Here is a 57671-nt window from a genome sequence, read left to right on the forward strand (position 1 = left end):
TGTCGAAACTATGAATTATTAATGGAATCTTCCGAAAATATAACCAAATTATCCGCCATAAAACTTTTATTGAATAAAATTTAAACAGGCTCTAAACGGAGTTTTTGGTTCTTCACGCTTCATTTGGCTACACTACAATTTTTAGCTCGTACTCTTGTGTTTTGTGATAAAATAAATTCAATATAAAAAATAGTAAGTAAACCTAGTGTTTTAAAAATTCGTTTGAACACTAACATAATAATTATAGCACTGGTTTAAATTTCTTTAAAAACATTTAATAACTAAATAAAAAAACAATCCATTAAAGGAATTGTTAAAGGTATTTGTTTTAGATTCTCATCCTAATTTTGCCGTAGTTATTATGTGATACTGAAATAAATTCACCTTTATCATGACGAAAATCTGGTCTTTATTTAATTTTTTAAACAGAAACTTAACTTCTTTTTTACTTTTAATTTAAGTAGGGAAGTAGGGCTATTTTACGTTGAAAATTGCTTAAAAACTGCTAAAATTAAAAATTAACAAAGGACATATTATACTTCTAAAGAAGAATTTTAACCAATATAAGAGTGTTTTTTTTGTGAAAAAAAGCATTTACAAAGTGAAAATAATATCTAAAAACCCTAATAAAAAGAAAGAAAAAATGTAATCTATAAAATAAAGTTAATCTTTTACAAGGTGTTTTTTTGCTAATTAATCCTCAGAAAAAGACCTGTTTTTATATTTTATAATAGCTGTTTCAAGCATAAAAAACCACTTATTTACCTTTTAAAACAGGCAATAAAAATCGATTTTTTTTAAGATTTTTAAACAAATAATTGTCTTCGTAATTGTTGTAATAACGTTGTATTGTATCTGTTTTTAAGTATCGAATAAGCTATTTTACTAAGTTGTAAAAACTCAAAAACCCCTATAAAGTTTGAAAAAATTCACTTTAATAGGGGTTGTTTTTATGCTGTTTTATTTCTTTTAAAAGTATTTTAAACCAATTTAACGAAGGCTTAAAAATGAAAAATGGTAGTTAATTCCTAAATTAAAATAGGTGTTACTTAAGTTTCCTCCTCTAGCTTTTACATACCCTAAACCTCCACGAATGTTTAATTTATCGGTTAGTTTATAATTAAGCCCTATGCTTGGCTTTACAATTAAACCTTGCCCTGTGCTAATTCCACCACCACCAGCAGCACCTGCTAAAAGCTGTGTAAATACCGATGTTGTGTTCTTAAAAAATGTAGTTGATTGAAATCCTATACCAACAATACCCTCGGCATAAGCACCCGCACCTCCAAAATCAGCAAATGAAGTTTGCCCGCTTACATACACATGTTTATTTAAGAATAAGTTAATTTGTAACGAAATTTGATGCATGTTTTGAGAAAACCCACCTTTATTATCTCTTTTAGCATTTGGGTATAAATCATGTTTTAAAATTACTTCTAGATCTTTAAACTTCCCCCTTGAAAAGGTTTTTTCAGTAGATGAAATACCATCTTTATCAAGGTAATATTTCAATCCAAAACCTAAAGTTGAAGAGCTAAAATGAGCATCAGGACTCATTAAAAAACCTTTATTAATCGATATATATGTGTTGTCAAATATTTTTTGCTCAATAGATAAATCAGGGTATATTAAAAACCCTCCTTTAGTATCAACACCACCGCCACCACCAGCTCCAACACCAAATTTAGCTAAGATATTTGTACGGTTTTTATATAGACTTGCATGATAACCTGCTCCTATAAATACATCCATATATCCAGCTTTAATTCCATGATAAGCACCGTCTGCTTTTACAAAAAAGAACATGTTTTTGTTTAAATAAGAATTCAATTCAAAACCTGCTAATCGCATTGTTTTTCCTTTGTAACTTCCTTTTTTTACATCTAAATTATTTAAATGAACAAGCAGTGAAATAGTATTACTAGGGGTATTCCAGTCGCTATTTTTAATTAAGGCATCAAGCTTAAAAGAGCCTTTATATTCTTCATTTTCTTTAAAATTAGTTGCTGTATCAAACGATAAAGGTATTTGAATAGCAACATTAAATTGCTGGCTTTTAATAGCTCCTTTGTCAAAGAAATTGATAAAACTATACCCTGCAGTTGTTGAAAAATACTTAAAATTACACCCTGCATTTAAGTGTGGTAAAATAAATGCACCACCGCCATCAGGAGCTGATGCACCACCACCACCGCCAAAATGAAAACCGGTATCAATAAATAGTTTTTCGGTGATTTTTTGCTGTACACCAGCATTAATACCTAAGGTAAAAAAACCACCACGAATTCCGGTTATAGCACTATAAATACCTATACCTGCATAGCTCCAATCATTTATTTTTAAATTATAATGAATTCCTGTAAAGCCCATGTTTTTTTCATTACCAGGCATTTTTATATCTAAAAAATCTAACTGCCCAAAGGCTATTTTAGTTTCTTTTTTAGCTGTTTTATTTTCAACTTGTTCTTGACCCTGAACATGTTGGACGTAAAAACAAACACTCATAGTAAAAAAAACTATAAGTGTTTGTTTAGTAATTTTAAATAACATTAATAATATATTTTTTAGCTGTTTAGTTTATGTTAAGAACTGTTTAATCGTGTATTTTTTGACGTTTTCCATCAATATAAGAAGCTACAAAAGCATCTTTAAACCCAAGTTTTATTAATTCTTTTTTAAATTTTTTAGCTTGACTTAATGTAGTAAATAAACCTAATGAATATTTAAAATAATCATCTTCAGAAGTGATTATTGCAGGTATTGTTTTAGAAGATAATAAAGGAAATTTTTTCTTATTATAAAAGACTCCTACCTGAACAGAATAGATTGTTTCACCAGCTGTATTATTCTTTACCTCATTAACAACTTCGTCTAAATTTCCTGAACCTATCCTCGAATCTGAACTTTCATTTTGAGTATTATCTAAAGACATTGCAGTAATAGTTGCGATATTAATACTGTCTAAAACACGGGTATTTTCCTTGCTTTTTATAGCTGCAATATCCGCTTCTGAAAAAGTAGGTACTTGTGTAGCACTCGTGTAAAAATAATAACAAGCTCCTAATGATATTCCTAAAAGCAAGCCTAATAAGATTGCTGTAATTCTAGATTTTTTCTGAAAAGAAGTAAGTTTTTCTTGTATTTCACCTAATTCATCTTCGGCATTTTCTCTTTTTAACCTAGCGTTGTCTAAGTCTTCCTGCATTAATGTAAGATTTTCTTCTTCTATAAAAGGCATAATTATATGTTGATTTACGTGTTAATTAAAAATATTCGACTAAAATACAATTCTTTTTCTTACTCGTGTTTTAGTAGGGTAATAATCACTGTTTTAGAAGCTGGCGTATGGCTAATTCTGGCTTTACTTTTAAGAGGAACCAATACATTTGCTTCAGGAAAATAAGTAGCGGTACATTGTTTTGGAATACTATAAGGAACCACTAAAAATCCCGAAGCACTTCTTTTTTCTCCTTGAAAATGACTTGTTAAATTTACTTTATCTAATTTTGACAACCCTTGAGCTTTCATATCTTCAGGATTCATAAAAATAACTCTTCGCTCGTTTAAAACACCTCTATATCTATCGTTTAAACCATAAATAGTTGTGTTGTATTGATCGTGGGTTCGAATGGTCATCATCATAAATTGATTTTCTTCTAAAACAACATCCGAAGGTAAATTTGTAGAGAAGTTTGCTTTTCCTGTTAAAGTAGGAGCGTAGTTGTTATCTCTAGCATTGTTAGGTAAATAAAAACCTCCTTTTACCCGAACTTTTTCGTTATAATTATTGAAACCAGGAATGGTTGCTTCAATTTTATTACGGATTAAATCGTAATTTGAAACAAGTAATTCCCAATCAATTTTAGTGTTTTTTAAAGTTGCTTTGGCCATACCAGCAACAATAGCTGGTTCGCTTAATAAGTGATCAGAACTAGGTGATAAATGCCCGTTAGACTGATGCACAACTCCCATAGAATTTTCTACGGTAATAAATTGATCTCCAGTTTTTTGAATGTCTTTTTCAGAACGTCCTAAACACGGAAGAATCAACGCTTGTTTTCCATGAATTAAATGACTTCTATTTAATTTTGTAGAAATTTGAACCGTTAAATTGCAGTTTTTTAATGCTTTAGCAGTGTATTCAGTATCGGGAGTTGCAGAAATAAAATTACCACCCATCCCTACAAAAACACTTGCTTTTTTAGCATACATTGCTTCAATCGCAGCTACAACATCATAGCCATGTTTACGTGGAGCTTGAAATTGAAATTCTTTCTCTAGACTATCTAAAAAACTATCTTTTGGCTTTTCCCAAATCCCCATAGTTCGGTCTCCTTGTACATTCGAATGTCCTCGAACAGGGCAAGTTCCTGCGCCTTTTTTACCAATGCTTCCTTTTAAAAGCAGCAAGTTTACAACTTCACGAATATTATCAACACCATTTTTATGCTGAGTTAATCCCATTGCCCAACAGATAATTATCTTATCATTATTGATAATCATTTGTGCTGCTTGTTTAATTATCTCTAAAGATAAGCCCGTTTGCGGTAATAATTCCGCAATAGTATAAGTATCTAAATCGATTAAAAAATCATCTAAACCATGTGTTTTTTCTTTTATAAATTGATGATTAAAAACGCCACCTTTTTCTTGTTCTTGATTTTTCATCAATTTTAAGATGATTTTTAGCAAAGCAACATCACCATTTATTTTAACCTGTAAAAATAGGTCTGTTAGTACATCACCATCGCCAAGCCACTTTAAAGGGTTTTGAGGATCTACATATTTCATTAAACCAACTTCAGGTAACGGGTTTATAGTTAGTATTTTACCACCATTTTGCTTTGTATTTTTCAAAGCCGTTAACATCCTAGGATGATTTGTCCCTGGGTTTTGACCTATAACTACCACTAAGTCAGCATGGTTAAAGTCATCTAACGTAACCGATCCTTTACCTATACCTAGTGTTTGAGAAAGTCCGCTACCGCTACTTTCATGACACATATTTGAACAGTCTGGTAGGTTATTTGTTCCAAATTTCCGAACAAATAATTGATATAAAAACGCTGCTTCATTACTTGTTCTTCCTGAGGTATAAAAAATAGCTTCATCAGGGTTTTTTAAGCCATTTAACTCATTTCCAATAAGTTTAAAAGCATTTTCCCATGAAATTTCTTCGTAATTATTGCTTCCTTCTCGTAAAATCATCGGATGTGTAATACGTCCGCTTTTTCCGATATCATAATCTGACCATTCTGAAAGTTCTTGAACCGTATGTGTTGCAAAAAACAAGGGAGAAACTCTATTTGTTGTAGCTTCTTCAGCAATTGCTTTGGCGCCATTTTCGCAATATTCAGCTAAAAAGGCTCTTTTTTGATCAGGGTCAGGCCATGCACAACCAGGACAGTCAAAACCATCTAATTGATTGATGTTTTTTAATAATTGAATCCCTTTTATAATACCTGTTTCGGAAAAAACATGACTTAATGCCGATTTTATTGCCTTTGTTCCTACGGCTTTTGTAGGTATTTCAATAAGTTTTATTCCTGTTAAATTTTCAGGAGGCTGTGCTTTTACAGTCTTTTCCTGTTGTTTTTGATTACTCATAAATTTATATGTTGAGGGTTTGCGTAAACGGTCATTTTATCATTTCGACTAAAACCAATTAAACAAATGCCAAATTCTTTAGCAAAATCAACCGCCAAAGAAGAACAGGCGGAAACAGCAATGATAATACGAATTTTCGCAAAAAAAGCTTTTGAAACAATTTCATACGAAACACGTCCGCTAACAAGCATATAACTTACTTGCTTTAGCTGTTGTTTTTCAATTAAATCACCAATGCACTTATCAACTGCATTATGCCTACCAATATCTTCTTTAATAGTTAAAAGTTCTTTTTTGTTATTAAACAATGCGCAGGCATGACTACCGCCTGTTTCTTTGAATAAAAACTGTAAATCAGTCATTTTAATAAACATATCAAATATACTGTTTATTGCTTTGTTTACTGCCGATTTATGATCCTCTTTCGCTACTTTATTTATAGCTGTATTTTTAGAAGAAAGTGATTCTCCCGTTATTTTTAAGTCTTTTAGCGCTGTTTTTCCGCAAATTCCACAGGAAGAAACAGATAAAAGGGTACGTTTATTCAAGTATCCCTTCCTTAATTTATCCTTCGGAATTGTAACGTTTAAAATAGTAGATTCATCGGTATTTACCTCAATAGTATTGATTGATAAAGCTTCTTCGCTTTTGTAGATATCTTCCGCATATAAAAGCCCTCTAATTAATTGATTATCATCACCCGGGGTTCTCATTACAACGGTGTATGATTCATTATTGATATTAATTTGAAGCGCCGCTTCAACAAGAATTGTATCTGCTACTTTTAAAGCGTTATTCTTTGATAATTTTATAGATTCGTAAACATTGGATTTTTTCATGTAAAAGTTTCATGTAAAAGCAAAAGTACGTAAAAAAAAGAATCAACAGCTGTGTTTTATACTGTTTTGGAACACTGAATTACAATGCGTTCATTACTGTTATTTGTTGTGAAAAATAAATAGACATCACCACCATCTTTTAATTTTGTTTCAGCTCTTATTTGCGCAACTGTTTTTGGAAAGTTTCGGGTAGTAATATTCGCTTTTAACATGGTTAATTCCTTTTTTATTTTTTTCTTATTATACGGATAAACAGCGATAACTTTAAACACTCTTCCTGGAAAATCAACAAGTATTTCTTTAGAGGTATAGAGATGTGAGTGCTGCTGTAATTTAGCTATATTATATGCTTTTGACACTTCATTAAAACCTCCTGATTTTAAAATTGCAGCATTAGGTTCATACAGGTAATCTAAAGGATTACTATAGGTTGTTTTATGTTTTTCATTTGATAAAAAAATAAACTCTTGAGTGCTATTTCTCAGTATATTAACTGTTTTTATCTCAATTGATTGATTAGATTTTGAATTTAGTAAAAAAAGCAATTCTTTTACTTCGTTATTTACCGCAACAACATGAATTTCTTTAACAAATTTCAACTCGTTTAAGGTTGCTTTAATATCGAGCATTGGTGAGTTTTTAATTAATATAACATCTGATTTTGTAAATAAAAAATCAATATTTTCAGGTACGTTTGGCAGGCAATCTTTTAATAAAAAAACCTTTCCTTTAACATCATCTCTACGAGAAGGGTCTATGTAAATACAATCAAATTTTTGTGAGGTTTCTTTTAAATAATCCAAGCCATTTGTGGCAACTGTTTGAATATTTTTAACCGCTAATTGCTGGTAGTTATAAGTAACTATTTTAGAAAGTTCTTTGTTAATTTCAGCATGAATAACTTGCTTAAAATATTTTGAAAAATAAAAAGCATCAACACCAAAGCCACCAGTAATATCAATTAATAATTGGGCACTCGATTTACTTAATAAGCCAGTCAATAAATTCTTTTTATAAATAGCGGTTTCTTCAGAAGAAGTTTGCTCAATACTAATTTTAGCAGGGTAATAAATGTGATTTGTTAAAAACCAATTAGGCAGTTTATCCTTGGCCTTTATTTTGCTAACAATCTGATTAGATAACTCTTGTATTGTAACATTTTTAAACGGGCTACCTTTTAAAATTAGTTTGGTAATATTTGACTGTAAATTTTCGCTTATAAATTGCTGTACATTTTCATGTAAGATTGTAGTATTCAATAATTTTTGTGTTTTAACTTTTTTAAAGCATTAAAAATGCGAAAATAAAAAAAAAGAGGGATATTTTTAATAAATATTGTTATCTATCCATTTTATTTTATAGTTTTACCCTATTATTTATAATATTATATAAAAAACAAAAACATGAATAAAAAAATTTTAGCAGCAATTATAATGTTCGCATCGCTTTCAGCAAGTGCACAAGTTTATGTATCAGCAAGTAGTGGATATTCTTTTAAGGCAGTTGAGTCAAAAATGGGTACTAAAACAACTCTTAGCGGTGTAGAGAACACCTACGGAAGTTACGGAGAAGGAACACATACACAGGTTAGAGCGGGTTATTTCTTTAATGATAAATGGGGAATTGAAGCAGCAGCAGGGTATTTACATGGCGCAGATCAAACAGCAATGCTTGTTGAGATACCAGGACAACCTTATGTTGATGTAAAAGCTAGAGGTAGAGCTTTCGGTTTGTCTTTATCAACAGTATATAACATTACAGAGCATTTTTACGGACGTGCAGGAGTGTTAACTAAAATTGGTGGAAAAACAGAAGTTGTAGGAAAGGTTAAAACAGCTTTACCAACTCCAGTAGGAACAACAATTCCTTTAGAGATTGATTTTACTAGAGATTTTAAAGGGAAGTTTCCTTTAGGATTTATTGGTGCAATTGGTTATAAGCATGAAATTCTTAAAAATTTATCAGTTTTTGCAGAAGCGGAATACTTAGGGATAAGCGTTACTAGAAATACGTCTGAAATAGGTGATTTTTCAGCAACTTTAAATGGTAATAATGTTTCTAGAGAGGCATTATTAAAAACAGTTGGAACAGGTTTAGGAGCATTATCGCCTTTAATTAATGATAAAATTTCTTACGAAGATTCATTAACTTTAGTTGAAAATGCACAAGCACAACAAAATCCTTTAGCGACAAAGCAATTATCACAAACGGTTCCTTATTCTTCTTGGGGATTTAACTTTGGATTTACTTATACTTTTAATAAAAGAAAGTAGTAAAAACTTCTTTCTTTTAATTTTTTCAAGTTAAAAATTAAAAACGAGTATCCTCAAAAAGGATACTCGTTTTTTTTATGTGATATCAAAAAGTTAAACTAAAAACCTATCTATGGCAAATCAGGATGCGAAGCTGAAATAAATTCAGCTTGACGTAGTTCTTCGAGACGGAGATTCAGACGGAGATTCAGACGGAGTTCGATTCAGACAGTTTGATTTGATGTTTTCGATTTGACAGACTCGGATTAAAAATTAAAATCGACTATTAAAAAAGACTTGCTTTTATCATTCTGTCGTTTCCTACAAAATCTTTTTTAAGTTCGATATTCTTAAACCCTTTTTCAGCTAACATCGCTACAGTTTCTTTGGCTAAATATTGATTAATTTCAAAAAACAACAATCCATTTTTAGTTAAATGTAGTTTTGCTAAATCGGCAATTTTATTGTAGAAGATAAGAGGATTATCATCTGAAACAAACAACGCCAAATGCGGTTCGTTTTCTAATACATTATTTTTGATTTCTGCCTTTTCCAATTCTCGAACATAAGGCGGATTCGAAACAATAATATCAAAATGGATATCGCTTGAATTAGAAGAAGAAATGAAATTCAAAGTATCTGCTTTTAAAATATCTTGGGCGATAAAATTAATTTCAACAGAATTTTGTTTTGCATTTTCTTTGGCAATTTTTAAAGCTTCTTTAGAAACATCAATTGCTGAAATATCAAAATCAGCTAAATGCTTTTTTAAACTGATAGGAATGCAACCCGTTCCTGTGCCAATTTCTAAAATACTACGGGGTTTTAAAACCTCATCATGTTGTGAGTTTTTAATATCAGAAATCTCTTCTAAAATCCATTCGACTAATTGCTCGGTTTCTGGGCGAGGAATTAATGTGTTTTTATTCACCAAAAAAGGAAATCCATAAAATTCAGTGTTTCCTAAAATATATTGAATCGGTTCTTGTTTTTTTAATCGTTGAATAGCGCTGTTAAATAAAATTTGTTTTGAATCGGTAATTTCAAAATCAGCTTTCATCAATACATCTATTCGTTGAAAATCTAAATATTCTTCTATCAGATAAAAGAAAAAAGTATCAATTTCCGTTTGCGGATAAATTTCAGATAATTGCGCTGTAAAATCAATTTTTAAATCGTGTAATTTCATTAAATTATTTTAAAGGATAAAAGAGTAAAGAATCTTATTAAAAAATGAAGATGCTTGGTTAGTTGGTTAGCGATAAACAAAAAGTAAAAAACCTCATCTTTATCAGAAACAAAATAAATTCTGCTTCGCAGATTCAATTAAAGCAAAGAAACTTATTTTTGTGAAATAATAAAAAGAAAATCAAAATGAATAAATTTATATTTTTCACAAGTATCGTAATAAGTAGTTTCTGTATTACAAGCTGTGCTATTAAAAAAAAGCCGCTGTTTTTAAAAATTGATGATATTAAAGTGCTTTCAATTGCTTCGGATACTATTCGATTAAAAGCCAATGCTTTTTTTAAGAATCCAAATGATATTGGCGGAAAATTATCCACAGATAAAATTAAAGTATTGGTAAACGGAACGCAATTAGCACATGTTTGCTCCGAAGAATTTAAAGTCCCTGCACGTAAAGAATTTGCAATTCCTTTAAAAGTAGCAATTTCAACGAAAGAAGTATTCCAAAACAATAAAAACGGAATTTTAGGCGGTTTGTTAAATTCGCTATTAAATAAAAGCGTAAAAGTGCAGTTTAAAGGCGATTTACGTTACAAGGTTTTAGGTTTTTCTCACATATATACTATCGATAAAACCGAAGAAATTAAAATCAACTTTTAACTTTTAAAACTTATTTATTAAATTTTGATACAACAACAAAACCAAAACACCACAGAAATCACCGAAAACGAAAAATATATAAAACGCTGTTTACAGCTCGCTAAAAATGGTATTGGAACTGCACGCCCAAATCCGTCAGTTGGGGCAGTTGTCGTTTATAAAAACACCATTATAGGCGAGGGGTTTACAAGCGCCTACGGCGCAAATCATGCGGAGGTAAATGCTATAAATTCGGTAAAAGATAAAACGCTTTTAAAAGAGGCGACTATTTATGTAACCCTAGAACCTTGTGCGCATTTTGGAAAAACACCGCCTTGTGCCGATTTAATTGTAAAACATCAAATTGCTAAAGTTGTGATCGGTTGTGTTGATACTAATAGTTTAGTTGCAGGAAAAGGCATCGAACGTTTGCAAAACGCAGGAATTAACGTAACTGTTGGTGTTTTAGAAGATGAATGTAAAAAACATCATAAACGATTTTTTACGGTTCAAAATAAAAAACGCCCGTTTATTGTATTAAAATGGGCAGAAACTGCCGATGGTTTTATCGCTCCGCTAAAAAGAGATGCACAGCAACCTGTTTGGATTTCTAATAGCTATTCGCAACAATTGGTACATAAAATACGAAGCCAAGAACAAGCAATTTTGGTAGGAACAAATACGGTTATTGCCGATAATCCGTCTTTAGATGTTAGGCATTGGGCTGGAAATAATCCTGTGCGAATTGTATTGGATAAAAATTTACGAATTCCATCGAATTTAACGGTTTTTGATGAAAAAGTAAAAACACTTGTTTTGGTAGATAAAGCAACAAAAGTAAATAAAGTAAAAGAGCAAGTTGAGGTTTTAGAAAAAATTGATTTTTCATCCCGCGTAGCGGAACAAATATGTAGCGTTTTACAAAAACATCAAATTCAATCGGTTTTAATTGAAGGAGGAGCGCAAATGCTGCAAACTTTTATTGATGCCAATTTATGGGATGAAGCACAGGTTTTTGTAGGCGGAACATCTTTTAAAAATGGGGTGGAAGCGCCTAGGTTATCCGCAGAAAAAATACTGCTAAAAAAACAAAACATCGCAAGCGATGTTTTGAAAACTTTTGAAAACACACAAAAAACGCGATAAATACATATACCAAAAAAAAAGAAGACGCGATAAATCGCGTCTCTACATTATAAATATAAAATAAACATTATACACATATAAAATGAATACCATAAAAAATATAATTTTCGATTTTGGTGATATTTTCATCAACCTAGACAAACAAGCAACACACAAAGAAATGGCGAAACTTGGGGTTACAAGTTTTTCTGAAGATATGATGCAAACCTATTACCGTTATGAAATGGGTTTAATTTCTACGGATGAGTTTATTGCTTTTTATCAAACGAAATTTCCGCAGATAAGCCCTGCCGATTTGGTAAACGCCTGGAATGCTATTTTGTTAGATTTCCCAAAAAATAGATTGGCGTTTTTAAAAGAATTAGCGGCATCAAAAAAATACCGCTTGTTTTTATTAAGCAACACCAACGATTTACATATTTCATGGATTCAAAATAATTGGGGTGCGGAATTGTATCAAGAGTTTAAAAACTGCTTTGAACAATTTTATTTGTCGCATGAAATAAATTTTAGAAAACCAAACGCTACTATTTACGAGTTTGTGTTAAATGAAAATAATTTAATAGCTTCGGAAACGCTTTTTGTAGATGATTTAAAAGAAAATACCGATTCAGCTAAAAAATTAGGGATTAACGTTTGGAATTTAACGCCAGGCAAAGAAGATGTAGTTTCGTTATTAAATTCTCCTTTTGATGCGCTACTGAAATAAATTCATCATGAGTTCACCAGTCACCAGATTCTAATATTCTATCTATTATCTACTAATAAAAAAATGATCTACCTTATTATCAGTATTTTAATTGCAAGTTCATTATTTGTAATTTTCAAATTGTTTGCAACTTTTAAAATAAACACCGCACAGGCAATTGTTGTCAATTATTTAATCGCATTTTTATTCGGGTTTTATAATTCAGAAACCAGTACAACTCTTTTGCAAATACCTCAGCAATCATGGTTTATTGGTGCGTTTATTTTAGGAATATTATTTATCGCAATATTTAATGTAATGGGAATAACCGCCCAAAAAAACGGCTTAGCCGTTGCCTCGGTCGCAGGGAAGATGTCCGTGGTAATTCCTATTGTTTTCGGCGTGTTTCTATACGATGAAAGTATTGGTTTTATTAAAGTAATAGGCGTTTTACTAGCCTTAGCATCGGTGTATTTAGCATCGGCAAAAAGCGATACCGCTTCGGTAAATTTAAAAGACTTAAAATATCCGATTTTGTTGTTTTTAGGTTCGGGATGTATTGACACTTTATTAAAATACATAGAAACTTCCTATGTTTCTAAAAGTGCTATCCCAATGTTTTTAGCCACTATTTTTGGCGGTGCTTTTATCTTCGGATGTTTTTTTATGGCTTTACAAGTTTTAAAAGCTTCAATTTTAGATAAAAAAATAAAAAGCATCCAAAGAAAACAAGAAGAAGGGAAACAAATTATTAAAAATATTATTGGCGGAATTGTTTTAGGAATACCTAATTATTATTCGATGGCATTTTTAATAAAAGCCCTAAAAACAGAAGGCTTAGAAAGTTCAACATTATTTACCATAAACAATGTATCGGTTGTTATTTTAACAACTATTTTCGCATTGCTGTTCTTTAAAGAAAAACTCGTTAAAAAGAACTGGATAGGTATCGGGTTGGCTGTAATTAGTATTTTAGTAGTCGCATCGGCATAACGGCATAAACGACAAAAATATAAGAATAAGAAGGAGTAAAGCAGTAGAAAATAAAATTATGAGTGATATAAATACAGACGAAATAAAAGATACCTATAAAACTATTGATGTTTTATCCGAAGAAACTCTTTTTAAAGATAGAAATAGTAAATTCTTCGGATATGCTTTTCCTGTATCATCAGAAGAACAAGTAAAAGAAGCCATAGAGGGATTACGAAAAAAACATCATACCGCACGTCATTTTTGTTACGCTTGGCAATTTGGAATTGAAGCCGAAAAAACACGTTTTAGAGCAAACGACGACGGCGAGCCAAGTAATTCGGCAGGAATGCCAATTTACGGGCAGATTCAGGCTTTTGATGTTACCAATATATTAATTGTATCGGTGCGTTATTTCGGTGGAACAAAGCTAGGCGTTGGCGGATTGATAAACGCCTACAGAACCTCAGCAAAAATGGCGTTAGAAATTGCTGATATCAAAGAAAAAACAATCGATATTGATTATCAATTGAATTTCGGTTACGATATGATGAATAAAGTTCAACGTGTTGTTAAAGAACGAAATTTAAACATCACAGCGCAAAAACTAGAAATGGATTGTCAATATATAATATCGGTTCGTAAAAAAGACGCACAAATAGTTTTTGATATTTTTGATAATCTGTTTAAAGTTAGTATTATTGAAACTGAATAATAATTTATGTTTTTCAAGAGCAAAGACTATTTCTAAGTTTAAAAAAGAAAAAACAACTGAAACAACTTTTAAAAAAGAGAACAGTTTTTTTAAATATACTTATTACACTATTTTTAGTTAGTTATTTTCACTATTTTATATCAAATAAAACAGTAAAAATAAATTCTAGAATAATTACAGTAAATAATACCTACTCTAAATCTAAAGAGTTAATTTCTCAAGAAATTGATTATCAATATATTTATAATGAAATAACTTATGAAAATACATTATATAAAACTTATGAAAAAGAATATATATATCATCAGAAAGAATTTAAAGTCGGAGAAGTATATAAAATTAATATTTACTGGTTAAATCCTGATATTTTTAGCGAAAACAATAAATCTATACCTGTTATAAGTTTAATATTTCCTTTTTTATTTATCTTCATATATAATTACAATACAATAAATGAAGATTACGATACCATTATAAACGGAACAATACTGATTGGTAAGTATATAAAAACAACTGAAAATATTCATGACGATTCTGTAATCTATTATCATGAATATTGTTATGAACTTTATGTACAGGATTATGTAAGAAAAATAGTAGCTACAGTTCAAACAATGTCTCCTGTTTTTTACAATAAAGTTCATGTTATATATAAAACTACAAATACAACACAAAATACTGTTTTAGAGTATCTAGATGATCAAATTCAAAATTTAATTTTATCAGTTTATCAGAAAATAAAACTATAAATATCAATGCTAAAATTATTTAATTTTATATTTAATAATATTTCAATATTATTTGGTTTCTTTTTATTAATTGTAGCCATTTTTAATTACATTAAAACAATTTATAAAAATTATAATAAAGATAAAGTAAATAATAGTATTATATATTTATTAAGTATTGATACTAATCATAAAAAAATTGAAATGAGTATTATAGATGAAAAATATAATATTGGAGATAAAGTAGATATCTTATATGATGATGAATACATATATATAATTATTGTTACTTTTTTTAAACTATATCGAAAAACTATTATTTATTTCATTCTTTCATTACCTTTTTTTATTTTTAGTATTATTATTAATTAAAAAATAATGAAAGAACCTATTATATTTTTCTCATTACTTATATCAGCAAATATAATAGGGTATGTGTTTAATATCATTATAAGTAAAGTTTGGGATAAGCGACATAAACATCATACAAGCACTTCTAAAAAAGAAGTGCTTTATTCTTTACTAATATTATTGATAAACATTCTTATTGCAATTCCTGGTTATATATTATGGCAAATAGATATGATAACTTTTTCTTCGGATAATTTTTTAATATCCTTTATAGCGCTTTTTATATTGATGGATTTTTTAATGTATGTTTTACATTGGTGTTCTCATAATATACCTTACTTAAATAAGCTTCACGCAAAACATCACGAACATAGTATTGGATTCAATGCGGTGAGTTTGTATTATATGTCGCTTTGGGAAGCAGTGTTTTTCGGTTTGCTATTAACAATCGTTTCTATTGTGTTTTCATTTAACCTATATAGCTTTATAGTATTTCTTGTTTTTAACTGGCTTTACGGCGTAATCACGCATTTAAATGTAAAGAAGAATGTGAATATAAAAACAGCAAAAAAATCTTTATTCACAACAAACCGTTTTCATCAGAAACATCATCAATTAAACTATTATAATTATGGGTTTTATACTGTTTTTTGGGATGAGGTATTTAAAACCGTAAAGTAGAGACGGATTGCTATCCGTCTTCGGGCATATCCATCCATCTTCGGCATATTTACAAAAACATACGTTACATAAAAACATTACGAAATTCGTAACTAGCCTCGGGAGGGTGTTTTGAAAATGACAATTAAAAGCTACTTAAAACAAGAATATCATAATAAAGATATGAAATATCACAATAAATAAAAGAAGTAAACGTTTAAATAATATTCGAGTTTTATTACTATTAATTACCCTTCCTTTAAAGTGATTGTGTCTGTTCTGTAAATATAGCATAGGACTATATAAATGATAAAAAAAAACGTAACTTTTAGCTTCGTTTTTATGATGAATTAGCAAAACATTAAAGACATTAGCCCTTAATTATAGGTTATTAAAATAAAACATCGTAAATTTGCACGCCTTTTTACGAGAACAGATTTAACAAAGGTAGCAAACAAATTTATATTTTAATTCTCTTTTATATTGGTATCGCTAAGAATCTGATCAATAGAAAGATACAAAAACTAGTTCAGACATGTCTGAAGAAAAAAACACAGCTGCTGAAGCAGTAACAGTAAACCCAGCAGAATTTTTAGCAACATTTAACTGGCATAAATACGAAGAAGGTATTGATGAAGTTGATGAATCTAAATTAAAAGAATTCGAAAAAGCGTTAGAAGGAACAGTAGGTTTCGTAAACGAACGTGATGTTATCGAAGGAACCGTTACAAGAATTACTGATAGAGATGCAATTATCGATATCAACTCTAAATCTGAAGGAGTTATTTCTTTAAACGAATTCCGTTACAATCCAGGTTTAAAACTTGGAGATAGTGTTGAGGTATTAGTTGACAAAAGAGAAGATGCTTCTGGTCAATTAGTATTATCTCACAAAAAAGCACGTGTTATTAAAGCATGGGAACGTGTTAATAATGCACATGAAACTGGTGAAATCGTTAACGGTTTTGTTAAGTGTAGAACTCGTGGAGGTATGATCGTTGATGTATTCGGTATTGAAGCTTTCTTACCAGGATCTCAAATTGATGTGAAGCCTATCCGTGATTACGATCAGTATGTAGAGAAAACTATGGAATTCAAAGTTGTGAAAATCAACCACGAATTTAAAAACGTAGTAGTATCGCATAAAGCGTTAATTGAAGCTGATTTAGAAGATCAGAAGAAAGAAATCATCGGTCAATTAGAAAAAGGACAAGTATTAGAAGGTGTTGTTAAAAACATTACTTCTTATGGTGTCTTTGTTGATTTAGGTGGTGTTGACGGTTTAGTTCATATTACTGATTTATCTTGGTCTCGTATTAACCACCCGAATGAGGTTGTTGAATTAGATCAGAAATTAAATGTTGTAATTTTAGACTTTGATGATAACAAATCTAGAATTCAATTAGGTTTAAAACAATTATCTTCTCATCCTTGGGAAGCTTTAAATACTGATTTAAAAGTTGGTGATAAAGTTAAAGGAAAAGTAGTTGTTTTAGCTGACTATGGTGCATTTGTTGAGGTTGAAGAAGGTGTTGAAGGTTTAATTCACGTTTCTGAAATGTCTTGGTCTACTCACTTACGTTCTGCGCAAGATTTCGTAAAAGTTGGTGATGAGGTTGAAGCTCAAATTTTAACTTTAGACCGTGAAGACCGTAAAATGTCTCTTGGTATGAAGCAATTACATCCAGATCCTTGGACTGATATTACTACTAAGTACCCTGTAAACTCTAAGCATACTGGTACGGTACGTAACTATACTAACTTTGGTGTGTTTGTTGAATTAGAAGAAGGAATTGACGGATTAGTTTATATCTCTGATTTATCTTGGACTAAGAAAATTAAGCATCCTTCTGATTTTGTTACTGTTGGTGATAAATTAGAAGTTCAAGTTTTAGAATTAGACGTTGAGAACCGTAAGTTAAACTTAGGTCATAAGCAAACTCAAGATAACCCTTGGGATGCTCATGAAGCTACGTATGCAATCGGATCTACTCACGAAGGTTCTATCAAGGAAAAGAATGATAAAGGTGCAACTGTAACTTTTGCAGATGGTATCGAAGCTTTCGCTCCAACTCGTTTCTTAGAAAAAGAAGACGGTTCTAAATTAGAAAAAGGTGATGCTGTAAAGTTCATCGTTACTGAATTTAGTAAAGAATACAGAAGAATTGTTGTTTCTCATACTTCTCTTTTCAAAGAAGAAGAAAAGAAAAACATCAAGGCTGCTGCTAAAAAAGCTGCTGACGTAGAAAAAACTACTTTAGGAGATATTGGTGGATTAGCTGAATTAAAAAGAAAAATGGAAGGGAAATAATATTTCTTTATCATTATAAATTTTTAAGTATTAAAACCCGTTACGAAAGTAGCGGGTTTTTTTATGCTTATTGACACCAAGACCTCACAGGTTTTTAAAACCTGTGAGGTCTAATTTATAGAAGAGTAAAAACATCCATAAATCGAAGATGTATTCAAACCTATTCTTATTAATTTATGAAATTACCATTATATTTGTACTAAAATTTAAAAGAATAAAAATAATGACACTTATAAAATCGATATCAGGAATTAGAGGAACAATAGGAGGAAAGCCTAGCGAAAATCTTACGCCATTAGACGCTGTTAAATTTGCAGCAGCTTACGGAGCTTTTATTATCAAAAGAAACCCGACAGCTCAAAAAAATAATACGAAAATTAAAGTTGTTATTGGTAGAGATGCTCGTATCTCTGGGAAAATGATTAGCAACTTAGTAGCAAATACTTTAGTTGGTTTGGGTATTAATGTTGTTGATTTAGGTTTATCTACAACACCAACGGTGGAAATTGCTGTTCCTTTAGAAAAAGCACATGGAGGAATTATTTTAACAGCTTCTCATAATCCGAAGCAATGGAACGCTTTAAAGTTATTAAATGAAAAAGGAGAATTCTTAAACGGCGCTGATGGAGAAGAAATTTTAGCTTTAGCAGATAATGAAGATTTTACGTTTGCTCAGGTTGATGAATTAGGAAGCTACAGAAAGAATAAGCGTTATTTAAAGAAACATATCAAGGAAGTTTTAAACTTAGATTTAGTCGATGTAAAAGCTATTAAAAAAGCAAAATTTAAAGTGGTGGTTGATGGGGTTAATTCTACTGGAGGAATTTTTATTCCTGCTTTATTAAAAGAATTAGGCGTTAAATGTATCGAATTATATTGTGAACCAAATGGTGATTTCCCTCATAATCCTGAACCTTTAAAAGAGAATTTAACTGATATCTCTAAATTAGTAGTTAAAAAGAAAGCCGATTTAGGAATTGTTGTGGATCCTGATGTTGACCGTTTAGCTTTAATATCAGAAGATGGTTCTATGTTTGGGGAAGAATATACGTTAGTTGCTTGTGCAGATTATGTATTAGGTAAATTAAAAGGAGGAAATACTGTTTCTAATTTATCATCATCAAGAGCTTTGCGTGATGTTACTGAAAAACATGGTGGAACTTACACCGCTTCAGCAGTAGGTGAAGTAAATGTAGTTCAAATGATGAAAGATACCGGTACAGTAATCGGTGGTGAAGGAAATGGAGGGATTATTTATCCTGCATCTCATTACGGGCGTGATTCTTTAGTTGGTGTTGCCTTGTTTTTATCGCATTTAGCGAAAAAGAAAATGTCTTGTTCAGCATTAAGAGATTCGTATCCAAGTTATTTTATGAGCAAAAATAAAATTCAATTAACGCCACAAATTGATGTTGATGATGTTTTAGAGAAAATGACGTTAAAATATCAAAATGAAAACGTTAATACAATTGACGGTGTAAAAATTGATTTCGAAAAACAATGGGTTCATTTACGTAAATCGAATACAGAGCCGATTATCAGAATTTATACAGAAAGCAACAGTCAAGAAAATGCGGATGCACTTGCTGAAAGATTCATAACAGAAATTCAAGAAATTATCAAATAATACGTTTAAGAACATACAGTTACAGCAACACATAAATATAAATAACCAAGTTGAAATTAAGAACAATTAGTTTGAGTTTACTAATGATCGCGGCAACCTCATCATTAGTAATAGGACAGGAGCAAGGTAGTAGTAAACAAGAAAATAGCGATGATAAAGCGCCTAACAGCGAAAAATTTATCATTCAAAAAAAGAAAGTAACCAATAAAGGAAAGTTTTTCGCTTATTGGGGATGGAATTGGGCAAGTTACACTGATTCTGATATTCATTTTAAAGGTGATAATTATGATTTTACCCTATCGGATGTAAAAGCACAGGATAGGCAAACAACGTTTTCTTTTTATGATTATTTTAATCCTGGGAGAATTACGATTCCGCAAACAAATTATAGAATTGGGTACTTCTTTAACGAGAACTACACGGTTTCTATTGGGGTTGATCACATGAAGTATGTAATGATCAATAATCAAGACGTTAAAATTAATGGAAATATTAATGAGGGAAATGCAAAATACGACGGAACCTACAATAATGAAACTGTTAATTTAGCAGACGATTTTTTACGTTTCGAACACACTGATGGTTTAAATTACGTAAACGTAGAATTAAAACGTTTTGATGATGTAAGTCATTGGTTTGGTTTGAATCTTGAAAACTTACAAATTAACCTAACAGAAGGTTTTGGTATGGGGATTTTATATCCGAAGACAAATTCAAAATTATTAGGGAAAGATAGAAATGATTCTTTTCATTTATCAGGATACGGAGCTTCTGTTGTGGCGGGTGTAAATATCTCCTTCTTAAAACACTTTTATGTACAAGCAGATTTGAAAGGTGGACATATTTATATGCCTGATATTAAAACAACAAATAATGCTGCCGATAGTGCTTCGCAAAATTTCTTCTTTTTACAGAAAACTATTTTAGTAGGAGGAAAGTTTAGATTGTAAAAAACAAACTATCAAACTTAATAAAAAGTGCCGTTAATCTTATATCTTAAGAATTAACGGCACTTTTTTAGTTTTCTTGAATTTTAAAAGGCTTTAAAAGAGCGCTAATTTTTTACAAAAGTTAGAAAAAAGTTAATTACATATAATTTTTAGGTTGTTTTGATGTAAAAAATTAAATTTATATTTTATATACATCTTATTACATAATAAAACAATAATTATGTAAAACAGCCTAATTTATGTAATTTTATGAGTTTAGAAAACTATTTCAGTCCGTTTAAAAAGAATATCGTAGGTATTAATCAAACTTACGAATCGCCTTACGGAACACAAAAAATGATTTATGCCGATTGGACAGCCAGCGGGCGTTTATATTATCCGATAGAAAAACAACTTTTAAACACTTTCGGGCCTTTTGTTGCCAATACACACACGGAAACCTCAACAGCAGGGGCTGCAATGACTTTAGCTTATAACGAAGCTCGAAATATTATTAAACACCATGTAAACGCCTCTAAAGATGATGTTTTAATTACCGAAGGTTCAGGAATGACAGGAGTTGTCAATAAATTTCAACGAATTTTAGGTTTAAAGGTTTCTGAAAATTTAAAGGAACATACGCAAATTCCTGAGCAAAAACGACCTATTGTTTTTGTAAGTCATATGGAGCATCATTCAAACCAAACTTCTTGGATAGAAACTATTGCTGAGGTAGTGGTTGTTCCTTGTAATGATCAGGGGCTTATTTGTCTAGATATTTTTGAAGAAGAAATTAAGAAATATGCCGACAGACCGATTAAAATAGCCTCTATTAGTGCAGGTTCAAATGTAACAGGAATTAAAACCGAATATCATAAAGTAGCTTCTTTAATTCATAAATATGGCGGTTTGTGTTTTGTTGATTTCGCTTGTTCTGCGCCTTATGTTGATATAGATATGCATCCGAAGAAAGAAGATGAATATTTAGATGCTATTTTCTTTTCGCCTCATAAATTTTTAGGAGGTCCTGGAACTTCTGGCGTATTGATTTTTAATAAGAAATTGTATAAAAATATGATTCCTGATAATCCTGGTGGCGGAACGGTAAGTTACACAAATCCTTGGGGCGGGCATGATTATTTTGATGATGTGGAAACTCGTGAAGATGGCGGAACTCCTGCTTTTTTACAAACCATTAAAATTGCGTTGGCAATAAAAGTGAAAGATAAAATGACTACGGATAAAATAAAACAGCGTGAAGATGCTATAAATCCTGTTATTTTTGAGTGTTTAGAGAGTTTAGACGGTGTAAAAATATTAGCACCAAATCATAAAGACAGATTGAGTATTTTTTCTTTTTATTACGAAAAATATCATTTTAACTTGGTGGTAAAATTGTTAAATGATCGTTTTGGTATTCAAACAAGAGGAGGTTGCTCATGCGCAGGAACTTACGGGCATTTCTTGTTAAATGTAAATCAAAATACGTCTAATAAAATTAAAGATCAAATTTTAGAAGGTTGTAATACTGATAAGCCTGGTTGGGTTCGTTTGTCTATACATCCTACGGTTACTGATGATGAGGTGCAGTTTATTTGCGATTCATTAATCAGTTTGACTAATAATATTGAAACATGGGCAAAAGAGTATCAGTACGATAGTCTTAAAAATGATTATACGCATATTTCTGCAAAATCAATAGAAAAAGAATTAATTGCTGATTGGTTTACTTTGTAGTTTACTGTGGTAATTGTGGTAATCTTATAATAAAAAAAATGAGCTTGAAATGAATTTATTAAATACTGATTTTTTAGAAGAAAATTATTTAACAACAATAAAACAACGTAAAATATCGGGCAGATACATTACTTTGAATGATATTGAGCCACTTTATAACGATTTAGATGAAGATATTGCATCAAAAAAAATAGGCGAATCGGAGCAAGGCAAGGCTATTTATCAATTAAAATTAGGTTCAGGAAAAATAAAAATACTTATTTGGAGCCAGATGCACGGAAATGAAAGCACCGGAACAAAAGCAGTGTTTGATTTCTTAAAATATATAAAAACCTATAAAAATACCGAAATTGTAAATTCAATTTTAAATAATTGCGATATTACAATTATCCCAATGCTAAATCCTGATGGCGCTGAGGTATATACGCGTGTAAATGCAAATGATGTAGATTTAAATAGGGATGCGGTAGCTTTAGAAGCTAAAGAAAGTAAATTGTTGCGTGAAATTTTAGACACTGTAAAACCACAATTTTGCTTTAACCTGCACGACCAAAGAACCATCTTTGGTGTAGAAGGAACTAAAAACCCCGCAACGATTTCATTTTTAGCACCATCCGAAGAAATTACGCGTAAACTAACAAAAGGACGGGAGCAGACCATGAATGTAATTGTAGCAATGAATGCTTTATTACAAAAATTAATACCAAATCATATAGGGCGCTATAGCGATGAGTTTTATCCAACAGCGACGGGGGATAATTTTCAAAAATTAGGACACAACACTATATTGATTGAAGCAGGACATTATCCTGACGATTATGAGCGGGAAACGGTGCGTAAATACAATTTTTACGCGCTTTTACAGGGGATTTATCATGTAGCTACAGAAAAAAACTTTACATCACATTTAGATTACTTTTCTATTCCAAACAATATCAAGAACTTCTATGATGTTATTTATCGATCAGAAAAAAATAAAAAAGATGTGGCTTTTCAGTATGTAGAGAAAGTAGAAAATGGTAAATTTGTACTATCTTTAATGAAAGAAAAAGAAGGAGATTTATCTTCAAATATCGCACACAAAGAAGAATTACTTTAAAAAACTGTATTTTAGTGATACTATCAGAAAAAAAAAGAATGAAAAAGTTTGTACTAGATGAAATTGATCATCAAATTTTAGACATTTTAATCGAAAATGCCCGAACACCTTTTACCGACATTGCAAAGAAATTATTAGTATCAGCTGGTACTATTCATGTACGTGTTAAGAAAATGGAAGACGAAGGCATTATTCAAGGTTCAACATTATCCTTGAATTACGATAAAATGGGATACACCTTCATAGCACATGTTGGAGTATATTTAGAGAAGTCGTCTATGACGCAACACGTTTTAGAAAATTTACGCTTAATACCGAACGTAACAGTTGCTTATGTAACTGCAGGTAAATACAATATCTTTTGTAAGGTAAGAGCTAAAAGCACGAATGATGCTAAAGATATTATCTACAGAATAGATGATATTAATGGGGTTAATCGTACGGAAACAATGATTTCTCTAGAAGAAAGTATTAATGACAAAAAACGTTTAATGCACGCTATTTTTCAAGACATTTAAATTATAAACTTTATAATTTAAAACAAAAAAGGGCTACATTTATATGTAGCCCTTTTTTTATTCTCAACATATTACTCTTAACTACTTAAAGTCCATTCAAATCGTTTAAAAACAGTATTCCAATCATTTGGTAAAGATGCTTTTATCACTAGTTTTTCTTTTGAAAAAGGATGTGTAAATTCAAGAGAATAGGCGTGTAAAAATAGGTTTTCACAATTAAAATTATCAATAAACATCGTATTGTGATTTTTATCACCATACTTAGGATCGCCAATAAGCGGATGGCTAATTTTATTTGTATGAATACGTAATTGATGTAATCTGCCCGTTGTAGGTTTCATTTCAATTAAGCTGTATCTTGAGCTATCGTAAGGTTTTACAGGGATATCAACAACAACAGTTGCAACGGTTTTTAAATGTGTTTCAGCTTCTTTATAAACGTCAGAATCACGTCCTTTAACTGGCGAATCAATGACTTTTTGCTCAGGAGAATGTCCTCTAACAATTCCATAATATGTTTTCTGAATTTCGTTATTGGTAAATAATTCTTGAAATTTAGATACATGTTTCGTTTCTTTTGCAAGTAATATAATCCCTGAAGTTTTTCTATCTAAACGATGTATCGGATAAAATTTAGCTCCAAATTGATTAAATAACAATTGCAATAATGATTCTTCTTCAGAAACATTTCTAGAGTGGTAGGCGTGATGAACAACAACGTTATTCGGTTTAGATACACAAATTATATAGTCATCTTCAAAAAGAACAGTAAGGCTCATGAGTGTTTGTTTTAGTGTTTTAATTTTATTGAAATTAATACTTGAATTAAAAAAAAGTAAAATAATCATTTAAACAAGAAAAGCAAGCGCAAAAAAATAAAAGCTTTTGTTTAATGATACACACAGGTAATAAAATGGAAAAAAGGCAAACCCTGAAATAATATCTTCGAATTTTCTAACTAATCATATAAAAACGAAGAAAAAACCAACAGGTCAGCATATATAAGGGAAGAAGATATAAAATAAAGATATAGATATAGCGTTTATTTATTATATTAAAACTCTATTTATTTAACATAATATTAATTATAGGACACTTCTTGTAGGGTAGTAATAGGTAATTATAGAGTAAAAATAAAGTTTTGTGACAAAACAATATATATATTAAACTACTAAGGTGAGCAAAGCAAATTAAGCGGCGGCGTCATTATTTATTATTATGTTTTTATCATCTATCTTACGAATCAAGAGTATTTTGCTTGCTTTTAACTTTATTTATGAACCCTGCAACCTCTTACCTGATAATCAAAAAACAGCCCTTTACTCCTAGTTTCATATATTTTCTGTATTATTATCTGTTTCTATCTACTATTGATCTTATCAATCAAACACAAGCCGATTAATAAATTAAAAACTTTTAATTTAATTGTATCTTTGTGGCTTAATTATTCCTTTTATTCACGTTAAAACAGTTATTTCATTAACCTTATGCCTTTTAAAAAATTAAATTCAGAAATTAAAGAAAAATTAGAATCGCTAGAAATAACGACTCCTACACCTTTACAAAAAAAGAGTATTCCTGCTATTAAAAGCGGTGCAAATGTTTATTGTATAGGCGATCAAGGTAGCGGAAAAACAACAACACTTGTACTTACAACCTTACATAAATTAAAATTTACTGATATTGGCACTAGCCCTAGAGCCTTTGTTCTTGTTGAAGATAACGAAAGAGCTTTAGAAGTATATAACGCCTTTTTACCTTACACCAGGTATAAATCGATACGTGTTTATGTTGCCGATGAAGCGCTTCATGTAGACACACAGAAATCAGAAATTTTTGAAGGTGTTGATATTCTTATCTCTACGCCTAAAAGAATGAATAAATTGTTTTTATTAAACGGAATAAGTCCGTCGCAATTAATGATTTTTAATATTGATGATGCACAATTCTTAAAAAATAACACTGCGTATGCAGCTTTAATGTCTATTACACAAAGTGTTAATAAATGTCAGTTTGTATTATATGCTGATAAAATGATCCCAACGATAAAACGTTTTGAAGATTATTTTATGCAGTACGCAAAAGTAATTAAGGCTTAACTTAATTAACTTAAATGTATAAAAAAAGACTATCTACGTAATGTAAATAGTCTTTTTTATATAGGGAAAAAGAAAATATTATTGCTTCTTTAACTGAGTAATCATCTCTTTAGTCATTTCTTTTAAAGAGTAGTTTGGTTTCCAACCCCAATCTTCTCTCGCAGCGTCATCATTAATAGATTTAGGCCAAGAATCGGCAATTGCTTGTCTGAAATCAGGCTTATAACTTACTTTAAAATCAGGATACCACTCTTTTATTGAATCCGCAATTTCTGCTGGCGTAAAGCTCATCCCTGCTAAATTATACGATGTTCTTATTTTTACCGCTTCTTTTGGTGCTTGCATAAGCTCTAAAGTAGCTCTAATAGCATCATCAATATAAATCATCGGCAAACAAGCCTCTTCCTTTAAATAACAAGTAAAATCTTCATTTTTAATAGCTTTATGATAAATATCAACAGCATAATCGGTAGTTCCACCGCCAGGTAAAGATTGATACCCAATAACACCAGGATATCGTATAGAACGTACGTCTAAACCATATCTTAAAAAATAATACTGCGCCCAGTTTTCACCAGCTGCTTTACTGATTCCGTAAACCGTTGTAGGATCTAAATACGCATCTTGTTTTGTGTCAATTTTTGGTGCGCTAAGTCCGTAAACAGCTATTGAACTAGGGAAAAATACTTTATCTAATTTATGTTTTACAGAAACCTCTAAAACACTAAAAAGCGATTTTAAATTGATATCCCAAGTTTGAATAGGATTCTTCTCGCCGTTAGCAGATAATATTGCTGCTAAATGATATATTTGAGTAACTTTATGTTTTACTACAATGTTAGCTAAATCAATTTCGCTAGTAGCGTCTAATATTTCAAAAATTCCGCTATAATTTGCTATTGTACGAATATCTGAAGCTATTACTGCCTCTTTACCATACTTCTCTTTTAAAGACTTTGTTAATACCGTACCTAATTGTCCTCCTGCTCCTGTAACTAATATTTTCATCTTATACGATTTTTATTCCCTACAAAAATACATTGATTGGCACTTTAAAAGTAATAAACACTTTATTTTGATAAAAAATAAGTAATTTTCACTTTTCAAAACATAACAAGCCAATTTTATCACTTTTTAAAACAGTTTTACATCTTTTAAAAAGTGATTTTAACGGTATTTAACGGTAAACATAAACCTCATCAATCAAAATTAATTTAATAAAACATGATAAAACTAGATGCTATCGATTTAAAAATATTGCGAATTTTACAAGAAGATTGTAAGAAAACTGCCAAAGAAATTTCTGAAAAATTAAATTTAACCATCTCTCCTATTTATGAACGAATTAAGCGCTTAGAAAAAACAGGCATAATTAAAAACTACGTTGCTATTTTAGATAAAAAACGCATACAAATGCCTGTAACTGCTATTTGTATGGTATCGCTCCGATGTCACGACGAAGGTTTTATTGATAAATTTGAAGCGCAAGTAAAAGAATTAAAAGAAGTTCAGAAATGCTATCACATGGCAGGAAAAGTAGATTTTTTTCTACAGATAAATCTAAATGATTTAGAAGATTACCACGATTTTGTTCGCTTAAAACTCTCAAAAATTGACAATATTGGTGTTTTAGAGAGTTACTTTGTACTTAAAGAAATAATGGACAAAACAGCTTATTATTTATAAAACAACAGACCTCAACACACGCAATATTTATTTAAACACAATATTTAAAAAAAATTAAGGCAAATAAAAAACCTCATCAAATAAATGATGAGGTTTTTTTGAAAATATATGGATTATATATTAGATCACTTTTACGTTCACTGCGTTTGGTCCTTTGTTTCCTTCTTCTAAATCGAATTCAACTTGGTCACCTTCTCTAATCTCATCGATTAAACCTGAAACGTGTACAAAGTGGTCTTTTTCAACACCTTCTTCTGTAATAAAACCAAATCCTTTAGTGTCGTTGAAAAATTTTACTATTCCTTTACTCATTGTAATGTAAATTATATTGTTAGTACTTATATTATATTGCAAATATAGTTCCATTAATCTAAAATACAGCATGATATAACCCTATTTTATATAAAAAAAATAAAATAAACTTCCTAGCCTACAGCCCTATTGATTTTTTAATAATTTTAGCAGCCTAAAAAACAATATAAACAACTATTGTTTAAGTAATTAATTTGATTACAACAGGCAATTAATGTCATGTAATGTTTGTGCATAAATAAAAAACCTGCACAGTTTATTACTGTGCAAGTCTTAAAGAATCTAACAGATCCTTCTCTTTCTCACTATATTTTAAAATATATTTATATAAAAAGTATAGATGCAACAATCATCCATCCCCCAACAATAAGCCCAAACAAACCTAGTTTCCCTAGTTTTGGCGCTAATTTTTCTCTTAATGCTTCTCCTTTTTGTTGAGCTGCTTCATTTTTACTTAGCAATAACTTACTAATCATACCAAAGCCTAACATAAAACCCAAGGCTGCTTGCACAAAACTTCCTGCTAAGAGCGTACTCCACCAAATTGGTAATGATGTTAACCAAGCAATGTTTAAAAAAGCTGAAATAATCCCCCAAATACCCCCTAAACAAAAAACTAAACCAATCCAACCTTGATAAGGTTCAATTTTATCTAACAATTCTTTTGCGTTTGGTTTTTTTGCTAAAATTAAGGATGGCACTGCTATAATACTTAAAAGGATTAATGTAATTCCGTAAATCATAATTTTTTTAGTTTTTAATTAAGTTAGTTTTATGATGCAAATTTGCAGGAATCCTTAACTATATTTCAGCCCAAATACCGTGAAAATTAATACCCTACTTTCAGGGATATAATCATTTTAATCTAATTCAGCCCTTGAAAACAAATCTTGAATTAATTCTTCATTTTCACAAGCTTCTTTAAATGCGACTATAAATTTCTGTAACGCTTCTTTATCTTTTGAATACGCACAAAACATACTTCCTTCTGGATCAAAATTAATAAGCTCTTTTAATGCTGGCATTTTTTCATTTAAAAACACACAAGCCAACGAACACCAGTCATAACCGCCGCCTTCAAAACCTTCATCTGATCTTGTTTCGAAAATTTCATCTTTAAACTCTCCTACGTTTAAACAAACTGAATAACTATCTGAATGTTTTACCCAAAAAAAAGGCTTAATCTTACTTTCAAATTCTTTAATTTCCATAATTACTGTTTTTTAACTTAATTATTTTATAAAATCTTATAAAATCCCTTCTTCTATTGCATAGCGTGTTAATCCAGCAATATTACGTACACCTAACTTTGCTATTAAATTTTTACGATAACTCTCTATAGTATGTGTGCTTAAAAATAATTGAGAAGCAATTTCTTTAGTAGTAAATTCCTTAGCTATTAACTTTAATACTTCTTTTTCTCTCTTGGTTAAAGAAACTAAAGGCTTCGACTTCGCTGCAAATAGAGCTTCCATTAAAATATTCTTTATTCTAGATGAAAAATAATTTTCGCCTTCAAGGATCGTTTTAATCGCTTTTAAAAGTTCATTTTTAGCGGCATTTTTAGATAAATAACCATTGGTATTCGCATCAATTAACTGTTGAATTTTAACAGGTTCTTCCAGCATACTAACTACTAAGGTTTTTACTTGCGGAAACGCTTCTTTAATAGCCTTATTTAAAGTGATACCGTCCATTTCTGGCATATTAATATCTGTGATAACTAAATCTATTTTTGGTGTTTTATTAATTTGCAGATATTTAAGAACTTGAGTTCCTGTTTTTGCGGCTAATACAATCGTTATATTTTTTTCTTCGGACAGAATACTACGTAATCCGTCTAAAAACATACTGTGATCATCTGCAATTATAATATTATATTCTTTTATCATAAATTAATTTTGTTGTGGAATACTTATTGTTATTACCGTACCTCTATTTAATGCCGAATCTATCGAAAACAAACCATTAAACGCCTTTACTCTATGTTCAATATTTAAAATACCGATTCCTTTGCTTGTCTTTTTTATATCAAAACCAACTCCGTCATCTTCATAAAGAAACTCAATACTATTATCTTGTTCAATAACGATTAATTGCAAGGCTATTTCCGTAGCTTTAGCATGTTTAAAAGCATTGGTAATCAATTCCTTTATAATATTGAATAAATTAGATTGTAATGTGTAATTTAAAGTATTTACGGCATTTTCAGGATACGCATCAAAATTAATAACTACGCTATTGTTTTGTTCTAAAGATGTGATATAATTTTTAATTAAATACGTAAAATTATTTTCTTTAAATTCATCAGGAATTAAACTATGAGAAATATCTCGAACATGTTGATAGGTTTTTTCTAATTGAATAAGTAACGAGCCTACTTCAGGATTACGGGCTACTAAATTGGTCATTTGTAGTTTTATCCCCGAAATATTACCACCAATACTATCATGTAATTCTCTAGCAATACGATCTCTTTCTTTATTCTGAACCACAATCGTATTTTTAACCAATGCTAATTCTTGTGTTTGTAATACCGAAGTCATTTCTTTTTGACGTAATATTTCCTGTTGCTTCCCAAGTAAACTCTGTGTTTGCAGCTTTTGATAATAAACAACCAACAACAAAATAATAGGAATCAGAATGATTAAAAAAGCTATTAAGATACCGTATTTTACTGTTTTTTGATATTCAATTTCTGTTCTATTATGTACTTGATCTTCTTGAAGTATATGTATCTTTTTTTCTTTTTTTAGTGTTTCATACTTAAATTCTAAATCTCTTATAAACCGCTTATTCTGCCCTAAAATAATTCTACGATTAATACCCTCTAATTGTGTTTTTAAATTATACGCATTTTTATAATTCTCTTTTGATACATAAACACGAACTAAGGCTTTCACTATTTTTTGTTGCAAATTCAATTGATTCCACTGTACCGCATTAACGTATGCTGTACTAAGTATAATTTCAGCAACCTGATAATTTTTACTGACACTATAAATTTCTCCTTGATTTAAAATTATAGCGATATAAAGATCATAATAACCTGATTTTATAGCTTTATCTTTAATTTTCGTAAAAATACCAAGCGATTCATTTAACTTTCCTTCTAATAATTTTAAACGACCTAATGCAATTTGAAATCGTATATAAATCCTCGGATATTTTTCTTTATTAAGCGTTTGTAAGGTATTTTTTATTAGTTTTTCAGCATTTTCAAGTTCATTATTTAAAAGATAATAATTTGAACGGGCTATTTTATAATAAAGCAACGTAGTTAACGTATTACAAACAGGCGCTACCTCATCTAAAATAGAAGCTGCTTTTAAGCTTTCTTTCCTTAAAATATAGGTTTCAGCTAAGGCTAGTTTAAAATATGGAAATATCAGTCTTTTTTTTTCTTCGGATTTTTCTTCGGATAAACGAATCCCTTCTATAAAATATCTTGTAGATTCATCTAACAAACCCATACTTTGCGAACCCAAACCTTTATAAAACAACGATTTTAATTGATATTTAGATTTAAACCCCTGATTACCTTTCAAACCTTTCAGTTTCAGATTTAAAACCTCATCTTTAAGCATGCTTCCATAATGAAAAAGAGAATCAGCATTTTTTGACTGTATAAATTGTGTCGCAATGCTATCTAAAATAACAATCCGTTCCCTAGGTTCTATAGCATTATTTAATGATTTATATAATTGCCTATTTACTACTTCGGGGTTATATCCGAAGAATACAAAATGATCTTCTTTATCTTGTGCATACGTTGATGACAAACACATAAAAATAAAGAATCCGAAAATTTTACAAGTATAATAATTGATAAGTTGCTTCATGTTGTAACGAAAGTAGTTTAATACTGTTAACTTAATAACAATATTAAACTATTTATAAAATAATAAACTCACTGTTTTTAGGGGTAGTTTTTATGTTTTATGATTTTAAACTTTTAAAAGTTAAAATTAAAATTAATGAAAGTATAGCTTGAAGAAGGTATAAAGGGTAAATTGTTTTATTTAAAAGGGTGTATTGCCAAGAATTTTTATCTAAAGTATCTTCTTTGTTCAATTTAAGATTAAAATCAATATCAAGTTCTTCCTTTATTCTAGTTCTATTATATAAATCTCTATATCCTTTCTCTTGGCTTAAATAATAAGAATCTAACCCCCAAAAAATAAAAAGAGAAAAATAGATAATTGATGCATATAATATATTCGAATTATTAGCCGATAAAGCTAATAAAGCGGATGAAATGGTTATACTCATTCCTTTAATTTGAAAAGAGTTTCTATTCATTCGAGTAATTATATTTTGAATAAACTCTAGATGCTTAATTTTATTTTCATTCATAATATTTAAAATTCTAATTTCATTTGTTTATATTGATTCCAGTTAATAGGATCTCCTGATATTCCTTTCTTAATTTTTTTTTGATTTTGAATCCAATCCATAAATTGTATACCAATTTCGGATAAACCCTTATACTTCATTCCTTGTTTTTTTTTACAAAGTTTTCTAAATTCATCAGGGATTAATATAGAAGAGTCTCCCAAGTAATAAAAATTACTAGAAATCAGAACGGTATTTGCACTAGTATCTCTTTTTTTATGTTTTTCTTTATCTACAACTGAATGAGCTGATTTTTCTTGAATCCAATCATCAGAATCATTGTTTTTATGATAGAAATTATCCCCATACATTTGCATTAAACTACCATTAAGTATTGGTTTTTTGAAGGTAAACCGAGAATCCATCCAGTATTCTTCAAATGTCATTTTCTCTGTTAATTGCATTGCATAAATGAAGTGATTTAATTTCCCCATTTTTTCACTTCCAGTTCCTATTATCCAATCACCAATATTAAGATTTCTATTTTTTCTTATATTAGGTTTACACACAGCCAATGTGCAATAGTTCCAAAATGGATTAGGTGCTAAGCCTAAATCGTGTTTAATTACGTAAGAAAAAAATTCCATAATAACCTTAACATTTTATTTTTTCCATTTGATATAAAGGCTCTCTTTCTGTACCTGATGGAGTTTCTTGTGGAATCTCCTTTTCATTCATTATATCAACTAATCTATCAATAGAATTCCAACCAATAGTTGCTACTCCATATTTTTTTAAACCCACTGGTAGCTCTGCCGTTTCTTTACTTCCATGGGCATAAACACCGATTATTTTTTTATTTTGTTTAATTGCTTCTTTAATTTCATAATCAACCCAAGGTCTAGTATGTGTCTTATCTCCTATTAAGCAAATAAACGAACCAGACCAACTAATTTGTCTTCTAAGAAGTCTTTCTATAACTTCTTTACTTGGTCGCTTTCGCTCTGTGTGCTTTGTACTATCTACAGAATAATTCCTAACTTTATAATTACTTTCTGCAAATCTTTCTTTTAACCTTTGAACTTTGTCATCATCTTTACCGTAATGGCTTATAAATACATTGTTTCCTTTTTCCATATAGCATTTTATTTTAATTAAATATTTTTTATTTTATCATTTATTTTCCATTTTGGAGGGTACCAATAATTAATAATAGAATTATTCTTTTTTTGTCGATAAATTTGTTTTATTCTTTTTCTCCCAGATATACCATCAATATCAGGATGAGCCACCCTTGAATATTTATCTACTTCACAAAATAAATTTTGGCAATCTATTAATTGTAATCTTCTGCCCCACAAATCTTTAAAATCTAAGTCTAATCTTAAAACCTCTTTTTCTTGTCTATCAGTTACATATTTTATTATATCAGATTGACTATAGCCTCCTATATCCGTAAAGCATTTTTTTATACCATCTAGAGCTCCAGGACCAGGGAAAACAAAATCCATTTCATTAAAATCACATAAAAGACTATAGTTTATGTCTGTCGCATATTGATACCCTAAGAAATTTCCAATTGTTGGGTAGGATTTTAATAAATAAAATAAACTTTCTAAGCTTTTTAACTCACTAATCTTCTCATCTAATTTATCATTCATCATAAATTCAATTAATTTAAGATGATTCCGATGTTTTTTACTATATCCAAAAGTACTTCTTCCTGAAGTCATTATATATGCTCCAGAATAAATTGCTTTTCCCGAAGTCATTATATCTGTTAATATTTTATCATATAACTCATACTTGTAATTTTTAAAAGAAATATCTCCAATTTTTTTACTCAATGACTCCCAAGTTTCAATTTTATTAAATATCTTAAAAAGTAATATTCTAAATAAAACTTCTTTAGGTTCTTGGCTATGAGTATTATTATAAATTATTTCTTTTATTAAGTATTGACTGACTCTATCTGAAGCACGGTAAGCATTGGTAAACTTATGTTTTATTAGTATTTCATCTTCAGTCCATATTTCTTTTTTATTTATTTTATTAAAGAAAATATTTTGTCTTTCTGTCGCAAATTTCCAGTAAGTATCATATACTTTAGATTTTTTTGGTACAGTATTTTTTATAATTAATTCCAATTTTATTATTAGTTTAAACAACAAGAACTAGCATTAAGCCAGTTCTTATATTAATGATTTATTTTATAACAAATAGATTATTCAGTAATTACCCTATAAAAACAACTCTTCTATCTATTGAATTAAATTCTATTTTTCCGCCTTTATTAGCAATAAGTTTTCTGAATAAGCTATAGCCTTTTACGATGGCTTTTTCCCATTCAGTTTTTGTTTTTACTTTTACCTCAAAAGATTCTGTCATTTGCTTTATTGTCTTTAATAAAACCTTACTAACCTTTTTATTTTTAAAGAGATTTTTTCTTTTAGCTTCATTAAAGAGCATTAGAGATATAGCTTCTTCTGTTATAGTAGCTCTTGCTCCATCTTCATACGTATCAATAATTGGAATACTTTTCCTTTTTCTTTTAAGCATGGATCTAGTACAAGGAGACCAATCAAGCATTGTAGCAAATGTATAATGAAATACATCGTGGTAACGATAAAAATCTTTTTCATAAGAATTATCATCAATAACATCTCCTATTTGAACTCCATCAATAGTAATTCGAACAGCCCCTTCTCTTTGCTTATTATTAATTTCAGTAAATTCTACAACAAAAGAATTTGGCAACTTTTCATTTTGATTAAAAGTTGAATCTAATAAATTTATATTTTGTAGATTATTTTTCATGTAAACCTAATTCTAGTGGTGCTCTTACTTTATCTATATTATCTAATTTACGTAAAATAATTTGTTCAAACTTAATTATTTGTTTATTTTCATTCCTTTTTGCTTCAACTCCAAATTTATATCCAGAATTAAATTGATTTGAATTATAATACTGCTTAATATTCAAAAATATAAGTAAAGAAATAAAAATACCTAACATCCACCGCCACGTGGTAGTGTTCCCTTCAGCTGTTGTTATTCTTTTTTCATATTATCTCTCTAATGAATTAATTTTCTTTAATACAGAATTTGGTGAAGCTAAATCTCCTGTCAAATTTTCGATATGCTTAATCGGAATCTTTTCTTGATTATTATGTACTCCATTATAGCTTGCATTTCCAATAAGTTCGCTATACCAAATAAGAAAACATTTTTGTCCTCGTTCCAATAATATTTTTGACGGACCAGCATTATATACCGAAAATAAAAGTTTCCCTTCAAAACCAGGGTCAACATGAAAACCTGAAATATTAACAAGCCCTTTAAATTTTTGACCTGCTTTAATCGAAATAAAAGCTATTTTATCGTTTGGTATGGTAACTTTTTCTTACGTTAATAATAATGCAAATTGACCAGGTTCTATTGTAATACTTTCATTTTCTGCTAGAATTGTTTTACTATCTGAATTGTCTCCCGTTACGAAAGCTTCTTCCCCAATACTTAATTCATAATGCGCACTCTTTAAACGGTTCGCATCAAATTGGTCTATTAAATTTGGTAATATCTGAGATAAACTATCGTTTCCTAAAAATGCCATATTACAAAGAAAAGCAATTTTATCTTATTGTTATAGTATAAACTTAATACTATCAACGATATAAGTATAAAAAACGATTTAATTTAAAGAAAGTAAATAATAACGTGAAACCTCTCTTCATTTAATATTTCTTTCTTCGTTATCACTTATCATATTAAAAAAGAATGAATATTCATTTTTATTGTGTATATTTGCATCATCAGAAACAAAAGAAAGAATAACAATATTATTATATAATGGCAAAACTTCAAAAAAGTATTGATAAACGAAACGCACTTGTAAAAGCAACTATTGAGTTGGTAAACAATAATGGTTTTCATGCTACTCCGATGAGTAAAATTGCAAAAATGGCAAAAGTATCACCAGCAACGATCTATTTATATTTTGAAAGCAAGCAAGATTTAGTAAATCAAACTTACATCGAAGTAAAATCAAAATATACCGATTATGCTTTTGCAACTTATAGCGATAAAGTATCTGTGGAAGCTGGTTTTGAAATTATCTGGAAACGTATTGCCGAATTTAAACTACAAGAGTGTGAAAACGCCATGTTTTTAGCACAATGCGACAATACTCCCGTAATTGATGAAGAAAGTCGTCAAGAAGGAATCAAGCATTTACAACCACTACTCGATCTTTGGAATCGTGGTAAAAAAGAAGGAATCATCAAGCCAATGTCCGATTATATATTATATGCCTATGCAATTAATCCGCTGTCTTTTTTAATGATTTCTCAAAAACGAGGTGTTTTTACTTTAGATGAAACTCATATTGAAGAAGCGTATCAATCTGCTTGGAATAGTATCAAGGTTTGCAAAAGTGTAAATTAAATACCCCTGTTCTATTAGATTAGCTCAACTTTTTTACCTCAACAATTGACACTCAACATTGACAGTTTCCCTCAAACACAATAACATAGAATATAACAACATAAAAAAAGCAAGTATTATGGAATTATTAGACACATTAAAATGGAGATATGCCGCTAAAGCAATGAACGGTAAAAAAGTATCCGAAGAAAAAATAGCACGTATCTTAGAAGCAGCACGTTTAGCACCAACCTCAAGCGGATTACAACCTTTCGAAATTTTTGTGATTAAAAATCAGGAAATTAAAGAACAAATTAAACCAATCGCTTGGAATCAATCGGTAATTACTGACTGCTCTCACCTACTTGTTTTCGCTGCTTGGGATACTTATACCGAAGATAGAATTAATCATATGTTCGATTTAACAAACGAAATCCGTGGTTTTAAAAACGAAGGCTGGGAAAATTACCGTCAGATGTTATTAAGCTCTTATCCGCAGAAAGATGCCGAAGAGAATTTTAATCACGCAGCAAAACAAGCTTATATTGCTTTTTCACAAGCTATTACAGCCGCCGCTTACGAACAAGTTGATGCGACACCTGTAGAAGGTTTTGATCCTACGGCAGTTGATAAAATTTTAAACTTACGTGAAAAAGGATTACGCAGTGCTGTTTTATTGCCTATCGGATACAGAGCCGAAGACAAAGATTGGTTGGTAAACTTAGTAAAAGTTAGAAAACCGATGAATGAATTAGTAACCGTAATCGAGTAAAACTAAAAAATTTCCCTAAAAAATGAATAATGAATAATTTTCAATTTAAAAATCCAACCAAGATTATCTTTGGAAAAGATACTATAAAAGAAATAACAACACAAATCCCTAAAGATGCAAAGGTTTTACTACTTTTTGGCGGCGGAAGTATTAAAAAAAATGGTGTTTATAACCAGGTAAAAGAAGCCTTAAAAACTGTTGAGGTTGTTGAATTTGGCGGAATTCCTGCAAATCCAGAATATTCGGTACTCTTAGACGCTTTAAAAGTAATTAAAGAGGAAAAAATCACGTATTTATTAGCTGTTGGTGGTGGTTCTGTTATCGATGGAACGAAGTTTTTATCGGCTGCTGCATTATATGATGGCGAAATTCCTTGGGATATTTTAACCAATAACATCAGAACTGAAAAAGGAATGCCTTTTGGAACGGTTTTAACAATGCCCGCAACAGGTTCTGAAATGAATTCTGGCGCAGTAATTACCCGAAGAGAAACCAAAGAAAAGCTTGCCATGGGCGGTCCTGGATTATTTCCTGAATTTTCAGTCTTAGATCCGCAAGTAATTACCTCTATTCCACAACGTCAATTAGCCAATGGTTTAGCAGATTCATTTACACACGTTTTAGAACAATATATGACCTATCCTGTAGGTGGATTATTGCAAGATCGTTTTGCAGAAAGCATTTTACAAACTATTATTGAAGTTGCGCCAAAAGTTTTAAAAGATCCTACGGATTACAAAGCCGCTGCAAATTATATGTGGAGTTGTACGATGGCTTTAAATGGATTAATTCAACAAGGCGTTCCTGGCGATTGGGCAGTACATGGAATCGGACATGAATTAACGGCTTTATTTGGTATTGATCACGCGCGTACTTTGGCAATAATTGCACCAAGCCATTACGCCTTTAATTTTGAAGCTAAAAAAGAAAAATTAGCACAATATGCCGAACGTGTTTGGAATGTTACCACAGGTTCTACGGATGAAAAAGCACAAGCTGGTATTGATAAAACAGTGACTTTTTTCCATGAATTAGGTATTGATACTAAATTATCAGAGTACACGAAAGATTATGAAGGAACTGCTGAAATAATCGCAAAACGCTTTACAGAACGTGGTTGGTTAGCTTTGGGAGAGCATCAATCTTTATCGCCTAAAAACGTTGAAGAAATCGTAAAAATGGCGTATTAATTTTTGATAGATGAAAATACTACAAAAAGCAGCCATTATATTTCCAATGATTTCTGCAATAATCTTTGGAATGATTTTAATATCAAGCTGTAAAACAGCAAACAATAATTCTGCGGAAACAATTTCTTCGGAAGAAAAAACAACCACTAAAACTAAAAAAATGAACATCTTATTTGTTTTAACATCACACGATAAATTAGGGAATACGGATAAAAAAACAGGATTTTGGGTAGAAGAATTTGCTGCTCCGTATTACGCTTTATTAGATAAAGGTGCTACAATTACCATCGCAACACCAAAAGGAGGCGCTGCTCCTATTGACCCAAGTAGTGATTCGCCCGATGCTGCTACAAAAGCAACCGAGCGTTTTAATAAAGACGACGCTGCAAAGGCTAAAATTGAAAATACACAAACATTAACAACGATCAATGCGGATGATTTTGACGCTGTTTTCTATCCTGGCGGACACGGTCCTTTATGGGATTTAGCAGAAGATGTTGCTTCGATAGCGTTAATTGAAGAATTCAACAATCAAAACAAACCGATTGCTTTTGTATGCCACGCTCCTGCGGCTTTAAAAGAAGTTAAAAATGCCGATGGGACTCCTTTGGTAAACGGTAAAAAAGTTACAGGATTTACAAATTCTGAAGAACAAGCTGTTGGGCTTACCGATATTGTTCCTTTTTTAGTAGAAGATATGCTAACTAAAAATGGTGGAATCTATTCGAAAAAAGACGATTGGAATGCTTATGCAATACAAGATGGTAATTTAATTACAGGACAAAATCCAGCATCTTCTGAATTAGTTGCTGATAAATTAATAAATAGCTTAAAATAACCCCCTCTCCCCATTTTTTTAAGCAAGTAAAAGGCTGTTCTAATTATATAGACAGCCTTTTTTGGTTTTAAGTTTTAAATGTTAGCAGTTTAGCAGTATTTTGGTTTTTAGTACAAATCCTTAGCCCCGATTGAAGCTTTGTTTGAGCTCTTTTTTGTTTTTTCTTTTAAAAAACAAAAAAAGCGAGTGCGGAAAGCGGGAAATTGCTTCAAAAAAAAATATTACACACAAAAAAAAGCCCATCAGTAAATGATGGGCTTTTTAATTTTAAAGATATATGCTTAGATCACTTTTACGTTCACTGCATTTGGTCCTTTCTTACCTTCTTCTAAGTCAAATTCAACTTGGTCACCTTCTCTAATCTCATCGATTAATCCTGAGATGTGTACAAAGTGGTCTTTTTCAACTCCTTCTTCTGTAATAAATCCAAATCCTTTTGTGTCGTTGAAAAATTTTACTGTTCCTGTACTCATAATGTTACTATATTTATTTTAATAATTACTAACTAGATTGCAAAGATAATGCCATAAATTATAAAATGCCTACCAATCAATAGGAAAATAATCTTTTAAGAACTTACCAGACCAATGTTTCCCTGTATTTATACCGTCAATTAACGGATCCATAACACGTGCTGCACCATCTACAATATCTAAAGGTGGTTGAAAATCGTGTGTTTCTACTTTCTTTTTAGATAATTCCGCAGGATCTTCATCGGTAACCCAACCAGTATCCACGGCATTCATATAAATTCCTGACTTTGCAAAAGTTGATGCTGAGGTATGTGTTAACATATTTAAAGCCGCTTTTGCCATATTTGTGTGCGGGTGTCTATCTACTTTTTTAAATCGATGAAACTTCCCTTCCATTGCAGTTACATTAATGATGTGCTTTTTACCCGTGTTTTCTTTCATCATTAAATTAGACAAACGATTACATAAAACAAACGGCGCAACAGCATTTACTAACTGTACTTCTACCATTTCAGTGGTTTCAATTTCACCTAATCTTAAACGCCAGCTATTGGTTTTTCTTAAATCTACTTGTTGTAAATCGGCATCTAGTTCGCCTTCAGGGAAAACCTCAGCAGTTTGTAACGAATTATCAAAACTATATGGAATCTGAGATAATGCTGCTGAATTACGCAAACCAATTCCAGGCTCAGGACCATGCCAAGTAACAGGCAATACATTATTTTTACTTGTTTTATCCGTAGGAACACTTAAGCTTGATAACTCTTCTAAACAGCCAACATGATCACTTAATAACTTTTGGGCTAACTTCGGAAGTTTATCAACAGGAAGCTTTTCATTTTCCATTAAATGGAAGTAAAAACCTGAAGGTCTTCTTACGGTTTGTGCCGCATTATTGATTAAAATATCTAATCGATCGTATTTTTGCTCTATATAATTACAGAAAATCTCTACACTTGGAATATGACGTAAATCAAGCCCGTGAATATGTAAGCGATCACTCCAGTCTTTATAATCTTCTTCTTTAGAAAAACGAATTGCTGAATCGGCAGGAAAACGTGTTGTAGCAACAACCCTTGCTCCCGAACGCAATAACATTAAGGTTATATGGTATCCAATTTTTAATCGAGACCCTGTAATAACCGCAACTTGATCGGTTAAATCGGTTAATTGAAAACGTTTTGCATAGTTTAAATCACCACAATCTTTACACATGGTATCATAAAAATGATGCAGTTTTGTATAAACGGTTTTACAAACGTAGCAGTTTCTAGGCGATTCTAGTTCTAAAGTATCTTCGGATAAATCGGCAGCTGCCAATAATTTAGGAGCGACAAACAATGCCGATTCTCTTGCCGAACGAATTCCTGTTGTTTTTCTAGCGTGTGTATCTTTGGCAATCATTTTACGTTTTGCCGCTTTTTTCGCGTCTTTTCTTCTACGCTCAAACTCCGTACGATTCGGTCTTGTTAATTCACCTGCTGCTTTAAAAAGTGCTACTCTTTCTTGTTCAGGTAATTCAAAAAGCTGATTTGTATCTGCTAATAAATGTTGCAATGTAGCGATACAAGATGCTATATCTACACTTGATTTTTGTTCACTCATATCAAACTACTTTTTTATTTTTTTTAAATTTATATTCGGGCGCGAAATTACTGCTTTTTATTTTAATATTTCACAAGCGCACGTACAGACGCGATTTATTGCGTCTTGCACCTCGCATCAATCTAAAATAAAAATAATACAATATTTTCATGTGATTCACACGATAATTATTTTCACACGCATGTGAAACACTAAAACAAAAAAAGAGATTAACCTTTTGTAAGGTCAATCTCTTTTAATTTGAAAGCGGTACGTAAAATTATTTAACTAAAGTTACTTTTACTGCGTTCATCCCTTTCATCCCTTTTTCAAGTTCGAAACTTACTTTGTCATTTTCAGAAATTTCATCAATAATACCACTTACGTGTGTAAAATATTTTTCTTGATCTGCTGAATCGATAATAAAACCAAATCCTTTAGATGAATCAAAAAACGAAACTGTTCCCTTTCTAATAGGATCAAACGCTTCTTTATCGCCTTCTAAAGTTTTAGGAACGCTAACTTGAATGTCTTCTGCGTTAATAACAATTGGTTTTTGATCTGGATCAGGAGGTGTTGAAGATAAATTCCCATAAGCATCTGTATATGCGAATTCAATTCCTGTTGGACCATTTTCTCTTATGTCTGCCTTACGAGCATCCATTTTCTTTTTTTTATCGTCACGTTTTTTTAAACGCTTTTTCTCTTTTTCATTCTTGTTAAATGATTGCTGAGATTTTGCCATAATATTTAATATAGAATTATACTACTAGTTTTAATTTAGAATAAGATATGAAAACCCTTTTTAAGGGGGAATCATTACAATTGCCCCAATATACCCTAAATTGTGTTAATTTCTGTAATTTTTATCATTTATTTTTATAAAAAACGTATTTTGAAGCATTTTTGAAACAAAATAAATGATTTTCCTTAAAAAAGGAAATAAAAAAGTCCATCAAAGACGATGGACTTTAAAATGGTAAATATATTTTTTAGATCACTTTTACGTTCACTGCATTTGGTCCTTTGTTTCCTTCTTCTAAATCGAATTCAACTTGGTCACCTTCTCTAATCTCATCGATTAATCCTGAAATGTGTACAAAATGGTCTTTTTCAACACCTTCTTCTGTAATAAATCCAAATCCTTTTGTATCGTTGAAAAATTTTACTATTCCTTTATTCATTGTAATGTAATTAAATAATTTATAAACTTACTTGTCTGTTTGCAAAGATGCTACCATATTTTCACATATAACACATATTTGTTCATTTATTTTTGATAAACAACAAAATCAATAACAAACCAAGTACTTATTATACTGCTTGTTTGCTGTAATCTTTCGTTTTAAAAAAGTCTATTTTTTAGCATCCTTTTTAGGCGTTATCGTATTCGATTCGGCTAAGTAATTTGCTAAAATTTTATCCACCAACTCTTCTTTTGTTAAATGATGAAAAATTGTTTTTACTTTTGATTTAAAATCTTCAGAAACATTACGGTTTGGTTTGGTTTTAAATATTTTTTTCGCCCAAATTAACCCATTATTTTCTTCAATACTTTGCGCATCTGCCTTTTTAAAAGGCTTAAAAACAATCCCTAATTCCTTTTCGAAATCAGCAATATCTTTTACCTCATCTTCTTGTAAAACCGTTAAAGAAAGCCCCTTTGCTCCTGCTCTTGCCGTTCTTCCGCTTCGGTGAACATACGCTTCATAGGTATCTGGTAAATGATAATTAACCACATAAGAAACCTCTTTTACATCAATACCACGCGCTGCTAAATCGGTAGCGACTAAAATATCAATATAGCCTTCTCTGAATTGCCCCATAATTCGATCACGAATTCCTTGGGTTAAGCTACCGTGAATTGCCCCTGACGAAAATTTATTAATCGCTAAGTTTTTAGCTAATTTATTAACCGCCGCCTTGGTTTTACAGAAAATAATACCACGCTGCCCTTCTTTCGAATTTAAAAAATGAAGTAATACTTCTAATTTTTCAATAGGCTTTACAACGACATATTGATGCGCTATTCCTTGATGCCCAACTGTTGTCATATCCGCTTGGATATTTACAACATTTTTAGACATATAATTTTGAACCAACTGCTTTATAGCTCCCGACATGGTTGCTGTAAACAATAAAGTTCTTCTGTTTTTTGCATTTGGAATTCCTTTAATAATAGTATCTACCTCTTCTTTTAAAGCACTTACCATTTCATCAGCTTCATCTAAGACAAAATATTTTACTTCTTTAATATTGATAGCACCACGCTTTACTAAATCGACCAAACGACCTGGTGTTGCCACGACAATATGTGTGGTTTCTTTTAAACGCTCCATTTGAGGTTTTATAGGAATTCCTCCACATACAGAAGCGATGCTTATTTCAGGCATATTGGTAGCAAAAGATACTAAATTTGCATGAATCTGCTGTCCTAGCTCTCTTGTAGGTGCTAAAATTAAAGTTTGTACGCTGGTGTTTTCGATATCAATAGATTGCAATAAAGGCAGTCCAAAAGCAGCAGTTTTACCTGTTCCTGTTTTTGCTAAAACAACAACATCTTCTTTTTGATTTAGAATAACAGGGATCGTTTTTTCTTGTACATCTGTAGGTACCGTAATTTTTAAAGCAACTAAACCCTGTTGTAATTGTTGATTAATTCCTAAATCTGAAAATTGTTTTGGCATAAAAATATATTTTTTTGCAAAGATAATCACTCTTTACAGCAAATACACTTCTTTTTATGCTAGTTTTCTTGTATCAGAAATTATATAAAAGATTTATTATTAAATAATTCAGGGTTTTCGCCTTTAATATTTTTATAAAATTGATAAAAATGCTCGAAATCGGCTTTTATATCGCCTGTGGTATAAAAAGGTTTTGATAGCTTTACTTCCTTATTTTCAAAGTCGAAACCAAGCATTACAATTGGCACGTTTGCCCCTTGTGCGATATAATAAAAACCTGTTTTCCATTTTTCTACAAACTGCCTTGTTCCTTCTGGCGATATTGCCAATCTGAACTCCTCTTTTGTATTAAAAACATCAATAATAGCATCTACCACGTTGGCGCTTTTGCTTCTGTCGATAGGAACTCCACCAACTGCTTTAAAAAACAAGCCAAAAGGCGGTTTAAATAATGATTTTTTACCTGCGAAATTAAGTTTTGTACGGGTAATATTTTTTGAAAACAACCCAACCATAAAATCTTGCCAACTGGTATGAGGTGCGCCAATTAACACGTATTTATTGAGTTCTTTAGGGAATTCGCCGTTAAATTTCCAGCCTAAAATTTTAGTAAATATAATTTTTGATATCATGTTTTGTAAAATATAATAGTATAGATGCCAAAAATAGGGTTTTATTTTTCAAAACAGATAGGTTATCATCATTTTGCTTTTGCATGGGGTTGTTTGATACCGCGCGTAGTGTACAGACGCGATTTATCGCGTCTCCCATAATATATACAACATATATATAACATAGTTATAATTTTATCATCATCAATTTTTATTTTTATATCGAATTTGATATCAATATTATATAAATAACCACAAAAAAAGACGCGATAAATAAATCGCGTCTCTACCCAATAATAATCAATAAAATTACTTACTCCTTCAATCGCTTCACTAATTTATCTACGGTTAAACCCTGTGCGATTATAGAAAAAACCACCACAATGTAAGTAATTACTAAAAATAATTCTCTTTCCATACTTGCAGATAATCCTAAAGCTAAAGCGATTGAAATTCCACCTCGCAAACCTCCCCAAGTCATAATAACATCGGTGTTTTTTACGAAATCTAGTTTCTTTTCGAATATTTTTATCGGCAAAAATAACGACGCATAACGGCATATCAAACAAATAGGAATTGCTAATAAACCAGCCAACACAAACTTTCCTTCTATGGCTAAAACTAACATTTCCATTCCTATCAATACAAATAAAATAGCGTTTAATAAAATATCTATTAATTCCCAGAATTTATCTACATATTTCTCGGTAGTTTCCGACATTGAATGTGCTCTTACCGTGTCGTTTCCTACAATTAAACCCGCAGTTACCATTGCCAAAGGCGCTGATAAATGAAATTTATGACATAAAACAGTTCCGCCCATTACAGTGGCTAAGGTGATAATTACTTCAATATCAAAATCATCAATAGATTTTAATAATTGGTAAGTAACCCAACCTAAAATAAGCCCAATTCCAATACCTCCTATTACTTCCTGTCCGAAAAGTTGCGCTACATCTAATGCACTTACATTTGCGGTTCCTGATTCGGCAATTTTAAAGATTGTTAAAAAGATAACAACACCTACACCATCATTAAATAAAGACTCCCCAACAATTTTTGTTTCTAATTTTTTAGGAACTCCTGCTTTTTTTAAGATTCCTAAAACCGCAATCGGATCGGTTGGTGAAATTAATGCTCCGAACAGTAAACAATTGATAAAACTAACCTCTAAACTGATCAGTTGTAGACCAAAATACATGGCGATACCTACTAAAAACGTAGATGTTAAAACCCCTAATGTTGAAAACAATAAAATGGGTCTTCGTTGTATTTTAAGTTGATCAAAATTGGTGTGTAATGCTCCTGCGAAAAGTAAGAAACTTAGCATTTCATCTAAAAGCAAGGTTTTGAAATCTATTTTTGAAATAATGGATTTCTCGAAGTTTAATAATGTCGGATCTATATTAGACCACAAAAGAACACCGAAGGTGAATAAGATAGTTAAAATCATTAACCCAATCGTATTTGGGAGTTTTAAAAACCGCACATTGATATATCCGAATACTGCGGATAAAAAAATTAGTACGGTGGCTATTACATAAATATCATTCATATTGATAAAATTTTAAATTTTTAGCGTTATTTTTATTAGATGAATTAGTTAGCTGAAATTCAGAAACAAAATTAATGTAAAAAAGCACCTCAAATTTAATTAAGGTGCTTTTTGTAGAATATATAATTATTTAGTGTGATAAATTTAAATTACATAATAAATAATCTACGGTGCTGCATTAAGTCTTGTACTTGCTCAGCTATTTGCCCTAATTTATCTTCATCAGAAGCGTTTTTAATAGCATCATCAATTAAATCAACAACAGTTTGCATATCTTCTTCTTGCAATCCACGGGTGGTAATTGCAGGTGTTCCAATACGAATTCCTGAAGTTACAAAAGGAGATTCTGTATCAAAAGGAACCATATTTTTGTTTACCGTAATATCTGCTTTTCCTAAAGCGATTTCAGCGTCTTTTCCTGTAATATTTTTGTTACGTAAATCAATCAACATCATGTGATTGTCTGTTCCTCCAGAAATAATATCATATCCTTTAGCTACAAAAGCTGCTGCCATAGCTTTGGCATTTTCTTTTACTTGTAGTTGATATTCTAAAAATTCATCAGTTAAAGCTTCACCAAAAGCCACTGCTTTAGCTGCAATAACGTGCTCTAAAGGTCCTCCTTGATTTCCTGGGAAAACTGCAGAATTTATCAATGTTGACATTTTCTTTAACTTCCCTGATTTTAATTTTAATCCAAAAGGATTTTCAAAATCTTTACCAATCATAATAATTCCTCCACGTGGACCACGTAAAGTTTTATGAGTTGTTGAGGTAACAATATGACAATGTGGTAATGGGTCAGATAAAATTCCTTTGGCAATTAAACCTGCAGGATGAGAAATATCTGCCATTAAAACAGCACCAACGCTATCTGCAATTTCTCTAAATTTAGCAAAATCCATATCACGAGAATATGCCGAAGCTCCTGCGATAATTAATTTTGGCTTGTGCTCTTTTGCTTGTGCTTCTAAATGCTTGTAATCAATTTTACCAGTTTCTTTATCAACACCATAAAAAACAGGGTTGTATAATTTACCAGAAAAATTTACTGATGATCCGTGTGTTAAATGCCCACCGTGCGATAAATCAAAACCTAAAATAGTATCTCCAGGCTTTAAACATGCCGCAAAAACAGCCGTGTTTGCTTGCGATCCTGAATGTGGCTGTACATTTACATATTCAGCGCCAAATAATTCTTTAGCTCTGTCAATAGCAATTTGCTCTACAATATCAACCACTTCACACCCACCGTAGTAACGTTTACCCGGGTATCCTTCTGCATATTTATTAGTTAAAATAGAACCTTGCGCTTCCATTACTTGTTCACTTACAAAGTTTTCAGAAGCAATCAATTCTAAACCATTTAGTTGACGTTCTTTTTCTTCTTGAATTAAATCGAATATTTGATGATCTTTTTGCATCTTATCTTTTTTATCTTTTGTGATATAATTTGTTATATAATAATCCAAATGTAATAATTTTATTATGGAAAGTTTAGGCAATTGTTATCTATTTTAAAACAAGCACATACGCAAGAAGTTAACGAATACTATATTGACATCATTTGTATTATTTTAACTTTTTTATTGTTTTTTTACAAGATGACTATTGGTTTTAACTGAAAAAATATGTAGGTTTGATGTAAAATAAATACAGATATTCAATGAAAATAACAGCAAATAATCCGAATAGAAAATCTTGGATACATGTAGATGAAAATTCTGATTTCCCCATACAAAACATTCCTTTTGGAGTCTTTATAACTAAGGAAGACATTATAACAATAGGAACTAGAATTGGTGATTTCGCTATTGATTTAGGTGCCTTGCATCAGTTAGGTTATTTTAAGGAAATTCCTTTAACCGATGATATTTTTTTACAAGACACTTTAAATGATTTTATTGCTGATGGGCGTAAAACTTGGCGCTTGGTTCGTAATAAAATTGCCGATATTTTTGATGTAAACACTATTGATTTACAAGAAAACTCGGAACATAAAAAGGATATTATTTTTAAAATGGAAGATGTTGAAATGCAACTTCCCGTAGCTGTTGGTGATTATACTGATTTTTATGCAAGCAAAGAACACGCAACCAATGTAGGGTCTTTATTTCGTGATCCTGAAAATGCCTTATTACCAAACTGGCTACATATTCCTATTGGCTACCACGGTAGAAGTTCATCTATTATTCCTTCAGGAACTCCTGTACGTCGTCCTGTTGGGCAACAAAGACCTAGCGAAGGATCTACAACGCCAAATTTTGGGGCTTCAAAATTGTTAGATTTTGAATTAGAAATGGCTTTTATTACTACAGTGGCAAATGATTTAGGTGATAGAATTCCTATTCAAGATGCTGATGAATATATTTTCGGATTGGTTTTATTTAACGATTGGTCTGCTCGTGATATACAGGCTTGGGAGTATGTTCCTTTAGGGCCGTTTTTAGGAAAGAGCTTTGCTTCTACTATTTCTCCTTGGATTGTTACTTTAGATGCCTTATCGCCTTTTAGAGTTGATAACCCAAAGCAAGTACATGAACCTTTACCGTATTTGAAAAAAGAAGGAAAAGATAGTTTTGATATCAATTTACAGATGGCGATTCAGCCTGAAGGAAAAGAAGAAACGGTCGTTTGTAACTCGAATTTTAAATATATGTATTGGACTATGGCGCAACAATTAGCGCATCATACCATAAACGGTTGTCCTATAAATGCGGGTGATATGATGGGTTCAGGAACTATTTCAGGACCTACCAAAGATAGCTTTGGTTCTATGTTAGAGTTAACTTGGCGAGGACAAAATCCATTAAAAATGAATGATGATTCAGAGCGTAAATTTATAAACGATCACGATACTGTTATTATGCGTGGATATTCTAAAAATGATGAGGTTCGCATTGGTTTTGGAGAATGTACAGGTAAAGTTTTACCAGCTATTGAATTTTAGAGATTTAGAGAAATTTTAGAGATTTATCAAAATTTTAATTTTATTATTTAGAGCATAAAAAAGCCATTTCGTATTGAAATGGCTTTTTTTTATATTTATTACTTAAAACTTGAATAGTCTTTTCTGTTTTCTACTATTATTCTTCGTCCTCGTCGTCTTCCTCTTCTTCTTCAATTGGTGGATGTCCAAAAATTTCTTCATAAACGACATCAAAATTAGCACGTAAATAGGCATTTAATTTCTTTCGATAATCATCTCGTAACCAATCGATAAAATTATGGGTAGATTTACAAATACATTTCGAATATCGGTGAATTCTATCATCAATTTCACCCCCTAATTTTCTAGCTAAAATTAAGGCATCAAAAACATCTTCACTATTTTCGATGCAAATTCTTGCATGATGCTCTATTGATTTTTCCAATACTTTTTTAGACGATTGCCCTGCCTGTATAACATCAATATATACTTTTTTTACATCAAAATAGACATCTTCAGTTTTTGAAAATTCTTCTCTAATATTTGTAGGCAATTCATATCTAAATTCATTTTCTATTTCTTCATCTGACAATAAATTATCTAAATAAAAATTAGGTGCTCTAAACATTTTGTGCCAATCTAAATCAGCTCCCCAAGGACCAAAACGATGAAAATTATTTCCGAGGTCAATCACATTAAACGTAGATTTCCCTTTAAAAATACGAGATCCCCTACCAATCATCTGATAATACAATGTTAATGATTTTGTAGCCCTATTTAAAATAATAGATTTTACCGAAGGTTCATCAAAACCAGTCGTTAAAATACTTACCGAGGTGATAATGGCATTTGGTGTTTCATGAAACCATTTTAAAATACCGTCACGCTCTTTTTTAGTATTGGTGTTGTCTAAATGCGCAATATCATAACCTGCTTTTTTAAAGGTATCATATACGTGTAACGAGGTGTTAATTCCGTTATTAAAAATCAACGTTTTTGTTCCTTTTGCACGTTCTTCGTAAGCTTGTAAAAGCTTTGATAACATGTCGGTATTGGTATATAAATCTTCGGATGATTTTACAGTATAATCTCCGTTTGCTCCTATTTCTAAAGATGTTAAACCAACATTATAAGAAAAAACATTTGCTCTTGCTAAATATTCATTTTGAATTAAAGTTCCAATACTTTCGCCTGCAATTAAATCATCATAATTGTCTTTCATAGGCAATTTGATATTCGAACTCAAAGGCGTTGCGGTAACTCCTAAAACAAACGATTTATCAAAAAACTTAAATAATTTGGTAAATGAATTATAATGCGCTTCATCAATAATAACCAAACCTACATCAGAAATATCTAACATTTCGTCGTTTAAACGATTGTTTAGCGTTTCTACCATTGCAACGAAACAATCGTATTTGTCTTGGTCATCTAAATCGGCTTTACTATCAATAATTTTATTATCTACGCCAAATTCGCCAAGCATTTTTGCTGTTTGCTTGCATAATTCAATACGGTGAGTCATTATCAGTACTTTTTTCTGATAATGTTTTATAAACTGACGGGTAATTTCTGAAAATATTACTGTTTTACCTCCACCTGTTGGTAGTTGATATAATAGATGAAAATTTTCAGGAGCATTTTCAAAACATTTGAAAATTTTAAAGAGTGCTTCTTTTTGATAATCGTATAAGTTTTTTCCTTTGGTTTCTTGTGGAGGTGTGTTTTCGTTGCTCAATTTTATGCTTTTTTATACTTTTTTCGAATAGGCAAAAATACGACGTATTTAAGTAAGTTTTGATAAAACCACTATGTTTTTTAGAATTTTGTCAAATCAATTTGAGCAATTTCATAATGAGAAGCATGGGCTACGACTGCTTCTTTTTGAATAATTAAGAGTTGAGGTGATTGATGTTCTACCTGAAATTGAATTCCTATTTCGTTCGAAATTTCTCTATAAGAAATCAAATCAAGGTAATACACTTTAAAATCTTTTAAAGACTCATCAAAACTCTTTTCAAAACGACTCTTTGCTACACTACTAATACTACATCTTGTGGAATGTTTAAAAATAGCAATCGGTTCTTTTTGTGATTGTTTTTTTATGTCTTCTAGTTGCGATAAAGCGATTAACGGAATCCAATTAATAAATGTTTTATCCTCTGAACTATTCGTATCTTTAGTACCGCCAAATATTGTGTTAAGTATTCCCATTTTTTGTGTGGTTTTTATTTTTTAAGCAGGTAAATATACGATATAAAATAGTTAGGGGTCTTAAAACAGGTTTTTTATGATGGTTAATCAACTCTAATAAACTGTCAAAAAGTCATTAAAAACAAACTAAATAAGCTTTTTAAAGGGTTTTGTATGACTTCTTGTCTTTATTTTGATGTAAATCAATGTAAAAATATTAAAAACACCCCCTTTAGCACTACTTGGTCTACTTGGTACTACTTTTGCCTTTAGTCACTTGAAGTAACGTAAAAAATGAAAAAGTTAACTAGTTAAATAATTTTAAATTATGAACTTGAATAATTATACAACAAAATCACAAGAAACCATACAGCAGGCGCAGCAGATAGCGCAAGAATATGGACATCAGCAATTAGAAAACGAGCATATTTTTAAAGCCTTATTTTCGGTAGATCAAAACGTATTGCCTTTTATTTTAAAGAAGCTGAATATTAATATTAGTGTTTTACAGCAAATTTTAGACAAACAATTAGAAGGATTTCCTAAAGTTTCTGGCGGCGAATTAATGCTTTCTCGACAAGCGAATAAAGCCTTAAATGAAGCATCAATTATTGCTAAAAAAATGACCGATGAGTATGTTTCTATTGAGCATTTAATTTTAGCTATTTTCAAATCAACAAGTCAAATCGCCCAGGTTTTAAAAGACCAAGGTGTTACTGAAAAAAGCTTAACAGCAACCATTGATGAATTACGAAAAGGTGAACGTGTTACTTCTCAAAGTGCTGAGGAAACCTATAATTCATTAAATAAATTTGCAAATAACTTAAATAAGTTAGCACAAAACGGAAAGTTAGATCCTGTAATTGGGCGTGACGAAGAAATCCGAAGATTATTGCAGATTTTATCTCGAAGAACAAAAAATAACCCCCTATTAGTTGGTGAACCAGGAACAGGTAAAACAGCGATTGCAGAAGGTTTAGCACATAGAATTATCCGTGGCGATGTTCCTGATAATTTAAAAGATAAAGTAATTTATTCTTTAGATATGGGGGCGTTAATTGCAGGTGCAAAATACAAAGGAGAATTTGAAGAACGTTTAAAATCCGTAGTAAAAGAGGTTACCTCATCAGACGGAAATATCGTTTTATTTATCGATGAAATTCATACCTTAGTTGGTGCGGGTGGCGGTGACGGCGCTATGGATGTGGCTAATATTTTAAAACCCGCCCTAGCCCGTGGTGAATTACGAGCTATCGGTGCGACTACTTTAGATGAATATCAAAAATATTTTGAAAAAGATAAAGCTTTAGAGCGTCGTTTTCAAAAGGTAATTGTTGATGAGCCTGATACCGAAAGCGCTATTTCTATCCTTCGAGGAATTAAAGAGAAATACGAAGCACATCACAAAGTACGTATTAAAGATGAAGCTATTATTGGGGCGGTTGAATTGAATTATCGCAACGTTATATAACAAATCGTTTTTTGCCAGATAAAGCCATTGATTTAATGGATGAAGCAGCTGCTAAATTACGAATGGAAATGAATTCTAAGCCAGAAAACTTAGATATTCTTGATCGTAAAATAATGCAGATAGAGATTGAAATTGAAGCAATTAAACGTGAAAATGATGTTGTTAAATTAAAATCTTTAAATGAAGATGTTGCTAATCTTAAAGAAGAACGTAATGAAATAAGTGCGAAATGGTTATCAGAAAAAGCCGTTGTAGATACTGTTCAGCAGTTAAAAATAGATATTGAAAATTATACAATTGAAGCTGATAAAGCCGAACGTAACGGTGATTACGGTAAAGTAGCAGAATTAAGATACGGTAAAATAAAAGAAGCTCAAAAATTATTAGAAGTTCAACAAGAGGCTTTAGAGAATCAACGTGAAAATTCTTTAATTAAAGAAGAGGTTACTTATGATGATATTGCCGAAGTTGTAGCTAAATGGACTGGCGTTCCTGTTACGAAAATGATTCAGTCAGAACGTGAAAAATTATTAAAACTAGAAGACGAATTACATAAACGTGTTGTAGGACAAGAAGAAGCTATTGTAGCGGTTTCAGACGCTGTGCGTCGTTCAAGAGCTGGTTTACAAAACCCTAACAAACCTTTAGGAAGCTTTTTATTCTTAGGAACTACAGGAGTCGGAAAAACAGAATTAGCAAAAGCCTTAGCCGATTATTTATTTGATGATGAAAATGCGATGACTCGTATTGATATGAGTGAATACCAAGAACGTCATTCTGTGAGTAGATTAGTTGGAGCGCCTCCTGGATACGTTGGTTATGATGAAGGCGGACAATTAACAGAAGCAGTTCGTAGAAAACCCTACTCTGTTGTTTTGTTAGATGAAATTGAAAAAGCGCATCCTGATACTTTTAATGTTTTACTTCAAGTTTTAGATGAAGGAAGATTAACGGATAATAAAGGACGTGTCGCTGATTTTAAAAACACCATCATTATTATGACCTCTAATATGGGAAGTCATCTTATTCAAGAAAAGTTTGAAGGTTTTGATATTTTAAAAGATGATGTTGATGCAACAATGGAACTTGCTAAAACGGAAGTTTTAGGATTATTAAAACAAACAGTACGTCCTGAGTTTATCAATAGAATTGATGATATCATTTTATTTACGCCACTGTCAGAACAAGATATTAAACAAATTGTACGCATACAATTAAACGGTGTTAAAAAAATGATCGCCGAACAACATATCACCTTAGATGCTACTGATGCTGCTATTGCATATTTGGCTAAAAAGGGCTATCAGCCAGAGTTTGGTGCACGTCCTGTAAAACGTGTGATTCAAAAAGAAGTATTGAATCAATTATCCAAAGAAATACTATCAGGAAATATTACGACCGATAGCATTATTTTATTAGATGCTTTTGATGGTGCTTTGGTTTTTAGAAATCAAACTGTTAAAAATAAAGCTCTTAAAGAAGAAACTACTGTTTAATTAAATTTAGTGCTAAAATCAAAAGAGCTACCTTTTTCGGGTAGCTCTTTTTTTGTTGTTTGTTTATCTTTTTCTTACTAAACAATTAACTTTTCCTTTTCTTTTGCAATTTTTTTCTCGCTTTATTTTTTTGTTTTGAATGATTTTATATTAAAATCTCATACCAACACCAAAACCTACTAAAATAGGATTGATATCAACATCGGCAGTTACCGTAGCAATTCCTGCATCTACAGTAACATCAGTACTTAAACCGATATATTTTGCATCAAATCAACATTTAAAAACCAAGTGTCGTTTAAATCATAATCGAAACCTAATTGAGCAGCGTATCCGAAGGCGTTATCGTAATCAACAACAGCTCCTGGATTTGCATCGTAAAAAATAGTGTAATTTACCCCTGCTCCTACGTACGGTCTGAATTTATTCAATCCTGTAAAATGATACTGAACCGTTAATGTTGGAAGCAATAACCAAACATCACCTAAATTTACATTCCCTAAGCTTGTTCCTGTTGCTTTAACATCGTGTGGTGTTGTTCCTAGAATTAATTCTGCCGCAATATTTTCGGTAAAAAAATACGTAAAATCTAATTCAGGAATAAAACTTTGTGTAATATCGACATCGCCTCCTATAGTGCTAATAGTTGCCGATTCGTTTGGTAATACACTAACCCATCTGAAACGAGCTTGCCATTTTTTGTCCGTTTTTGTAGTGTTTTTTAAACCCTCCTTTGAACTTTCTTGAGCATTTGCATTATTTACATTGGTAAAAAATAATACTCCTAAAGCAATACTTAAAAAAACTTTTTTCATGATTAATTATTTTAATAATATACCGCAAAACTACCTCATCAAAGAACTATAATAAATGACTAAAATCATAGTTTGCTAAATTTATTTTACACAACAAGCCTAGTACTTGTGCATTGCACTGCTAAAAAAAGCCTAAAAATTATATAGATTATATCGTTATATTTGCATTATTATGCAAAAAAAAATCAACATACAGAATAAAAAGGCTCGTTTTGAATACGAGATAATCGATAAATATACCGCAGGAATTCAGCTTACAGGTACTGAAATTAAATCAATACGACTTAGTAAGGCTCGAATAACCGAAAGCTTTTGTGAATTTAATGAGCAAGGAGAGCTTTTTGTGGTTAATATGTATATCGAAGAATATTCCTTTGGAAATCATTTTAACCATAAAACAACAAGTGAACGTCGTTTATTGTTAAATAAAAACGAATTAAAAAAATTAGCTCGCGAAGTCGAAGCTAAAGGAAATACCATTGTTCCGTTAAAATTATTTATCAATAATAATGGATGGGCAAAATTAGACATCGCTTTAGCTAGAGGAAAAAAGACCCACGATAAACGTCAAGCAATGAAAGACCGTGATAATAAAAAAGATTTAGCGCGTATTAAAAAAGATTTTAATTAAAATGAAGAACTATGATAAGTACATTGCTTAAGGTAATTCGCTGGAAACTGCTTTTATACTTTGCGATTGTATTTTTCTTGTTTAAGTATTGTTTTTTATACGGTTACGGTTTTGAAACAATACTTTCTTTTTTTGATGCTGCTATTTTAACAAGCGCACTACTCTTACTAATAGCCTCTAGTTATTTAGTTGTTTTTTACAAAGGAAAACAACTTGGTAAAGCCAATCTTTTTTTACCTTATTCGAAAAAATACGCTATTATTTTTGGTGTTTTAGGCTTGATTTTAAGCAGCTTTTTATGTTTTAAAATTGAAAGACCGAGTTATAGCTTTTTGTTTTTAATTTTCTTTTCAATAATTATTCGCTATTCTAAAAAAATTATTGAAAAAACATTTATGAGCAACATATCAAGACCTTTTTTACGGTCTTTCTTTGTGTTGTTTGTTTGCTGGTTAGACAGACCTATAAATATTAGCTCAACAACTCAATTAGATTTGTTTTTTAAACTACAAATTATTCTTTCAATATATATTATTAGCGCTTTTTTAACCAATATTGTTAGAGGAATTATTATTGATATCATTAATTACGATCGTAAAAGTAAAAATGAAACCTTGCCTTTTTTATTAGGAAGGAATAGAGCGAAAAAAACAGCGATAATCATCACTATTATTACTTGTTTTAGCTTATTGTTAATTCCTTTTTTATATATTGAAAACCTCTACGTACGCCTACTAATACTTTCTTTAACAGTTTTTTACAGGTTGTTTTTTTATTACTATTTATTAGGCGCATCAACAACATCTAATTACACCTTTTTATTAAAAATACTAAATATTAGTTTTGTGCTTGCATTTTTAAGCATTCCAATTCTATCTTACTATCTTAAATCTTATTTATAAAATATGCTAGCTAGCAAACTATCAAAATACACCGTGATTTTAGCTTCAAAATCACCTAGAAGACAGCAATTAATTAAAGACTTAAACATTCCTTTTATCATCAAGACAAAAGAAGTTGAAGAAATTTATCCGGAGCATTTAAAAGGCACAGAAATTGCTGATTTTTTAGCTGATTTAAAAGCAAAACCCTTTAAAGAGGAACTAACTCAAACCGATCTTTTAATAACTTCGGATACCATTGTTTGGCACAATAATAAAGCGCTGGGAAAGCCAAAAGATTATAATGATGCTTTTAAAATGCTTAAAAACCTGTCTGATAATACACATCAAGTGATTACTTCTATCTGTATTTCAAATAAAAACTTCAAAAAGATATTTAACGACAGCACTACTGTTACCTTTAAAAAATTATCTGATGATGAGGTTCATTACTATATAGAAAATTTCCAACCTTTTGATAAAGCGGGTGCTTACGGCATTCAAGAATGGATTGGTAAAGTAGCAATTACCAAAATTGAAGGCAGTTATTTTAACGTAATGGGCTTTCCTATTCATAAACTTTACAAAGAATTAATAAATTTGTAGTTCTATTGTAGTTCTATTTTTTTTTAAAAGATTATTTTTGGCACGTATTTACAACAACACAACTCAACTGATGAAAAAA

At 30.8% G+C, this 57671-nt stretch carries 56 protein-coding genes and 2 pseudogenes (1 of these 58 running past the window's edge); 26 read left to right on the plus strand and 32 right to left on the minus strand.

Annotated elements, in window-relative coordinates:
• Positions 1 to 990: 990 nt before the first annotated feature.
• The 5 genes from AQ1689_RS09425 to AQ1689_RS09445 all read right to left on the minus strand — a co-directional run bounded on the left by AQ1689_RS09425 (position 991) and on the right by AQ1689_RS09445 (position 7705).
• The gene (locus tag AQ1689_RS09425) at positions 991 to 2505 is read right to left on the minus strand and encodes a hypothetical protein (protein WP_101955968.1); all 1515 of its coding nucleotides are present in this window, start codon (positions 2503 to 2505) and stop codon (positions 991 to 993) included.
• 88 nt (positions 2506 to 2593) lie between these two features.
• Entirely contained in the window at positions 2594 to 3238 is a 645-nt protein-coding gene (locus AQ1689_RS09430) for an SPOR domain-containing protein (protein ID WP_101955924.1), read from the minus strand.
• A gap of 59 nt (positions 3239 to 3297) precedes the next feature.
• Positions 3298 to 5607, minus strand: coding sequence for an FdhF/YdeP family oxidoreductase (locus AQ1689_RS09435; protein WP_101955925.1), 2310 nt, complete (start codon positions 5605 to 5607; stop codon positions 3298 to 3300).
• Positions 5604 to 6446, minus strand: a complete 843-nt coding sequence (fdhD, locus tag AQ1689_RS09440) for a formate dehydrogenase accessory sulfurtransferase FdhD (protein WP_101915246.1) — start codon at positions 6444 to 6446, stop codon at positions 5604 to 5606. Before fdhD ends, AQ1689_RS09435 begins: the two co-directional genes overlap by 4 nt.
• A gap of 56 nt (positions 6447 to 6502) precedes the next feature.
• On the minus strand, positions 6503 to 7705 hold the full coding sequence (locus AQ1689_RS09445) for a class I SAM-dependent methyltransferase (protein WP_101915245.1): 1203 nt from the start codon (positions 7703 to 7705) through the stop codon (positions 6503 to 6505).
• Positions 7706 to 7849: 144 nt separating this feature from the next.
• Between AQ1689_RS09445 and AQ1689_RS09450 the strand changes: the two genes are divergently transcribed.
• Positions 7850 to 8719, plus strand: coding sequence for an outer membrane beta-barrel protein (locus tag AQ1689_RS09450; protein WP_101915244.1), 870 nt, complete (start codon positions 7850 to 7852; stop codon positions 8717 to 8719).
• Between the two features lie 265 nt (positions 8720 to 8984).
• Here the strand turns inward: AQ1689_RS09450 and prmC are convergent, their stop codons facing one another.
• On the minus strand, positions 8985 to 9887 hold the full coding sequence (prmC, locus tag AQ1689_RS09455) for a peptide chain release factor N(5)-glutamine methyltransferase (RefSeq protein ID WP_101955926.1): 903 nt from the start codon (positions 9885 to 9887) through the stop codon (positions 8985 to 8987).
• Positions 9888 to 10072: 185 nt separating this feature from the next.
• Here prmC and AQ1689_RS09460 point away from each other — a divergent pair, with 185 nt between their 5' ends.
• The 13 genes from AQ1689_RS09460 to AQ1689_RS09520 all read left to right on the plus strand — a co-directional run bounded on the left by AQ1689_RS09460 (position 10073) and on the right by AQ1689_RS09520 (position 24006).
• Positions 10073 to 10546, plus strand: a complete 474-nt coding sequence (locus tag AQ1689_RS09460) for an LEA type 2 family protein (RefSeq protein WP_101955927.1) — start codon at positions 10073 to 10075, stop codon at positions 10544 to 10546.
• Positions 10547 to 10603: 57 nt separating this feature from the next.
• Positions 10604 to 11671, plus strand: a complete 1068-nt coding sequence (ribD, locus tag AQ1689_RS09465; RefSeq protein WP_101955969.1) for a bifunctional diaminohydroxyphosphoribosylaminopyrimidine deaminase/5-amino-6-(5-phosphoribosylamino)uracil reductase RibD — start codon at positions 10604 to 10606, stop codon at positions 11669 to 11671.
• An 82-nt stretch (positions 11672 to 11753) separates the two neighbouring features.
• On the plus strand, positions 11754 to 12380 hold the full coding sequence (locus AQ1689_RS09470; protein ID WP_101955928.1) for an HAD-IA family hydrolase: 627 nt from the start codon (positions 11754 to 11756) through the stop codon (positions 12378 to 12380).
• Positions 12381 to 12443: 63 nt separating this feature from the next.
• Entirely contained in the window at positions 12444 to 13352 is a 909-nt protein-coding gene (locus AQ1689_RS09475) for an EamA family transporter (protein WP_101955929.1), read from the plus strand.
• A 58-nt stretch (positions 13353 to 13410) separates the two neighbouring features.
• Positions 13411 to 14046, plus strand: a complete 636-nt coding sequence (locus AQ1689_RS09480; RefSeq protein WP_180947569.1) for an IMPACT family protein — start codon at positions 13411 to 13413, stop codon at positions 14044 to 14046.
• Between the two features lie 755 nt (positions 14047 to 14801).
• Entirely contained in the window at positions 14802 to 15146 is a 345-nt protein-coding gene (locus tag AQ1689_RS09485; RefSeq protein WP_101955930.1) for a hypothetical protein, read from the plus strand.
• Positions 15147 to 15152: 6 nt separating this feature from the next.
• The gene (locus AQ1689_RS09490) at positions 15153 to 15806 is read left to right on the plus strand and encodes a sterol desaturase family protein (protein WP_101955931.1); all 654 of its coding nucleotides are present in this window, start codon (positions 15153 to 15155) and stop codon (positions 15804 to 15806) included.
• Positions 15807 to 16320: 514 nt separating this feature from the next.
• The gene (rpsA, locus tag AQ1689_RS09495) at positions 16321 to 18096 is read left to right on the plus strand and encodes a 30S ribosomal protein S1 (protein WP_101915238.1); all 1776 of its coding nucleotides are present in this window, start codon (positions 16321 to 16323) and stop codon (positions 18094 to 18096) included.
• 223 nt (positions 18097 to 18319) lie between these two features.
• Positions 18320 to 19723 (plus strand): phosphoglucosamine mutase, encoded by a 1404-nt coding sequence (glmM, locus tag AQ1689_RS09500; protein WP_101955932.1) that lies wholly within the window; start codon positions 18320 to 18322, stop codon positions 19721 to 19723.
• A 50-nt stretch (positions 19724 to 19773) separates the two neighbouring features.
• Positions 19774 to 20673, plus strand: coding sequence for a hypothetical protein (locus tag AQ1689_RS09505; protein WP_232125354.1), 900 nt, complete (start codon positions 19774 to 19776; stop codon positions 20671 to 20673).
• A gap of 249 nt (positions 20674 to 20922) precedes the next feature.
• The gene (locus AQ1689_RS09510; protein WP_101915235.1) at positions 20923 to 22389 is read left to right on the plus strand and encodes an aminotransferase class V-fold PLP-dependent enzyme; all 1467 of its coding nucleotides are present in this window, start codon (positions 20923 to 20925) and stop codon (positions 22387 to 22389) included.
• Positions 22390 to 22438: 49 nt separating this feature from the next.
• On the plus strand, positions 22439 to 23488 hold the full coding sequence (locus AQ1689_RS09515; RefSeq protein WP_101955933.1) for a M14 family zinc carboxypeptidase: 1050 nt from the start codon (positions 22439 to 22441) through the stop codon (positions 23486 to 23488).
• Positions 23489 to 23526: 38 nt separating this feature from the next.
• Positions 23527 to 24006: an Lrp/AsnC family transcriptional regulator gene (locus tag AQ1689_RS09520; protein ID WP_058885032.1), complete on the plus strand. Its 480-nt coding sequence runs from the start codon at positions 23527 to 23529 to the stop codon at positions 24004 to 24006.
• A gap of 77 nt (positions 24007 to 24083) precedes the next feature.
• Here the strand turns inward: AQ1689_RS09520 and AQ1689_RS09525 are convergent, their stop codons facing one another.
• A complete protein-coding gene (locus AQ1689_RS09525) occupies positions 24084 to 24785 on the minus strand; it encodes a pseudouridine synthase (RefSeq protein ID WP_101955972.1) in 702 nt (233 codons plus the stop codon).
• 708 nt (positions 24786 to 25493) lie between these two features.
• On the opposite strand from AQ1689_RS09525, the gene AQ1689_RS09530 reads away from it, so the two are divergent.
• Entirely contained in the window at positions 25494 to 26105 is a 612-nt protein-coding gene (locus AQ1689_RS09530; RefSeq protein ID WP_101955934.1) for a DEAD/DEAH box helicase, read from the plus strand.
• Between the two features lie 78 nt (positions 26106 to 26183).
• On the opposite strand, the gene AQ1689_RS09535 is transcribed toward AQ1689_RS09530, so the two are convergent.
• Positions 26184 to 27113 carry an NAD-dependent epimerase/dehydratase family protein gene (locus tag AQ1689_RS09535; RefSeq protein ID WP_101955935.1) on the minus strand — a complete coding sequence of 310 codons (930 nt, stop codon included), beginning with the start codon at positions 27111 to 27113 and terminating at the stop codon, positions 26184 to 26186.
• A gap of 216 nt (positions 27114 to 27329) precedes the next feature.
• Between AQ1689_RS09535 and AQ1689_RS09540 the strand changes: the two genes are divergently transcribed.
• On the plus strand, positions 27330 to 27791 hold the full coding sequence (locus AQ1689_RS09540; protein WP_101955936.1) for an Lrp/AsnC family transcriptional regulator: 462 nt from the start codon (positions 27330 to 27332) through the stop codon (positions 27789 to 27791).
• 120 nt (positions 27792 to 27911) lie between these two features.
• Here AQ1689_RS09540 and AQ1689_RS09545 read toward each other — a convergent pair whose 3' ends face one another.
• The 13 genes from AQ1689_RS09545 to AQ1689_RS09605 all read right to left on the minus strand — a co-directional run bounded on the left by AQ1689_RS09545 (position 27912) and on the right by AQ1689_RS09605 (position 36051).
• A complete protein-coding gene (locus AQ1689_RS09545) occupies positions 27912 to 28103 on the minus strand; it encodes a cold-shock protein (protein WP_101955937.1) in 192 nt (63 codons plus the stop codon).
• A gap of 323 nt (positions 28104 to 28426) precedes the next feature.
• Entirely contained in the window at positions 28427 to 28846 is a 420-nt protein-coding gene (locus AQ1689_RS09550) for a hypothetical protein (RefSeq protein ID WP_101915229.1), read from the minus strand.
• A 117-nt stretch (positions 28847 to 28963) separates the two neighbouring features.
• Positions 28964 to 29314 carry an immunity 51 family protein gene (locus tag AQ1689_RS09555; RefSeq protein WP_101915228.1) on the minus strand — a complete coding sequence of 117 codons (351 nt, stop codon included), beginning with the start codon at positions 29312 to 29314 and terminating at the stop codon, positions 28964 to 28966.
• 36 nt (positions 29315 to 29350) lie between these two features.
• Positions 29351 to 29995 (minus strand): response regulator transcription factor, encoded by a 645-nt coding sequence (locus AQ1689_RS09560; protein ID WP_101955938.1) that lies wholly within the window; start codon positions 29993 to 29995, stop codon positions 29351 to 29353.
• 3 nt (positions 29996 to 29998) lie between these two features.
• Entirely contained in the window at positions 29999 to 31945 is a 1947-nt protein-coding gene (locus AQ1689_RS09565; RefSeq protein ID WP_101955939.1) for a tetratricopeptide repeat-containing sensor histidine kinase, read from the minus strand.
• 97 nt (positions 31946 to 32042) lie between these two features.
• Complete coding sequence (locus AQ1689_RS09570; RefSeq protein WP_101955940.1) at positions 32043 to 32459, minus strand: hypothetical protein; 417 nt, start codon at positions 32457 to 32459, stop codon at positions 32043 to 32045.
• 5 nt (positions 32460 to 32464) lie between these two features.
• The gene (locus tag AQ1689_RS09575) at positions 32465 to 33085 is read right to left on the minus strand and encodes an Nmad2 family putative nucleotide modification protein (protein WP_101955941.1); all 621 of its coding nucleotides are present in this window, start codon (positions 33083 to 33085) and stop codon (positions 32465 to 32467) included.
• A gap of 7 nt (positions 33086 to 33092) precedes the next feature.
• Positions 33093 to 33575 (minus strand): TIR domain-containing protein, encoded by a 483-nt coding sequence (locus AQ1689_RS09580; RefSeq protein WP_101955942.1) that lies wholly within the window; start codon positions 33573 to 33575, stop codon positions 33093 to 33095.
• Positions 33576 to 33592: 17 nt separating this feature from the next.
• Entirely contained in the window at positions 33593 to 34585 is a 993-nt protein-coding gene (locus AQ1689_RS09585; RefSeq protein ID WP_101955973.1) for a nucleotide kinase domain-containing protein, read from the minus strand.
• An 88-nt stretch (positions 34586 to 34673) separates the two neighbouring features.
• Positions 34674 to 35255, minus strand: a complete 582-nt coding sequence (locus AQ1689_RS09590; RefSeq protein ID WP_101955943.1) for a nucleotide pyrophosphohydrolase — start codon at positions 35253 to 35255, stop codon at positions 34674 to 34676.
• A complete protein-coding gene (locus AQ1689_RS09595) occupies positions 35245 to 35421 on the minus strand; it encodes a hypothetical protein (protein WP_180947570.1) in 177 nt (58 codons plus the stop codon). Before AQ1689_RS09595 ends, AQ1689_RS09590 begins: the two co-directional genes overlap by 11 nt.
• An 84-nt stretch (positions 35422 to 35505) precedes the next feature.
• The gene (locus tag AQ1689_RS09600) at positions 35506 to 35682 is read right to left on the minus strand and encodes a hypothetical protein (protein ID WP_180947571.1); all 177 of its coding nucleotides are present in this window, start codon (positions 35680 to 35682) and stop codon (positions 35506 to 35508) included.
• 159 nt (positions 35683 to 35841) lie between these two features.
• Complete coding sequence (locus tag AQ1689_RS09605; RefSeq protein WP_101955945.1) at positions 35842 to 36051, minus strand: hypothetical protein; 210 nt, start codon at positions 36049 to 36051, stop codon at positions 35842 to 35844.
• A 236-nt stretch (positions 36052 to 36287) separates the two neighbouring features.
• Here AQ1689_RS09605 and AQ1689_RS09610 point away from each other — a divergent pair, with 236 nt between their 5' ends.
• The 4 genes from AQ1689_RS09610 to AQ1689_RS09625 all read left to right on the plus strand — a co-directional run bounded on the left by AQ1689_RS09610 (position 36288) and on the right by AQ1689_RS09625 (position 39660).
• Positions 36288 to 36881, plus strand: coding sequence for a TetR/AcrR family transcriptional regulator (locus tag AQ1689_RS09610; protein ID WP_058885026.1), 594 nt, complete (start codon positions 36288 to 36290; stop codon positions 36879 to 36881).
• Between the two features lie 118 nt (positions 36882 to 36999).
• Positions 37000 to 37632, plus strand: a complete 633-nt coding sequence (locus AQ1689_RS09615) for an NAD(P)H-dependent oxidoreductase (protein WP_101955974.1) — start codon at positions 37000 to 37002, stop codon at positions 37630 to 37632.
• Positions 37633 to 37661: 29 nt separating this feature from the next.
• Complete coding sequence (locus tag AQ1689_RS09620; protein ID WP_101955946.1) at positions 37662 to 38822, plus strand: iron-containing alcohol dehydrogenase; 1161 nt, start codon at positions 37662 to 37664, stop codon at positions 38820 to 38822.
• Between the two features lie 160 nt (positions 38823 to 38982).
• The gene (locus AQ1689_RS09625; RefSeq protein ID WP_101915286.1) at positions 38983 to 39660 is read left to right on the plus strand and encodes a type 1 glutamine amidotransferase domain-containing protein; all 678 of its coding nucleotides are present in this window, start codon (positions 38983 to 38985) and stop codon (positions 39658 to 39660) included.
• A gap of 281 nt (positions 39661 to 39941) precedes the next feature.
• Here AQ1689_RS09625 and AQ1689_RS09630 read toward each other — a convergent pair whose 3' ends face one another.
• From AQ1689_RS09630 to glyA, 8 genes are all read right to left on the minus strand, one after another.
• Complete coding sequence (locus AQ1689_RS09630; RefSeq protein WP_058885023.1) at positions 39942 to 40133, minus strand: cold-shock protein; 192 nt, start codon at positions 40131 to 40133, stop codon at positions 39942 to 39944.
• Between the two features lie 69 nt (positions 40134 to 40202).
• Positions 40203 to 41738 carry an SDR family NAD(P)-dependent oxidoreductase gene (locus tag AQ1689_RS09635; RefSeq protein WP_101955947.1) on the minus strand — a complete coding sequence of 512 codons (1536 nt, stop codon included), beginning with the start codon at positions 41736 to 41738 and terminating at the stop codon, positions 40203 to 40205.
• Positions 41739 to 41997: 259 nt separating this feature from the next.
• Entirely contained in the window at positions 41998 to 42462 is a 465-nt protein-coding gene (locus tag AQ1689_RS09640; protein WP_101915222.1) for a cold-shock protein, read from the minus strand.
• A gap of 247 nt (positions 42463 to 42709) precedes the next feature.
• Positions 42710 to 42901 carry a cold-shock protein gene (locus AQ1689_RS09645; protein WP_058885020.1) on the minus strand — a complete coding sequence of 64 codons (192 nt, stop codon included), beginning with the start codon at positions 42899 to 42901 and terminating at the stop codon, positions 42710 to 42712.
• Positions 42902 to 43072: 171 nt separating this feature from the next.
• A complete protein-coding gene (locus tag AQ1689_RS09650) occupies positions 43073 to 44404 on the minus strand; it encodes a DEAD/DEAH box helicase (protein ID WP_101915221.1) in 1332 nt (443 codons plus the stop codon).
• An 80-nt stretch (positions 44405 to 44484) separates the two neighbouring features.
• Positions 44485 to 45036, minus strand: coding sequence for a 1-acyl-sn-glycerol-3-phosphate acyltransferase (locus tag AQ1689_RS09655; RefSeq protein WP_101915220.1), 552 nt, complete (start codon positions 45034 to 45036; stop codon positions 44485 to 44487).
• A gap of 292 nt (positions 45037 to 45328) precedes the next feature.
• Positions 45329 to 46570, minus strand: a complete 1242-nt coding sequence (locus AQ1689_RS09660) for a cation:proton antiporter (RefSeq protein ID WP_101915217.1) — start codon at positions 46568 to 46570, stop codon at positions 45329 to 45331.
• A gap of 149 nt (positions 46571 to 46719) precedes the next feature.
• Positions 46720 to 47994: a serine hydroxymethyltransferase gene (glyA, locus tag AQ1689_RS09665; RefSeq protein WP_101915285.1), complete on the minus strand. Its 1275-nt coding sequence runs from the start codon at positions 47992 to 47994 to the stop codon at positions 46720 to 46722.
• A gap of 242 nt (positions 47995 to 48236) precedes the next feature.
• Between glyA and fahA the strand changes: the two genes are divergently transcribed.
• On the plus strand, positions 48237 to 49520 hold the full coding sequence (gene fahA, locus AQ1689_RS09670) for a fumarylacetoacetase (protein ID WP_101955948.1): 1284 nt from the start codon (positions 48237 to 48239) through the stop codon (positions 49518 to 49520).
• 136 nt (positions 49521 to 49656) lie between these two features.
• Here fahA and AQ1689_RS09675 read toward each other — a convergent pair whose 3' ends face one another.
• Positions 49657 to 51237 (minus strand): DEAD/DEAH box helicase, encoded by a 1581-nt coding sequence (locus tag AQ1689_RS09675; protein WP_101955949.1) that lies wholly within the window; start codon positions 51235 to 51237, stop codon positions 49657 to 49659.
• Positions 51238 to 51317: 80 nt separating this feature from the next.
• Positions 51318 to 51713 (minus strand): bacillithiol system redox-active protein YtxJ, encoded by a 396-nt coding sequence (gene ytxJ / locus AQ1689_RS09680; protein WP_058885013.1) that lies wholly within the window; start codon positions 51711 to 51713, stop codon positions 51318 to 51320.
• Positions 51714 to 52020: 307 nt separating this feature from the next.
• Between ytxJ and clpB the strand changes: the two are divergent.
• Positions 52021 to 54659, plus strand: a pseudogene (clpB, locus tag AQ1689_RS09685) (ATP-dependent chaperone ClpB).
• Positions 54660 to 54809: 150 nt separating this feature from the next.
• Here clpB and AQ1689_RS09690 read toward each other — a convergent pair.
• Positions 54810 to 55474 (minus strand): annotated as a pseudogene (locus AQ1689_RS09690) (OmpW/AlkL family protein).
• A 172-nt stretch (positions 55475 to 55646) separates the two neighbouring features.
• On the opposite strand from AQ1689_RS09690, the gene smpB reads away from it, so the two are divergent.
• From smpB to AQ1689_RS09710, 4 genes are all read left to right on the plus strand, one after another.
• Positions 55647 to 56105, plus strand: a complete 459-nt coding sequence (smpB, locus tag AQ1689_RS09695) for an SsrA-binding protein SmpB (protein WP_180947573.1) — start codon at positions 55647 to 55649, stop codon at positions 56103 to 56105.
• Between the two features lie 11 nt (positions 56106 to 56116).
• Positions 56117 to 57007 (plus strand): hypothetical protein, encoded by an 891-nt coding sequence (locus AQ1689_RS09700; RefSeq protein WP_145993755.1) that lies wholly within the window; start codon positions 56117 to 56119, stop codon positions 57005 to 57007.
• Between the two features lie 3 nt (positions 57008 to 57010).
• Positions 57011 to 57592: a Maf-like protein gene (locus tag AQ1689_RS09705; RefSeq protein WP_101955951.1), complete on the plus strand. Its 582-nt coding sequence runs from the start codon at positions 57011 to 57013 to the stop codon at positions 57590 to 57592.
• A 70-nt stretch (positions 57593 to 57662) separates the two neighbouring features.
• Positions 57663 to 57671, plus strand: the 5' portion of a protein-coding gene (locus AQ1689_RS09710; RefSeq protein WP_101955952.1) for a transketolase family protein. It continues 942 nt past the right edge of the window; only the first 9 of its 951 coding nucleotides appear in the window; it begins with the start codon at positions 57663 to 57665; its stop codon lies off the right edge, out of view.

Origin of the sequence: Tenacibaculum finnmarkense (assembly GCF_900239185.1) — a bacterium.
GTDB lineage: Bacteria > Bacteroidota > Bacteroidia > Flavobacteriales > Flavobacteriaceae > Polaribacter > Polaribacter finnmarkensis.

Coding starts and splice junctions, on each gene's coding strand:
- AQ1689_RS09425 (WP_101955968.1), bottom strand. CDS start 2,505: ATGAGTGTTTGTTTTTACGTCCAACATGTTCAGGGTCAAGAACAAGTT.
- AQ1689_RS09430 (WP_101955924.1), bottom strand. CDS start 3,238: ATGCCTTTTATAGAAGAAGAAAATCTTACATTAATGCAGGAAGACTTA.
- AQ1689_RS09435 (WP_101955925.1), bottom strand. CDS start 5,607: ATGAGTAATCAAAAACAACAGGAAAAGACTGTAAAAGCACAGCCTCCT.
- fdhD (WP_101915246.1), bottom strand. CDS start 6,446: ATGAAAAAATCCAATGTTTACGAATCTATAAAATTATCAAAGAATAAC.
- AQ1689_RS09450 (WP_101915244.1), top strand. CDS start 7,850: ATGAATAAAAAAATTTTAGCAGCAATTATAATGTTCGCATCGCTTTCA.
- prmC (WP_101955926.1), bottom strand. CDS start 9,887: ATGAAATTACACGATTTAAAAATTGATTTTACAGCGCAATTATCTGAA.
- AQ1689_RS09460 (WP_101955927.1), top strand. CDS start 10,073: ATGAATAAATTTATATTTTTCACAAGTATCGTAATAAGTAGTTTCTGT.
- AQ1689_RS09470 (WP_101955928.1), top strand. CDS start 11,754: ATGAATACCATAAAAAATATAATTTTCGATTTTGGTGATATTTTCATC.
- AQ1689_RS09475 (WP_101955929.1), top strand. CDS start 12,444: ATGATCTACCTTATTATCAGTATTTTAATTGCAAGTTCATTATTTGTA.
- AQ1689_RS09480 (WP_180947569.1), top strand. CDS start 13,411: ATGAGTGATATAAATACAGACGAAATAAAAGATACCTATAAAACTATT.
- AQ1689_RS09485 (WP_101955930.1), top strand. CDS start 14,802: ATGCTAAAATTATTTAATTTTATATTTAATAATATTTCAATATTATTT.
- AQ1689_RS09490 (WP_101955931.1), top strand. CDS start 15,153: ATGAAAGAACCTATTATATTTTTCTCATTACTTATATCAGCAAATATA.
- rpsA (WP_101915238.1), top strand. CDS start 16,321: ATGTCTGAAGAAAAAAACACAGCTGCTGAAGCAGTAACAGTAAACCCA.
- glmM (WP_101955932.1), top strand. CDS start 18,320: ATGACACTTATAAAATCGATATCAGGAATTAGAGGAACAATAGGAGGA.
- AQ1689_RS09510 (WP_101915235.1), top strand. CDS start 20,923: ATGAGTTTAGAAAACTATTTCAGTCCGTTTAAAAAGAATATCGTAGGT.
- AQ1689_RS09515 (WP_101955933.1), top strand. CDS start 22,439: ATGAATTTATTAAATACTGATTTTTTAGAAGAAAATTATTTAACAACA.
- AQ1689_RS09520 (WP_058885032.1), top strand. CDS start 23,527: ATGAAAAAGTTTGTACTAGATGAAATTGATCATCAAATTTTAGACATT.
- AQ1689_RS09525 (WP_101955972.1), bottom strand. CDS start 24,785: ATGAGCCTTACTGTTCTTTTTGAAGATGACTATATAATTTGTGTATCT.
- AQ1689_RS09530 (WP_101955934.1), top strand. CDS start 25,494: ATGCCTTTTAAAAAATTAAATTCAGAAATTAAAGAAAAATTAGAATCG.
- AQ1689_RS09535 (WP_101955935.1), bottom strand. CDS start 27,113: ATGAAAATATTAGTTACAGGAGCAGGAGGACAATTAGGTACGGTATTA.
- AQ1689_RS09540 (WP_101955936.1), top strand. CDS start 27,330: ATGATAAAACTAGATGCTATCGATTTAAAAATATTGCGAATTTTACAA.
- AQ1689_RS09545 (WP_101955937.1), bottom strand. CDS start 28,103: ATGAGTAAAGGAATAGTAAAATTTTTCAACGACACTAAAGGATTTGGT.
- AQ1689_RS09550 (WP_101915229.1), bottom strand. CDS start 28,846: ATGATTTACGGAATTACATTAATCCTTTTAAGTATTATAGCAGTGCCA.
- AQ1689_RS09555 (WP_101915228.1), bottom strand. CDS start 29,314: ATGGAAATTAAAGAATTTGAAAGTAAGATTAAGCCTTTTTTTTGGGTA.
- AQ1689_RS09560 (WP_101955938.1), bottom strand. CDS start 29,995: ATGATAAAAGAATATAATATTATAATTGCAGATGATCACAGTATGTTT.
- AQ1689_RS09565 (WP_101955939.1), bottom strand. CDS start 31,945: ATGAAGCAACTTATCAATTATTATACTTGTAAAATTTTCGGATTCTTT.
- AQ1689_RS09570 (WP_101955940.1), bottom strand. CDS start 32,459: ATGAATGAAAATAAAATTAAGCATCTAGAGTTTATTCAAAATATAATT.
- AQ1689_RS09575 (WP_101955941.1), bottom strand. CDS start 33,085: ATGGAATTTTTTTCTTACGTAATTAAACACGATTTAGGCTTAGCACCT.
- AQ1689_RS09580 (WP_101955942.1), bottom strand. CDS start 33,575: ATGGAAAAAGGAAACAATGTATTTATAAGCCATTACGGTAAAGATGAT.
- AQ1689_RS09590 (WP_101955943.1), bottom strand. CDS start 35,255: ATGAAAAATAATCTACAAAATATAAATTTATTAGATTCAACTTTTAAT.
- AQ1689_RS09605 (WP_101955945.1), bottom strand. CDS start 36,051: ATGGCATTTTTAGGAAACGATAGTTTATCTCAGATATTACCAAATTTA.
- AQ1689_RS09610 (WP_058885026.1), top strand. CDS start 36,288: ATGGCAAAACTTCAAAAAAGTATTGATAAACGAAACGCACTTGTAAAA.
- AQ1689_RS09615 (WP_101955974.1), top strand. CDS start 37,000: ATGGAATTATTAGACACATTAAAATGGAGATATGCCGCTAAAGCAATG.
- AQ1689_RS09620 (WP_101955946.1), top strand. CDS start 37,662: ATGAATAATTTTCAATTTAAAAATCCAACCAAGATTATCTTTGGAAAA.
- AQ1689_RS09625 (WP_101915286.1), top strand. CDS start 38,983: ATGAACATCTTATTTGTTTTAACATCACACGATAAATTAGGGAATACG.
- AQ1689_RS09630 (WP_058885023.1), bottom strand. CDS start 40,133: ATGAGTACAGGAACAGTAAAATTTTTCAACGACACAAAAGGATTTGGA.
- AQ1689_RS09635 (WP_101955947.1), bottom strand. CDS start 41,738: ATGAGTGAACAAAAATCAAGTGTAGATATAGCATCTTGTATCGCTACA.
- AQ1689_RS09640 (WP_101915222.1), bottom strand. CDS start 42,462: ATGGCAAAATCTCAGCAATCATTTAACAAGAATGAAAAAGAGAAAAAG.
- AQ1689_RS09645 (WP_058885020.1), bottom strand. CDS start 42,901: ATGAATAAAGGAATAGTAAAATTTTTCAACGATACAAAAGGATTTGGA.
- AQ1689_RS09650 (WP_101915221.1), bottom strand. CDS start 44,404: ATGCCAAAACAATTTTCAGATTTAGGAATTAATCAACAATTACAACAG.
- AQ1689_RS09655 (WP_101915220.1), bottom strand. CDS start 45,036: ATGATATCAAAAATTATATTTACTAAAATTTTAGGCTGGAAATTTAAC.
- AQ1689_RS09660 (WP_101915217.1), bottom strand. CDS start 46,570: ATGAATGATATTTATGTAATAGCCACCGTACTAATTTTTTTATCCGCA.
- glyA (WP_101915285.1), bottom strand. CDS start 47,994: ATGCAAAAAGATCATCAAATATTCGATTTAATTCAAGAAGAAAAAGAA.
- fahA (WP_101955948.1), top strand. CDS start 48,237: ATGAAAATAACAGCAAATAATCCGAATAGAAAATCTTGGATACATGTA.
- ytxJ (WP_058885013.1), bottom strand. CDS start 51,713: ATGGGAATACTTAACACAATATTTGGCGGTACTAAAGATACGAATAGT.
- smpB (WP_180947573.1), top strand. CDS start 55,647: ATGCAAAAAAAAATCAACATACAGAATAAAAAGGCTCGTTTTGAATAC.
- AQ1689_RS09700 (WP_145993755.1), top strand. CDS start 56,117: ATGATAAGTACATTGCTTAAGGTAATTCGCTGGAAACTGCTTTTATAC.
- AQ1689_RS09705 (WP_101955951.1), top strand. CDS start 57,011: ATGCTAGCTAGCAAACTATCAAAATACACCGTGATTTTAGCTTCAAAA.